The 56755-nt window shown below is 63.5% G+C and carries 55 protein-coding genes (1 of these 55 cut by a window edge); 30 read left to right on the top strand and 25 right to left on the bottom strand.

Going from position 1 to position 56755, the window contains the following annotated elements; all coding sequences use genetic code 11:
• From AC2A04_RS10585 to AC2A04_RS10555, 7 genes are all read left to right on the top strand, one after another.
• A protein-coding gene (locus AC2A04_RS10585) for a heme lyase CcmF/NrfE family subunit (RefSeq protein WP_484212310.1) crosses the window boundary here: on the top strand, positions 1-1666 show its 3' portion. The gene continues 305 nt to the left of window position 1, outside the view; the window shows 1666 of its 1971 coding nt (coding positions 306-1971); its start codon lies beyond the left edge, outside the window; the stop codon is at positions 1664-1666.
• Positions 1663-2214 (top strand): DsbE family thiol:disulfide interchange protein, encoded by a 552-nt coding sequence (locus AC2A04_RS10580; RefSeq protein ID WP_484212309.1) that lies wholly within the window; start codon positions 1663-1665, stop codon positions 2212-2214. Before AC2A04_RS10585 ends, AC2A04_RS10580 begins: the two co-directional genes overlap by 4 nt.
• A 74-nt stretch (positions 2215-2288) precedes the next feature.
• Positions 2289-2690: a cytochrome c-type biogenesis protein gene (locus tag AC2A04_RS10575; RefSeq protein ID WP_484212308.1), complete on the top strand. Its 402-nt coding sequence runs from the start codon at positions 2289-2291 to the stop codon at positions 2688-2690.
• The gene (locus AC2A04_RS10570; protein ID WP_484212307.1) at positions 2687-3385 is read left to right on the top strand and encodes a tetratricopeptide repeat protein; all 699 of its coding nucleotides are present in this window, start codon (positions 2687-2689) and stop codon (positions 3383-3385) included. Before AC2A04_RS10575 ends, AC2A04_RS10570 begins: the two co-directional genes overlap by 4 nt.
• Positions 3386-3551: 166 nt before the next feature.
• Positions 3552-5504 (top strand): potassium transporter Kup, encoded by a 1953-nt coding sequence (locus AC2A04_RS10565; protein WP_484212306.1) that lies wholly within the window; start codon positions 3552-3554, stop codon positions 5502-5504.
• A 112-nt stretch (positions 5505-5616) separates the two neighbouring features.
• Entirely contained in the window at positions 5617-6579 is a 963-nt protein-coding gene (locus AC2A04_RS10560; protein ID WP_484212305.1) for a sensor histidine kinase, read from the top strand.
• The gene (locus AC2A04_RS10555) at positions 6576-6926 is read left to right on the top strand and encodes a response regulator (RefSeq protein WP_484212304.1); all 351 of its coding nucleotides are present in this window, start codon (positions 6576-6578) and stop codon (positions 6924-6926) included. Before AC2A04_RS10560 ends, AC2A04_RS10555 begins: the two co-directional genes overlap by 4 nt.
• 43 nt (positions 6927-6969) lie before the next feature.
• Here AC2A04_RS10555 and AC2A04_RS10550 read toward each other — a convergent pair whose 3' ends face one another.
• The 7 genes from AC2A04_RS10550 to AC2A04_RS10520 all read right to left on the bottom strand — a co-directional run bounded on the left by AC2A04_RS10550 (position 6970) and on the right by AC2A04_RS10520 (position 13435).
• Positions 6970-7275: a hypothetical protein gene (locus AC2A04_RS10550; RefSeq protein WP_484212303.1), complete on the bottom strand. Its 306-nt coding sequence runs from the start codon at positions 7273-7275 to the stop codon at positions 6970-6972.
• Between the two features lie 166 nt (positions 7276-7441).
• A complete protein-coding gene (locus tag AC2A04_RS10545) occupies positions 7442-8014 on the bottom strand; it encodes a urate hydroxylase PuuD (protein WP_484212302.1) in 573 nt (190 codons plus the stop codon).
• Between the two features lie 121 nt (positions 8015-8135).
• The gene (locus AC2A04_RS10540) at positions 8136-8813 is read right to left on the bottom strand and encodes an inner membrane-spanning protein YciB (RefSeq protein WP_484212301.1); all 678 of its coding nucleotides are present in this window, start codon (positions 8811-8813) and stop codon (positions 8136-8138) included.
• Entirely contained in the window at positions 8810-9736 is a 927-nt protein-coding gene (ftsY, locus tag AC2A04_RS10535; protein WP_484212300.1) for a signal recognition particle-docking protein FtsY, read from the bottom strand. Before ftsY ends, AC2A04_RS10540 begins: the two co-directional genes overlap by 4 nt.
• A complete protein-coding gene (locus AC2A04_RS10530; RefSeq protein ID WP_484212299.1) occupies positions 9733-10908 on the bottom strand; it encodes a MiaB/RimO family radical SAM methylthiotransferase in 1176 nt (391 codons plus the stop codon). The genes ftsY and AC2A04_RS10530 overlap by 4 nt, the downstream gene beginning before the upstream one ends.
• Positions 10905-11714, bottom strand: a complete 810-nt coding sequence (gene dapF / locus AC2A04_RS10525; protein ID WP_484212298.1) for a diaminopimelate epimerase — start codon at positions 11712-11714, stop codon at positions 10905-10907. Before dapF ends, AC2A04_RS10530 begins: the two co-directional genes overlap by 4 nt.
• A gap of 65 nt (positions 11715-11779) precedes the next feature.
• Complete coding sequence (locus tag AC2A04_RS10520) at positions 11780-13435, bottom strand: putative bifunctional diguanylate cyclase/phosphodiesterase (RefSeq protein WP_484212297.1); 1656 nt, start codon at positions 13433-13435, stop codon at positions 11780-11782.
• Between the two features lie 343 nt (positions 13436-13778).
• Between AC2A04_RS10520 and ffh the strand changes: the two genes are divergently transcribed.
• From ffh to AC2A04_RS10460, 12 genes are all read left to right on the top strand, one after another.
• Positions 13779-15254 (top strand): signal recognition particle protein, encoded by a 1476-nt coding sequence (gene ffh / locus AC2A04_RS10515; RefSeq protein WP_484212296.1) that lies wholly within the window; start codon positions 13779-13781, stop codon positions 15252-15254.
• Positions 15255-15303: 49 nt separating this feature from the next.
• Positions 15304-15732, top strand: a complete 429-nt coding sequence (rpsP, locus tag AC2A04_RS10510) for a 30S ribosomal protein S16 (RefSeq protein ID WP_484212295.1) — start codon at positions 15304-15306, stop codon at positions 15730-15732.
• Positions 15733-15734: 2 nt separating this feature from the next.
• Positions 15735-16220: a ribosome maturation factor RimM gene (gene rimM, locus AC2A04_RS10505; RefSeq protein WP_484212294.1), complete on the top strand. Its 486-nt coding sequence runs from the start codon at positions 15735-15737 to the stop codon at positions 16218-16220.
• Positions 16221-16250: 30 nt separating this feature from the next.
• The gene (locus tag AC2A04_RS10500; RefSeq protein WP_484212293.1) at positions 16251-16520 is read left to right on the top strand and encodes a hypothetical protein; all 270 of its coding nucleotides are present in this window, start codon (positions 16251-16253) and stop codon (positions 16518-16520) included.
• On the top strand, positions 16517-16894 hold the full coding sequence (locus AC2A04_RS10495; protein WP_484212292.1) for a PIN domain-containing protein: 378 nt from the start codon (positions 16517-16519) through the stop codon (positions 16892-16894). The genes AC2A04_RS10500 and AC2A04_RS10495 overlap by 4 nt, the downstream gene beginning before the upstream one ends.
• The gene (locus tag AC2A04_RS10490; protein WP_484212291.1) at positions 16894-17190 is read left to right on the top strand and encodes a hypothetical protein; all 297 of its coding nucleotides are present in this window, start codon (positions 16894-16896) and stop codon (positions 17188-17190) included. The genes AC2A04_RS10495 and AC2A04_RS10490 overlap by 1 nt, the downstream gene beginning before the upstream one ends.
• A complete protein-coding gene (trmD, locus tag AC2A04_RS10485) occupies positions 17187-17951 on the top strand; it encodes a tRNA (guanosine(37)-N1)-methyltransferase TrmD (protein WP_484212290.1) in 765 nt (254 codons plus the stop codon). Before AC2A04_RS10490 ends, trmD begins: the two co-directional genes overlap by 4 nt.
• On the top strand, positions 17929-18306 hold the full coding sequence (rplS, locus tag AC2A04_RS10480) for a 50S ribosomal protein L19 (RefSeq protein WP_484212289.1): 378 nt from the start codon (positions 17929-17931) through the stop codon (positions 18304-18306). Before trmD ends, rplS begins: the two co-directional genes overlap by 23 nt.
• Positions 18307-18487: 181 nt before the next feature.
• Complete coding sequence (locus AC2A04_RS10475) at positions 18488-20749, top strand: S9 family peptidase (protein WP_484212288.1); 2262 nt, start codon at positions 18488-18490, stop codon at positions 20747-20749.
• 102 nt (positions 20750-20851) lie between these two features.
• On the top strand, positions 20852-21877 hold the full coding sequence (locus AC2A04_RS10470) for an aspartate-semialdehyde dehydrogenase (protein ID WP_484212287.1): 1026 nt from the start codon (positions 20852-20854) through the stop codon (positions 21875-21877).
• A gap of 8 nt (positions 21878-21885) precedes the next feature.
• A complete protein-coding gene (locus AC2A04_RS10465) occupies positions 21886-22641 on the top strand; it encodes an alpha/beta fold hydrolase (RefSeq protein WP_484212286.1) in 756 nt (251 codons plus the stop codon).
• Between the two features lie 97 nt (positions 22642-22738).
• The gene (locus AC2A04_RS10460; RefSeq protein ID WP_484212285.1) at positions 22739-23227 is read left to right on the top strand and encodes a YbjN domain-containing protein; all 489 of its coding nucleotides are present in this window, start codon (positions 22739-22741) and stop codon (positions 23225-23227) included.
• 94 nt (positions 23228-23321) lie between these two features.
• Here AC2A04_RS10460 and AC2A04_RS10455 read toward each other — a convergent pair whose 3' ends face one another.
• Positions 23322-24758: an AMP nucleosidase gene (locus AC2A04_RS10455; RefSeq protein WP_484212284.1), complete on the bottom strand. Its 1437-nt coding sequence runs from the start codon at positions 24756-24758 to the stop codon at positions 23322-23324.
• A 141-nt stretch (positions 24759-24899) separates the two neighbouring features.
• On the opposite strand from AC2A04_RS10455, the gene AC2A04_RS10450 reads away from it, so the two are divergent.
• Complete coding sequence (locus AC2A04_RS10450; RefSeq protein WP_484212283.1) at positions 24900-25895, top strand: amidohydrolase family protein; 996 nt, start codon at positions 24900-24902, stop codon at positions 25893-25895.
• A 122-nt stretch (positions 25896-26017) separates the two neighbouring features.
• Here AC2A04_RS10450 and rplI read toward each other — a convergent pair whose 3' ends face one another.
• The 4 genes from rplI to AC2A04_RS10430 all read right to left on the bottom strand — a co-directional run bounded on the left by rplI (position 26018) and on the right by AC2A04_RS10430 (position 28527).
• Positions 26018-26617: a 50S ribosomal protein L9 gene (gene rplI / locus AC2A04_RS10445; RefSeq protein WP_484212282.1), complete on the bottom strand. Its 600-nt coding sequence runs from the start codon at positions 26615-26617 to the stop codon at positions 26018-26020.
• A 12-nt stretch (positions 26618-26629) separates the two neighbouring features.
• Positions 26630-26854 carry a 30S ribosomal protein S18 gene (rpsR, locus tag AC2A04_RS10440; RefSeq protein WP_011445073.1) on the bottom strand — a complete coding sequence of 75 codons (225 nt, stop codon included), beginning with the start codon at positions 26852-26854 and terminating at the stop codon, positions 26630-26632.
• A gap of 3 nt (positions 26855-26857) precedes the next feature.
• Positions 26858-27220 carry a 30S ribosomal protein S6 gene (rpsF, locus tag AC2A04_RS10435; RefSeq protein WP_484212281.1) on the bottom strand — a complete coding sequence of 121 codons (363 nt, stop codon included), beginning with the start codon at positions 27218-27220 and terminating at the stop codon, positions 26858-26860.
• Between the two features lie 146 nt (positions 27221-27366).
• The gene (locus AC2A04_RS10430) at positions 27367-28527 is read right to left on the bottom strand and encodes an acyltransferase family protein (RefSeq protein ID WP_484212280.1); all 1161 of its coding nucleotides are present in this window, start codon (positions 28525-28527) and stop codon (positions 27367-27369) included.
• Between the two features lie 180 nt (positions 28528-28707).
• Between AC2A04_RS10430 and AC2A04_RS10425 the strand changes: the two genes are divergently transcribed.
• Positions 28708-30849 carry an EAL domain-containing protein gene (locus tag AC2A04_RS10425; protein WP_484212279.1) on the top strand — a complete coding sequence of 714 codons (2142 nt, stop codon included), beginning with the start codon at positions 28708-28710 and terminating at the stop codon, positions 30847-30849.
• 103 nt (positions 30850-30952) lie between these two features.
• A complete protein-coding gene (locus AC2A04_RS10420; RefSeq protein ID WP_484212278.1) occupies positions 30953-31894 on the top strand; it encodes a DUF808 domain-containing protein in 942 nt (313 codons plus the stop codon).
• 14 nt (positions 31895-31908) lie between these two features.
• Here AC2A04_RS10420 and AC2A04_RS10415 read toward each other — a convergent pair whose 3' ends face one another.
• A complete protein-coding gene (locus AC2A04_RS10415) occupies positions 31909-32400 on the bottom strand; it encodes a PilZ domain-containing protein (protein WP_484212277.1) in 492 nt (163 codons plus the stop codon).
• Between the two features lie 80 nt (positions 32401-32480).
• Between AC2A04_RS10415 and AC2A04_RS10410 the strand changes: the two genes are divergently transcribed.
• Positions 32481-33014 (top strand): N-acetyltransferase family protein, encoded by a 534-nt coding sequence (locus AC2A04_RS10410; protein WP_484212276.1) that lies wholly within the window; start codon positions 32481-32483, stop codon positions 33012-33014.
• Positions 33015-33102: 88 nt separating this feature from the next.
• Here AC2A04_RS10410 and AC2A04_RS10405 read toward each other — a convergent pair whose 3' ends face one another.
• Complete coding sequence (locus AC2A04_RS10405) at positions 33103-34806, bottom strand: methyl-accepting chemotaxis protein (RefSeq protein ID WP_484212275.1); 1704 nt, start codon at positions 34804-34806, stop codon at positions 33103-33105.
• A gap of 158 nt (positions 34807-34964) precedes the next feature.
• Positions 34965-36401: a glutamate ligase domain-containing protein gene (locus tag AC2A04_RS10400; protein ID WP_484212274.1), complete on the bottom strand. Its 1437-nt coding sequence runs from the start codon at positions 36399-36401 to the stop codon at positions 34965-34967.
• Positions 36402-36489: 88 nt separating this feature from the next.
• Here AC2A04_RS10400 and AC2A04_RS10395 point away from each other — a divergent pair, with 88 nt between their 5' ends.
• The 5 genes from AC2A04_RS10395 (at position 36490) to AC2A04_RS10375 (ending at position 42019) form a co-directional block, all read left to right on the top strand.
• Positions 36490-37311: an LD-carboxypeptidase gene (locus AC2A04_RS10395; RefSeq protein WP_484212273.1), complete on the top strand. Its 822-nt coding sequence runs from the start codon at positions 36490-36492 to the stop codon at positions 37309-37311.
• Positions 37312-37368: 57 nt separating this feature from the next.
• The gene (gene fabD, locus AC2A04_RS10390) at positions 37369-38304 is read left to right on the top strand and encodes an ACP S-malonyltransferase (RefSeq protein WP_484212272.1); all 936 of its coding nucleotides are present in this window, start codon (positions 37369-37371) and stop codon (positions 38302-38304) included.
• A 4-nt stretch (positions 38305-38308) separates the two neighbouring features.
• A complete protein-coding gene (gene fabG / locus AC2A04_RS10385) occupies positions 38309-39073 on the top strand; it encodes a 3-oxoacyl-[acyl-carrier-protein] reductase (protein WP_484212271.1) in 765 nt (254 codons plus the stop codon).
• 189 nt (positions 39074-39262) lie between these two features.
• Entirely contained in the window at positions 39263-40390 is a 1128-nt protein-coding gene (gene dnaN / locus AC2A04_RS10380; protein WP_484212270.1) for a DNA polymerase III subunit beta, read from the top strand.
• 192 nt (positions 40391-40582) lie between these two features.
• Positions 40583-42019: a methyl-accepting chemotaxis protein gene (locus AC2A04_RS10375; RefSeq protein WP_484212269.1), complete on the top strand. Its 1437-nt coding sequence runs from the start codon at positions 40583-40585 to the stop codon at positions 42017-42019.
• A 6-nt stretch (positions 42020-42025) separates the two neighbouring features.
• On the opposite strand, the gene AC2A04_RS10370 is transcribed toward AC2A04_RS10375, so the two are convergent.
• The 3 genes from AC2A04_RS10370 to AC2A04_RS10360 form a co-directional block, all read right to left on the bottom strand.
• On the bottom strand, positions 42026-43774 hold the full coding sequence (locus tag AC2A04_RS10370) for an N-acyl-D-amino-acid deacylase family protein (RefSeq protein WP_484212268.1): 1749 nt from the start codon (positions 43772-43774) through the stop codon (positions 42026-42028).
• 109 nt (positions 43775-43883) lie between these two features.
• Complete coding sequence (locus tag AC2A04_RS10365) at positions 43884-45188, bottom strand: FAD-dependent oxidoreductase (RefSeq protein ID WP_484212267.1); 1305 nt, start codon at positions 45186-45188, stop codon at positions 43884-43886.
• 91 nt (positions 45189-45279) lie between these two features.
• Entirely contained in the window at positions 45280-46080 is an 801-nt protein-coding gene (locus AC2A04_RS10360; RefSeq protein WP_484212266.1) for an alpha/beta fold hydrolase, read from the bottom strand.
• A 114-nt stretch (positions 46081-46194) separates the two neighbouring features.
• On the opposite strand from AC2A04_RS10360, the gene AC2A04_RS10355 reads away from it, so the two are divergent.
• On the top strand, positions 46195-48885 hold the full coding sequence (locus tag AC2A04_RS10355) for an EAL domain-containing protein (RefSeq protein WP_484212265.1): 2691 nt from the start codon (positions 46195-46197) through the stop codon (positions 48883-48885).
• Between the two features lie 16 nt (positions 48886-48901).
• Here AC2A04_RS10355 and rlmN read toward each other — a convergent pair whose 3' ends face one another.
• Positions 48902-50212 (bottom strand): 23S rRNA (adenine(2503)-C(2))-methyltransferase RlmN, encoded by a 1311-nt coding sequence (gene rlmN / locus AC2A04_RS10350; RefSeq protein WP_484212672.1) that lies wholly within the window; start codon positions 50210-50212, stop codon positions 48902-48904.
• A gap of 247 nt (positions 50213-50459) precedes the next feature.
• Between rlmN and AC2A04_RS10345 the strand changes: the two genes are divergently transcribed.
• On the top strand, positions 50460-51131 hold the full coding sequence (locus tag AC2A04_RS10345; RefSeq protein WP_484212264.1) for an outer membrane protein: 672 nt from the start codon (positions 50460-50462) through the stop codon (positions 51129-51131).
• Between the two features lie 61 nt (positions 51132-51192).
• On the opposite strand, the gene AC2A04_RS10340 is transcribed toward AC2A04_RS10345, so the two are convergent.
• The 6 genes from AC2A04_RS10340 to AC2A04_RS10315 form a co-directional block, all read right to left on the bottom strand.
• On the bottom strand, positions 51193-51684 hold the full coding sequence (locus tag AC2A04_RS10340) for a hypothetical protein (protein WP_484212263.1): 492 nt from the start codon (positions 51682-51684) through the stop codon (positions 51193-51195).
• The gene (locus AC2A04_RS10335) at positions 51681-51860 is read right to left on the bottom strand and encodes a DUF4169 family protein (RefSeq protein ID WP_484212262.1); all 180 of its coding nucleotides are present in this window, start codon (positions 51858-51860) and stop codon (positions 51681-51683) included. The genes AC2A04_RS10340 and AC2A04_RS10335 overlap by 4 nt, the downstream gene beginning before the upstream one ends.
• Complete coding sequence (locus AC2A04_RS10330; protein ID WP_484212261.1) at positions 51860-52489, bottom strand: phosphoglycerate mutase family protein; 630 nt, start codon at positions 52487-52489, stop codon at positions 51860-51862. Before AC2A04_RS10330 ends, AC2A04_RS10335 begins: the two co-directional genes overlap by 1 nt.
• Before the next feature lie 11 nt (positions 52490-52500).
• The gene (gene greB, locus AC2A04_RS10325; protein ID WP_484212260.1) at positions 52501-52992 is read right to left on the bottom strand and encodes a transcription elongation factor GreB; all 492 of its coding nucleotides are present in this window, start codon (positions 52990-52992) and stop codon (positions 52501-52503) included.
• Positions 52993-53047: 55 nt separating this feature from the next.
• Positions 53048-54583: a hypothetical protein gene (locus AC2A04_RS10320; RefSeq protein WP_484212259.1), complete on the bottom strand. Its 1536-nt coding sequence runs from the start codon at positions 54581-54583 to the stop codon at positions 53048-53050.
• Between the two features lie 67 nt (positions 54584-54650).
• Positions 54651-56669: a lytic transglycosylase domain-containing protein gene (locus tag AC2A04_RS10315; RefSeq protein ID WP_484212258.1), complete on the bottom strand. Its 2019-nt coding sequence runs from the start codon at positions 56667-56669 to the stop codon at positions 54651-54653.
• Positions 56670-56755: the final 86 nt, after the last annotated feature.

Genomic DNA, 56755 nt, shown 5'->3' with positions numbered 1-56755 from the left:
GCTGTGGGTGACGATCATGGCCGTCTCGGGCGGGATCGTCGCGCTCGTCGAAAAGCGCCTGCGCGAAGATACGCTGATTGCCACGCTGGCGGGGCAGGCCTTCGTCAGCCTCGGCTTCTATGCTTTCCTGCTGCTCTCTTCGAATCCGTTCGAGCGCCTGCCTGAACCTGCGCCCGAGGGGGCAGGGCTCAATCCGCTGCTGCAGGACATCGGCCTCGCCTTCCATCCGCCCACGCTTTACGTCGGCTATGTGGGGCTGTCGATCGCGTTCAGCTTTGCCATCGGCGCACTCGTCACGCGCGACGTCGGACCCGCCTTTGCCCGTGCGATGCGACCCTGGGTCCTTGGCGCATGGATATTCCTGACTTTGGGCATAACTGCCGGGTCCTACTGGGCGTACTACACGCTCGGCTGGGGCGGGTGGTGGTTCTGGGACCCGGTCGAGAATGCATCATTGATGCCATGGCTTGCGGCAACCGCACTGCTCCATTCCGCCTCGGTGCTGGCAAGCCGCAACGCATTGCGCGCGTGGACGGTTATGCTCGGAGTGATCGCGTTCTCGATGTCGATGATCGGCACGTTCCTCGTGCGTTCGGGCATTCTCACCTCGGTCCATGCCTTTGCGGTGGATCCGGAGCGCGGGAGCTTCATCCTCGCACTGCTGGCGATCTACATCGGCGGCGCGCTGGCGCTGTTCGGCGTACGCGCCTCGACCGTGACCGAAGGCGAACGCTTCAGCCTGTTCAGCCGCGAGGCGAGCCTCGTGTGGAACAACGTGATGCTCTGCGGCACGCTGGCGATCGTCCTGCTCGGCACGCTCTATCCGTTGCTGACCGAAGCGTTCGGCGCAAAGGTTTCAGTCGGGCCACCGTATTTCAACCCGGTCTCGGCCATCTTCGTGATCCCGATGATGCTGGTCATGGCCGTTGGCCCGCTCCTGCGCTGGCGCAAGGACAAGCCGGGGCGGATCACTGCCACGGTTGCCATCCCTGCGTTGCTTGCGGCGCTGGCGCTGCTTGCGGTTGTCGTCTTCGCCCCCGGCATCCGCGTGCTGCCGATGCTAGGCATCGCGGTGGGCGCAGGGCTGGCGCTGGCAAGCCTGCTGCCCCTGCGCGGACGCAACTTGCGACGCACGCCGCTACCGGTCTGGGGCATGGTCGTGGCGCACTTCGGCATTGCGGTGGCTCTGCTCGGCGCGGCGAGCGAGAGCGCGTTCTCGACCGAGCGCCTCGCCGCGATGAACGTGGGCGACACGCAGACGGTCGGTCCGATCACGGTCAAACTCTTGAGCATCGAGCCGGTGGCAGGGCCGAACTGGACCGCGCTCGAAGCGACGGTGAGCGCCGCTTACAAGGATGGCGCACCGGTAACGCTGCATCCGCAGGCGCGCACCTTCTCCTCGCCGCCGGGCGAGCGCACCGAATCCGCACTGCACACGCGCTGGAACGGCCAGCTCTACGCCGTGCTCGGCAACGAGGGCGAGGATGGCCGCTGGCAGATGCGCTTCTGGTGGAAGCCGTTCGTGCCGCTGCTCTGGCTCGGTGGCCTGCTGGTCGGGTTCGGCGGGTTACTGGCGCTGATCGGGCGCGTGGCCCACGATATTCGCCGCCTGCGCGCCGAGGGCAAGATTGCCTATCGCAAGGGACGGCTGGAGCAGGTGCAATGAACGATGCCCCGGCAAAACGCGCAGGACTTGCGATCTGGCTGCCGCTGGCTCTGTTCGCTGCCTTCTTCGCGCTGGTGATCTGGGGGCTGGTGCGACCGGCCGACCGCGAGGTCGCCAGCGCATTTATCGGAAAGCCTCTGCCGCAGTTCAATCTCGAGCCCGCGACCGATGACCGGCCCGGCCTTTCAACGGCCGACTTTGTGACCGGAAAGCCGAAGCTCCTCAATGTCTTTGCCAGCTGGTGCGTGCCATGCGCGATCGAATCGCCGCAACTGGCCGCGCTGGCGGACAAGGGCGTGGAAATCGATGGTGTCGCTATTCGCGACCGCAAGGATGACGTGGCGCGGTTCCTTGCCACCAACGGCAACCCCTTCGCGCGCATCGGCAAGGATGACGTGTCCGAGGTTCAGCTCGGCATCGGGTCGTCGGGCGTGCCGGAGACCTTCGTGATCGATGGCAAGGGCGTGATCCGCTACCAGCACATCGGGGAAATCCGGGCCGAGGACATGGACCTGATCCTGCGCAAACTGCAGGAGGCCGGGCAGTGATTTCGCCGACGATGAATGTTTCCAAAGGGAAACATTTCAACAAATTGCACAGCATCTTTGCGATCATCGCACTGATGCTGTTGTCGTTCGGGCAGCCTGCCCTGGCCCAGGACCTGCTTCCGCCAGCGCCCTATGCCTACAAGCAGCTTGAGGACCCGGCGCTTGAGGCCAAGGCCCAGGCGCTGATGGAAACGTTGCGCTGCCTCAAGTGTCAGAGCCAGGCGATTTCGGACTCCGATGCGCCGATGGCGGGCGACATGCGCCATCAGGTTCGCACGCGCATTGCCGCAGGGGAAGATCCCGAGGCGATCCGGACCTGGCTGGTCGAGCGTTATGGCGACTACGTGAGCTACGCGCCGCAGAACAAGCCGATCATGTGGCCGCTCTTCGCCGCCCCGCTGGTGATCCTGCTGCTGGCGGCGTTACTGCTGCGCGGACGGTTCCGGCGGGCGGGGCCCGAGGGAGACAGCAATTGACCTGGGTCCTGATCCTGCTGGTAGGAGCGGCGGTCTTCGCCGCGCTTGCCTTCGTGCTGAAGATGCCGCGCGGCGGCTGGGAACTGGCCGGTGCTGCACTGCTGGTGGGAATTGCAGGCTATGCCTTGCAAGGCAACCCCGCCATGCCGGGGGCGCCCAAGGCTCCGATCGAGAATAAGCGCGCGGCTGACGAAGCGATGATCAAGCAACGCCAGCAGATGGGCGATGCCTTCGCCCAGGGCCAGAGCTGGCTGATCCTCGCCGATGGCCTCGCCCGGCAAGGCCAGTATGGCGCGGCGGCCGATGTCCTGCGCAAGGGCGTGCAGCAGTTTCCCAAGGATGCCGACTTGTGGGTCTCGCTTGGAAATGCACTGGTCGGTCACAGCGACGGGTTGATCACGCCGTCTGCCCAGTTTGCGTTCCAGAAGGCGGCGACGATCGCGCCCGATCATCCGGGACCGCCGTTCTTCATGGGGTTGGCGCTCGCGCAGTCGGGACGCCTTGCGGAAGCGCGGGCGATCTGGGCCGAACTGCTCCAGCGCTCACCTGCCGACGCTCCCTATCGCGCCGACCTTTCGGAGCGAATCCAGCGGATCGATGCCATGCTGGCCATGGCTGCGGGTACGGGAACGGCGGGTTCACCTGTTACGACATCCGAAGCGGATAAGTCGCCTTCGGGCTCGACCGCTGAATAAGCGCGTAAAATTAGGGACTTGGAGCGCTCCGCGCTGCGGTCCATTGCGACCGTGGCACGTGCCGTTTCCGCCCATTGCAGGGGCAAGGGGGCGGTGCTAAAGCGCCGCGCCGCACCCGCCTTTCCGGCGGACGCGAGCAAGGCTTTAGGCCAGGGGCACCGTTGCCATGAGTGATGCCGTTAACGAGGCCGGTGCGCCTATCGCGCCACAGTCGAATTCAGCAACCGGATCTGATCACGCGGCGGCCCACGGGCACTCAGGACACTCGCATGGCTCGTTGACGAAGCTGGCGGTCGGCGCGATCGGCGTCGTCTTTGGCGACATCGGGACGAGCCCGCTCTACGCTCTGCGCGACACCTTTGCCGGGCATCACCCGCTCCCGCTCGACCTGCTCCACATCTACGGCATCATCAGCCTGATGTTCTGGTCGATGATGATCATCGTGACGATCAAGTACGTCTCGGTCATCATGCGCGCGGACAACAAGGGCGAGGGCGGGAGCCTCGCACTGCTGGCGCTGATCAACCAGCACACCGACGGCAAGCGCTGGGGCAAGGGCATCATCCTGCTCGGTGTTTTCGCGACCGCGCTGTTCTATGGCGATTCGATGATCACACCGGCCGTCTCGGTCATGGGCGCGCTCGAGGGTGTGGCGGTCTATCAGCCCAACATGCACCCGTTCATCGTGCCGATGGTCGTGGCGGTGCTGATCGGTCTGTTCTTCATCCAGAGCCGCGGGACCGAAAAGGTCGCAACCTTTTTCGGCCCAATCATGCTGCTCTACTTCGCGACGATCGCGGTGCTGGGCACGATCAGCATTCTCGAATATCCCGGCGTCATTGCGGCGCTCAGCCCGCATTACGCGGTGGGCATGTTCATCGCCGATCCCTTCCGTGGCTTCCTCGCGATGGGCGCGGCGGTTCTCGCGGTGACGGGCGCCGAAGCGCTCTATGCCGACATGGGGCACTTCGGCCGCAATCCGATCCGCCTGTCATGGCTGGTCTTCGTTCTGCCCGCGCTGGTGCTGAACTATCTGGGTCAGGCATCGTTGCTGGTGCGCAATCCGGCAGCGCTGGAGAGCCCGTTCTATTTCCTCGCCCCGCAGTGGTTCCAGTGGCCCCTGCTGATCATCGCCTCGGCAGCTGCTGTCATCGCCTCGCAGGCGGTGATTTCGGGCGCGTTCTCGGTGACCCAGCAGGCGATCCAGCTGGGCTTCATTCCGCGCATGACGATCAAGCACACCTCGACCGCAGCAGGCCAGATCTTCATCCCGGTGATCAATTGGGCGCTGATGATCGCAGTCATCGTCCTGGTGCTAGTGTTCCAGCGTTCGTCGAATCTGACGGCGGCCTATGGGATCGCGGTGACCGGCGCGATGCTGATCGACAACTTCCTGCTCGCAGTGGTCCTGTTCAAGCTGTGGCAGTGGAAGGCGCCGGCCGCCATCGCGATGCTCGCAGTGTTCTTCGCGATCGACGCGGCCTATCTCGGCGCCAACATGACCAAGATTCCCGATGGCGGCTGGGTGCCGCTGGTCATGGGCGTGGCAATCTTCACGCTGCTGACCACGTGGTCGCGCGGGCGTGCGCTGATGCGGGCCAACATGGCGGAAGGGACCATTCCGCTTGAGGTGTTCACCAAGTCCGCGCATTCGAGCGCGGCGCGCGTTCCGGGCACAGCGATCTTCATGGCGTCGACCGCGGCAGGCGTTCCTTCGGCGTTGCTCCACAACATCAAGCATAACAAGGTGCTGCACGAGCGCGTGGTGATCCTGACCGTGTCGATCGAGGACGTGCCCTACGTCGATCCGGGTGAGCGCTATGCGGTCAAGGACTATGGCAATGGCTTTTACCGCCTGACCCTGCGCTTCGGCTTCCTAGAAGAGACTGATGTGCCCACCACATTGAGCGGCGTCAGCATGTGCGGTGAGCCGTTCAACATGATGAAGACCAGCTTCTTCCTATCGCGCCAGACGCTGATCCCGTCGGACAAGCCCGGCATGGCGCTGTGGCGCGAGAAGCTCTTCGCATGGATGCTGCGCAACGCCGCAAGCGCGATGGAGTTTTTCCGTCTGCCGACTAATCGTGTGGTGGAACTGGGAAGCCAGCTCAAGATTTGAGTCGTTGACGGCGCATAAGTATGTCCCGCCGGTGCAATTGTCGCGCACGCACTTGGAATTTAATGAAATTGCGCTAGCCGTGACACACGGAGAAGGCGAAAGGAGCGCTACGTTGTCTGACAAAGCGCTGTTGCGGGAAATTCTCGACGCGCAGCTCGAGATGGTCTGCCGGTTTCGGGCCGATGGCACGATCCTTTTCGTCAATCGCTCCTATGCCAAACGACTGGACCTTACGCCGGCCGATCTGACGGGCGGGGATCTGTGGCGCTTCGTAACTGAAGAGGATCAGGAGCATGTCCGCGCGATGCTCGCCACGTTGACCCCTGCGCAGCCCGAAGTGACGATCGAGAACCGCTTCGAAACCGCCGATGGTGCCCGCTGGATGCTGTGGCACAATCACGCTCTCGAGTTCGACAGCGCTGGCGCCTGGTCTGTCGCGCAATCAACCGGCATCGACATCACCGAGCGAAAGCGGCTCGAGGAGCAGCTCGAGCTGCTTGTCGGCGAACTGAACCATCGGGTGAAGAACACGCTGATGGTGGTCCAGGCGATGGCCTACCAGACATTCCGCCAGGCAAGCTTGCCGACCTCTGCGGTCGAAGTATTCAACCAGCGCCTCTCCGCACTGTCATCGGCGCATGATACGCTGAGCCGCGAAAACTGGAGCGGTGCGGGCCTTGCCGACATCGTGCGGCAGGGGCTGATGATCTGCGGTGAAGGCAACGACCGCGTCGTCGTTGAAGGACCGCCGGTGACGCTGCCGGTCAACGCCACGGTCTCGCTGGTGATGGTGCTTCACGAACTGGCTACCAATGCCATGAAGTATGGCGCTCTGTCGGGTGACAAGGGTGAGGTACATCTCCGCTGGGACGTTGACGATGCGCGCGAGTGGCTGACGCTAACCTGGCTCGAGAGTGACGGCCCGAAGGTGACGAAGCCGACGCGCAAGGGCTTCGGGTCGCGTCTGGTCAACGAGGCTGTGCCACGACAGTTGAGCGGCAAGGTTCAGACCGATTATGATCCCGACGGCGTGCGCTGCACGATCGCCATTCCTCTGGCTGGCAGTATGGCATGATAGCAGGCAAGCGCATTCTTGTTGTCGAAGACGAGTTCATTGTCGCGACGATGCTGTGTGACATTCTGGAGGACGCAGGGGCCGAACCGATCGGGCCGGTGGGGCGAGTTGCCGAAGGTATCGCGGCAGTCGCAAACACGGCGATTGATGCCGCAGTGCTCGACTGGAACCTGAACGGCGAGAGCGGGATGCATGTGGCCACTGCTTTGCAAGCGCGCGGCATACCATTCGTGATCGCGACGGGTTACGGCAAGGTTGAAGGCGAATTTGCCGGTCGACCGATCATCAGCAAGCCCTATGCGCCCAGCTTGTTGATCGAGCGACTTGAATCGGTGCTGACGGACTGAAGCCGAAGACCGGGACAGCATGTCGCTGCCCCGGTCCGCTAGATCAGTCGGCCTTGGCTTCGGCGACGGATTCGTTGTGCAGGCTGGCTTCGGCTTCAGCCGCTTCCTGCTTGGTCTTGGCAGCGGCCTTGTCGGCCATCTCGTCGGTCTTGGCAGCGGCGTTGTCGACGGCAGCAGCGGCCTTGTCGCCGAGTTCGTCGGTCGCAGCAGCAGCGTTGTCAGCCGCATTGGCAACGTCGTTGCCGGCTGATTCAGCGGTGGTAGCGGCTGAATCCTGGGTCTTTTCCGAACAGGCTGAAAGCGAAAGCGCGGTGGCCGCAGCGGCGACGAGGATGGTGAACTTGCGCATGTGGTGAATAACTCCCCTTGAGACATGACCGGTGCGCTCGAGGCATGCCTCGCGAACACTGGTTGGCAGCACAACGCGCGGACGCCAATTAATATCCCGGACATGAAAAGGGCGCGATTTCCAAGGAAACCGCGCCCGTTCAATAGGCTGGCCCAGACTGATACGATCAGCCGAGGTTTGCGCTGACCATGCAGTAGAGCATCGGCAGCGACAGCAGCAGGTTGGTGCGGCTGGCAGCGAGGGCGCGCGGAGCGGCGGCGGCCTTCTCTTCGGCCGATGCTTCCACGATGCCGAGGATCTTCTTCTGGGCGGGCCAGATGATGAACCAGACGTTGAACGCCATGACCAGGGCGATCCACATGCCGAGGCCGATCAGATTGACGTTGCCTTCGCCAGACAGGGTAAGCGCTTGATGCGCATAGCCCGAGACGATCGCGATCACGAGACCGGTGAGAACGGTCAGCAGCGCGGCGTAGCGGAAGAAGAAGAACACCTTGGGAGCGATGTGCCCGGTGATCGCACCCTTCTGCTCGGCGGGAATCGACGGCATCGTCGGCACCTGCACGAAGTTCAGGTAGTAGAGCAGGCCGATCCACAGCACGCCAAAGAAGACGTGGAACCAGCGGAACACCGAGTTGACGTCGACCGGTGCGGAACTGCCGTAGCCGAGCATGACCGCGATCGCCGCGACTAGACCGACGACCAGCACGAGATGAAGATTGCCGAAGAATTTGGCCATCTGATTTCCCCCTATTTTAAGTACCTTATCCTCACGAGGTCGCGACCCGCTCTCTCGCAATTGCGGCGCATATTAAGCGCTGTGTTGGAAATGTCACACGAAAAGGCTGGAGGCCGCCCGTTCAATCGTGCGGCGGATTCTGCTCGACTTCAGGTTCGGCTTCGGCGGCGAGGCCATGGCGCATCAGCATCGGGATCTGCGAGAAAGTGAACAGGAACGAGAGCGTGGTCACGCCCCAGAGCTTGGCCTGAAGCCAGATCTCGAAATTGCCGTTCGCGACATTGAAGAAATAACGCAGCACCTCGTTGAGGGCAGCAAGGAACAGGAAGAAGAACGCCCAATTGCGCGAAAGCTTCATCCAGCCTTCGTGTTCGAGGCCTTCGAACGCGGCTTCGAGGAGGATGCGCAGCATCGGCTTGCCGCGTGCGAGGCCTGCAAACAGGACGCCCGCAAACAGGAGGTAGATGGCTGTGGGCTTTACCTGAATCCAGAACGGATCGCCCAGCAGCACCGTAAGCGTACCGAAGCCGAGGATCAGCACGGTCGAAAGCCAAAGCATCGGCGAGACCTTGCCGAGCCGCCACTTGGAGACGATCAGCGCTATGACCGTGGCGACCATGAAGGCCGCCGTGCCCTTGGTCGCCGCGACGACCTCGCCCACGCCGTTGGATGCGCCTTCAGGCTTGAACGCGCGATAGGCCACGAAGAACACGAGCAGCGGGCCATAATCGACCAGCAGGTTGATCCACGAGGATTTGGGCTTCGCAGATCCGGCTTTCGGCTGGGGGGCGGCGCTCAACGGAACACTCCTGCGATGACCTTGGCGACGAGGTCGGGGTCGAACGGACGCAAATCGTCGATCTTCTCGCCCACACCGATCGCGTGGATGGGCAGGCCATACTGTTCGGCGGCGGCCACCAGCACACCGCCGCGTGCCGTGCCATCAAGTTTCGTCATGATCAGGCCGGTCACGCCCGCGACCTCCTTGAATATCTCGATCTGCTGAAGCGCATTCTGCCCGTTGGTGGCATCGAGCACCAGCACGACATCATGCGGCGCCTCGGGATTGAGGCGGCCAAGCACGCGGCGCACTTTCGCGAGTTCATCCATCAGTTCGCGCTTGTTCTGAAGGCGACCGGCGGTGTCGACGATCAGCGTGTCGATGCCGGTGTCGGTGGCGGCCTTGACCGCGTCGTACACGATCGAAGCAGGATCGCCGCCTTCGGGACCGGTGACGACGGGGATCGACAGGCGATCGGCCCAGACCTTGAGCTGGCCGATGGCGGCGGCGCGGAAGGTGTCGCCCGCTGCCAGCATCACGCCGTAATCCTGTTCCTGGAACAGGTGGGCCAGTTTGGCGATGGTGGTGGTCTTGCCCGAACCGTTGACTCCGATCACGAGGATCACCTGCGGGCGCGGGAAGGCGACGATCTCGAGTGGCTTGGCGACAGGACGCAGGATCGCGGCGATTTCCTCGGCCACGGCTTCCTTGAGGCCCTGTGCGTCGACGCCCTCCTCAAAGCGCGCGCCCTTCAGCTTCTCGCGGATACGCGCAGCAGCGCGTGGGCCGAGGTCGGAAAGGATCAGCGCATCCTCGAGATCGTCAAGCTGCGCTTCGGTCAGGCGCGTGCTGCCCACGATGCCGCCGAGATTCTCGGCCAGGCGTTCCGAGGTCTTGCGGAAGCCTCCGATGAGGCGGTCGGACCAGCTTTCGCCGCTCATTCCAGTATTCCTTCGACGATCCGTGAGGGTGTGCAAGTGACAAGGCTTCCTGGCACGGTGGCGGGTGCCGTGCGGTAGCTCGCGAAGTGGCCCGCATGGCCGGTTCCGTCGCGCTCGGCAAGCACCTCTGCGGGTTTTCCGACGAGCGTGTGCAGCCAGCGATTGCGCTGGGCGGCCACGGCGGCGCGCAATTCCGCAGCGCGCACGCGGACCTGCGCCGGTGCGACCTGCGGCATCCGAGCCGCCGGCGTGCCGGGTCGGGGAGAATAGGGGAAGATATGGCCGTGGACCACTTCGCACTCTGCGATGATGGAGAGGTTGCCAGCGTGCATCTGTTCGGTCTCGGTCGGGAAACCGGCGATCAGGTCTGCGCCGATGGCGACTTCGGGGCGGCGCACCTTTATCTGCGCCACAAGCTCGATGGCCTGCGCGCGCGAGTGGCGGCGCTTCATGCGCTTGAGTACCAGATCGTCACCCGACTGCAGCGAGAGGTGAACATGTGGCATCAGGCGCGGCTCCCCGGTGATAAGGTCAAGCAGCAGCGAATCAATCTCGACGCCATCGAGCGAGGACAGGCGCAAGCGGGGCAGGGCGGGGAAGGCCGAAAGGATCGCGGCGACGAGCGTGCCAAGGCGCGGGGCACCGGCAATGTCCTGGCCCCACGACGTGACGTCCACGCCGGTGAGGACGACTTCGGCCACGCCAAGTTCAAGCTGGTGCTCGATGGTGCGCAGCACATCGGCAATGGGGAGCGAGCGGCTGGTCCCGCGCCCTTGCGGGATAACGCAGAAGGTGCAGGCGTGGTCGCACCCGTTCTGCACCGCCACGAACGCGCGGGTGTGGCGCTCGGACCGAGGCGCAGGCGGGACGTTGCCGCGCGTCCAGTGCCTGACGTCGAGCTTCTCGGCATTGGGCACGACCGCATCGACCTCAGGCATCGCGGCAAAGGCTTCCGCCTCGATCGTAGAGGCACAGCCGGTGACGACGAGGCGTGCCTCCGGGTTGTCACGGCGCAGGCGGCGGACGGCGCGGCGCGACTGGCGTACAGCCTCGGCGGTAACTGCGCAGGAATTGACCACGACCGTCGGCGGGCCGTCCTTCAGGATGGCGGCAATGGCCTCGCTCTCGGAGATGTTGAGCCGGCAACCCAGGGAGACGACCTGGGACGTCATGCCGGAAAATCTGCGTCCTCGAACGAGCCTTCAAAGCTGAACGTGGCGGGGCCGGTCATCTCGATGTTACCGCTCTCGGGCCAGGCAATTGTCAGCGGACCGCCTGGCAAATCGACGCGTACGGTGCGCCCCGTAAGCTTGCGGCGCATGGCGGCGACCGCAGTGGCGCAGGCGCCTGTGCCGCAGGCGCGGGTCAGGCCGACGCCGCGCTCCCAGACGCGCAGCTTGAGATGGTCGGTGCCGATCACGCTGGCGACATTGACGTTGATGCGCTCCGGGAAGAGCGGGTCATTCTCGATCAGCGGTCCGAGGCGTTCGAGATCAATCGCGTCGCAATCGGGCACAAAGAAGATCACATGCGGGTTGCCGACGTTGACGCCGACCGGGTTCTCCAGGTCTTCCCAGCCGACGGGCATCGACAGCGTATCCATCGCGTAGGACAGCGGAATCTCATTCCAGGCGAGGCGCGGCGCGCCCATGTCGACCGAAACGCCGTTTCTTGTCGCCTCCGAGCGGATCAGGCCACCCAAGGTCTCGATGGTCTGCGTGCCGCCAAGCAGGAGGCCGACCGCACGGCTGGCGTTGCCGCAGGCTTCGACCTCGCTGCCATCGTTGTTGAAGATGCGCATGCGCACATCAGCGCGCATGGAAGGCTCGATCATGATGAGCTGGTCGCAGCCGATGCCGGTGCAACGGTCAGCCAGCACAGCGGCGCGTGCGCCGGTCATGGCGACCGGGGTCTCGCGGGCGTCGATCACGACGAAATCGTTGCCGAGGCCGTGCATCTTGCGGAAGGGAATGCGCATGGCGCGCGACATAGGCACTTGCACGCCCGAGAGCAATGCAGTGACGTCGTGCCGGGGTGAAAGCGTCAGGCTTGTGCGGCGCGGGGTGGAGCGGCGCTCTCGATTGCTTCAGGTTCGTCTGCATGCGTCAGCAGCAGGTTCTGGTCGGCAAGGATCGCGCGCACGTTCTGGGCGTCGGTCGGTTGGCCATAGAGGAAGCCCTGACCCTTGAACGAGCCGAACTTGCGCAGTTCGGCCAGCACTTCGGGAGATTCAATGCCCTCGGCGGTGATCGGCAGTTCCATGCCCTTGCCGAGCGACGAGATCGCCTCGATGATCATCGCGCTGTCCTTGCTCTGGCCGAGGTTGGAGACGAAGAAGCGGTCGATCTTGATGCGGTCGAACGGCAGGGTGCGCAATTGCGCGAGGCTTGAATAGCCGGTGCCGAAATCGTCAAGGCTGATGCGGATGCCCTGGTTCTTGAGGCTGGTGATCAGCGTGCGCACGACGCCGAGATTTTCGTGCAGGCAGGTCTCGGTAATTTCGATGTCGAGACGGTGCGGCGGGAAGTTGGCCTCGACCAGCAGCTTGAGCAGCTTCTGGGCGAACCACGGATCGCGCAGCTGGATCGGCGAGATATTGACGGAGAGCGTCAGGCTCGGATCCCAATCGCGGGCATCCTTCAGCGCCTGACGGATTAGGCTTTCGGATAGGTCCGAGATCAGGCCGATTTCCTCGGCGATCGGAATGAACACTTCGGGTGAGAGCAGGCCGTGATCGGGGCTGCGCCAGCGCGCGAGCATCTCGAAGCCGGTCAGTACGCCTGAATCCAGGTCGACCTGCTTTTCATAGTAGGGCACGAATTCGCCACGCGGAACGCCTTCGCGGATGCCGCGCTCGAGCTCGCTGCGATAACGCAGTTCGGTCTCCATGCTGGCTTCGAACCAGCAGTACCGGTTCCGCCCGGACTTCTTGGCCTGGTACATCGCGAGGTCGGCGCGGTGAATGAGCGTGTCCGCAAGCGTCTGCGCATCGCAGATTTCGCCCACGGTCGATGCGGCAAGGCCGATCGAGGCAGTGACTTCGAGCTTTAGTCCTTCGGTTTCAACCGGACGCGCCACGGCCTCGTTGATGCGCAGGACGAGCCGGTCGATGGCCTCGGCATGATCGGGATCGTAAATCGCGGCGCAGGCGAACTCGTCGCCGCCGAGGCGCGCGATGATCGAACGTTCGGGCAGTATGGCGCGGATGCGGCGCGCAGCTTCGAGCAGCACAACGTCACCGGCCTGATGGCCATGGACGTCGTTCGAGCGCTTGAAGTTGTCGAGATCGATCATCATCGCGACGACTTCGTGGCCGGTGAGGCGTGCCGAGGCGATGATTTCCTCGATCGCCGTGCCGACGCTGCGGCGGTTGAGGCAGCCGGTAAGGGGGTCGGTGCGGGCAAGCTTGTGCGCGGTTTCCTCGGCCTCGCGGCGCTGACCGACTTCGCTGGTAAGATCGGCGTAACGGCGCCAGCCGAACAACAACAGCGCGATGTTTAGAAGCAGCGCCGTGCTGAGCATCGGATCGCGCGGTCGATCACCGCTGATCAGCGAGTTGATGAAGTCTGCAATGACCGACGATCCGTTCGCGACGAACAGTATGATCGCCGCTATCACGATCCCAAGGCCGACGAGATCGCGTTCGGCTTTCGCCTTCGACCCGTTCCGTCCGTCGCTATGTGCAGGCCTTGTCGCCATACCTTTGCCTTCGTATTGCCCCCGCGACCGTTCGAAAAAGACCGTCCGCTAATAGTCCATGCCTACGCATTCCTCCTGAAGTTTTGGTTAAGGAGCTCTTTCGAGGGCGCTGGTATTTCGCCCGATATGGACCGTCTGCGGGGCTCTGGTGGGCTGATACTTGCATTGACGGGTGATTGCGGGTAGGGGCCGCCGAGCAGGCACCCTCTCGGGTTGGCTTGCAGATTCGACAACGGCCCCTGTTCAGGATGCCACACGCTGGTCGGCGAGGTTTCGCCCACCGGCGTTTTTCGCGTTACGCGATTGTGGTGGATGGACAAGGGCGTGCTAATGGGAATTGTGCGTGTTCGATAGTCTTTCAGACCGGCTTGGAGGCGTCTTCGATCGCCTGCGTGGCCGCGGCGCGCTCAAGGAGGAAGACGTCCTCGCGGCTATGCGCGAAGTGCGCATCGCGCTGCTTGAGGCTGACGTTGCGCTCCCCGTGGTTCGCCGCTTCATCGATTCCGTTACCGAGCAGGCCGTGGGCCAATCGGTGTTGCGCTCGGTCACACCGGGCCAGCAGGTCGTCAAGATTGTCAACGATGCGCTGGTCGAGATGCTTGGCGGCGGGACTGCCGAACTCGATCTGAATGCCGCACCGCCGGTCGTGATCATGATGGTCGGCCTGCAGGGATCGGGCAAGACCACCAGCACTGCCAAGATTGCCAAGCTGCTCAAGGAAAAGCAGGGCAAGAAGGTCCTGATGGCCTCGCTGGACGTCAACCGTCCGGCAGCTCAGGAACAGCTCAAGGTTCTGGGCGAGCAGGCGGGCGTTGCCACGCTGCCGATCATCGCGGGCCAGATGCCGGTCGACATCGCGACGCGCGCGGTCAACGCCGCCAGGCTTCAGGCGGTGGACGTGCTGATGCTCGACACCGCGGGGCGGCTCCACGTCGACCAGGCGCTGATGGACGAGATGAAGGCGGTTTCGGCCGTCTCGGCTCCGAAGGAAACGCTGCTCGTCGTCGACTCGCTGACCGGCCAGGACGCGGTCAACGTGGCGCAGTCGTTCGCGGGTGAAGTCGATCTGACCGGCATCGTGCTGACCCGCATGGACGGCGATGCGCGCGGCGGCGCGGCGCTTTCGATGCGCGCGGTTACCGGCAAGCCGATCAAGTTTGCGGGCACCGGCGAAAAGCTCGACGCGATCGAGCCGTTCCATCCCGAGCGTGTTGCGGGACGCATCCTCGGCATGGGCGACATCGTCTCCATGGTCGAGAAGGCCGCGGCGACGATCCAGGTCGAGGACGCCGAGAAGCTTGCCGCGCGCATGTCGAAGGGTCAGTTCGACATGAACGACCTGCGCACGCAGCTTCGCCAGATGCAGAGCATGGGCGGCCTTGGCGCGCTGGCGGGCATGATGCCCGGCATGAAGAAGGCCAAGGCGGCGATGGCGCAGTCCGGCATGGACGACCGCGTTTTGCTGCGCATGGACGCGATCATCGGTTCGATGACCGTCAAGGAACGCGAGAAGCCCGAACTGCTTAACGCCAAGCGCAAGATCCGCGTGGCCAAGGGCTCGGGCACGCAGGTCCAGGACGTAAACAAGCTTCTGAAGATGCATCAGGAAATGGCCAAGGCCATGAAGCAGATCAAGAAGATGGGCGGCCTAAAAGGGCTGGGCGCGCTGTTCGGCAAGGGCGGTCTTGGCGCTGCCATGCCGGGGCTGGACCAGCAGATGGGGCCCGGAGGTCTTGGAGGTATGGGCGGGGGCGGCTTGCCCGGCCTTGGTGCCGGGGGGCTCCCTGGCAATCTTGGCGACCTGCTCAAGAAGCGCTGAATTTTCGAATATTTACCGATTAATACAATTTCGCTGAAAGGTTGATCAAATGTCTGTTTCTCTTCGTCTTTCGCGTGGCGGCTCGAAGAAGCGCCCGTACTACAAGGTCGTCGTCTCCAACAGCCGCGCCCCGCGCGACGGCAAGTATCTGGAGCAGGTCGGCACCTACAACCCGCTGCTCGCCAAGGACGATGAAAACCGCGTCCGTCTGGTCGAAGACCGCGTGCGCTACTGGCTCGGCGTAGGCGCCCAGCCGACCGACCGCGTTGCCCGCATGCTCGACAAGGCCGGCATCAAGGAGCGCACCCCCACCAACAACCCGAAGGCTGGCGAACCCGGTAAGAAGGCCAAGGAGCGCGCCGAGGACAAGGCCCAGAAGGCTGCCGAAGCTGCCGAGGCTGCTGCGGCTGCTGCCGCTGCACCGGTTGCTGAAGAGGCTCCGGCTGAAGCTGCTGCCGAAGAGCAGACGGAAGCCTGATCTTGTCGGACAAGCCTGTCACGCTCGCTGCCATTACCGGCGCACATGGCGTGACGGGCGATGTCCGCCTGAAACTGTTCGGAGAAGGCGCGGGCGCTTTGAAGCGCTACCGCGCCTTCAACGATTCCAGCCTGACCGTGGTGAGCCTGCGTGACGACGGCAAAGGTGGCGCGATTGCCCGCTTTGCCGAAGTGCCGGATCGTACCACGGCAGAGAAGCTGCGCGGCACGGCGCTGACCGTGCGCCGGTCGGAAATGCCGCCCTTGGCTAAGGGCGAATACTATCACGCCGACCTGATCGGCCTGCCCGCGGTCTCGACCGAGGGCGCGGCGCTCGGCGAATGCATCGCGGTCGAGAACTTCGGCGCGGGCGACGTGATTGAGATCCGCAAGGCCGATGGGAAGAAGTTCATGGTGCCTATGAAGGCAGAAGCCGTGCCCGACTGGGATGACGCGCGGATCGTGATTGAAGCGGGCTGGGTCGAGTAGTATATACATCGCGTATATACGGAGGCTGTGATGGGCAAGGAATACACCGCCAAGAGCTTCAAATCAGGAAATTCGGTCGCGATCCGCGTTCCCGCCGGGTTGGGAATCGAGCCGGACCGAGAGTGGGCCGTCGAGTGGAATGATGGCAATCTCGTGTTTCGCGCGAAGCCGGTAGCCAAGCAAAAGATCGACATCAGCGGATTTGCAGGCAAAGCGCCTGGCATTCGCCTGGCACCTCGCGAAGATTTTGAGGAACGGCCAAGCGTGATCGCTGCCCGCAAGGCAGCTGGCCTGCCGTGATCAAATACCTGATTGATGCCAACTCTACTGTCTATGCGATGGACATTGGGCATGAGGCGCTGAAGGCTCGCATTGCAGATTGTGAAGCGGGCACGTTGGCGATCTCCGTTATCAGCTATGCCGAGGTGGTTTACGGGACCTATATCGGCAAGCCACCAGAGCCTGAAGTACTCGAAGCGTTCATCCAACAAATCCCCTTGCTGGGTTTCGATGAAGCCGCTGCGCGGGAATACGCCAAGCTGCCGTTCAAGCGGGCGCGGTTTGACCGGCTGCTGGCGGCCCATGCCTTGAGCATCGGGGCGACGGTGGTGACGAACAACGAGGCCGACTTTGCCGACGTGCCGGGGTTGGTGGTTGAGAACTGGACGGTTTGATGGAAGTTATCATTCCTTTAATTTTGTCGTTTCTTTTGCCGTTGATTTCGGCACCTGGATTTGCGCGCCAGAGACCTGATCTGACCGGAACAAAAATATGCTTTCGGTTTGGTGCTGTGGCAGGCGTTATTTTGACATTGTTGATGCTGCTTTTTGTTGGGCAAACAAGTTCGCAAATTGGCGGAGGGCTAGGAGCCATGTTCCTTTTGATACTGGCTATTCCGACCGGTCTGCTTGCATTCTTGCTGTCGGCTGGCGGAGCGGCGATTGGCGTTGCTTTGGTGCGCCGCAAATGACCTTCGCCGCCACCGTCCTCACGCTCTATCCCGAGATGTTTCCCGGCCCATTGGGTGTCAGCCTTGCAGGTAGGGCACTGGCTGAGGGGACTTGGTCGATGGATGCGGTCCAGATCCGCGACTTTGCTGCGGACAAGCACCGGACTGTTGACGACACGCCGGCAGGCGGCGGGGCGGGCATGGTGCTCCGGGTGGACGTGCTTTCCAAAGCGATCGATCATGCGCGGGGTACACATCCCGGATACCCGGTGATCGCCATGACACCACGCGGCAAGCCGCTGACGCAGGAGCGGGTGCGGGATCTTGCCGAGGGACCTGGCGTCATCCTTCTGTGCGGGCGGTTCGAAGGCTTTGACGAGCGCATCTTCGAGGGTCGCGATGTCGAGGAGGTCTCGGTCGGCGACATCGTGCTTTCGGGTGGAGAATGTGCGGCGCTGATGCTGCTCGACGCTTGCATTCGGCTGCTTCCCGGCGTAATGGGCGCGGCCTTGAGTGGGCATGAGGAGTCGTTCGAGAACGGTCTTCTTGAGTACCCTCATTATACCCGACCCGCTGAGTGGGAAGGGCGAGTGATCCCTGAAGTGTTGCGATCGGGGGATCATGGAAAAATCGCGGAGTGGCGGAAACGCCGTTCGGAAGACGATACACGGCTACGCAGGCCGGACCTTTGGGAGCGTCACATCGGCGTTCGGGTCCAGTCTGCCTCTGGTGCGCAACGTGAAGTGCAGGATTTGAAAAATGAACCTGATTCAGCAGCTTGAAGCTGAAGCCATCGCCGAATACAAGGCGAAGAAGGAAATTCCGGCGTTCCGCGCAGGCGATACCGTGCGCATCGGCGTACGCGTCGTCGAAGGCGAACGTACCCGCGTCCAGGCTTACGAAGGCGTGTGCATTGCGCGTTCGAACCGCGGCCTCGGCTCGAACTTCACCGTTCGCAAGATCTCGTTCGGCGAAGGCGTGGAGCGCGTGTTCCCGCTCTACTCGCCCAACATCGATTCGATTACCGTCGTGCGCCGTGGTGTCGTGCGTCGTGCGAAGCTCTACTATCTTCGCGGTCGCACCGGCAAATCGGCGCGTATTGCCGAGCGCAAGGTCACCAAGGCCAGCGCGGAGTGAGCAGGGCGGGCGCATAGCCCAACGCCACGACACGAGAGTGTTTCAAAAGGCGTCCTGGCTCACCGGCCAGGGCGCCTTTTCTGCTTTCAAACGCAACCAAATCGGGCCACCAAGGCGCATCGTCAATTTGCCCCCGACCTGACTGCAAGGTCAGGCTGGGGCCAGAGGATACCGAACTCCCATGCGTCATTTCCGTCTGCTTGCCGCCTGCGCGCTGTCGTCCCTCGCGTTTGCTCCGCTTGCCCATGCACAACAGGGCCAACCGATGACCAAGACTTCCGCTTCTGCCGTCAAGGATCTGACCTTTGAGCGCGTGTTCGCCAGCCCGAGCCTCAATGGCCCGGCGCCGCGCGCGGTGAAGCTGTCGCCCGATGGCCGCTACCTGACCCTGCTGCGCAACCGCGCCGATGATCGCGAACGCTATGACCTGTGGGGCTTCGACCGCACCACTGGCCAGTGGAAGATGCTGGTGGATTCTCTCAAGCTTTCGTCGGGCCGCGAACTGTCGGAAGCCGAGAAGATGCAGCGCGAGCGTCAGCGGATCGGCGATCTCAAGGGCATCGTTACGTACGAGTGGGCGGCGGACAGCAAGTCCGTGCTGGTGCCGGTCGATGGCGACCTGCTGATCGCGGGTCTGGACGGCTCGGTGCGCAAGGTCGAAGGCACCAAGGGCGGCGAACTGACGCCGAAGCTGGGTCCCAAGGGCAAGCACATTGCCTTCGTGCGCGACCGGCGGTTGTGGGCCGGACCTGTCACGGGCGCTGCGGCCGTTGCGATCACGCCCGAGGAAACGAACGCCGATGTCCATTGGGGCGAGGCCGAGTTCGTCGCGCAGGAGGAAATGAACCGCTTCAACGGTTTCTGGTGGTCTCCCGACGAGAGCCGGATCGCGGTCGAGCGCTTCGACGAAAGCATGGTCGGCGTGGTCACCCGCGCGGCGATCGGCGCAGAAGGGACCAAGACCTTCGACCAGCGCTATCCGGCGGCGGGCACGCCCAATGCCGAAGTATCGCTCCACGTCATGGCACCGGACGGGTCGGGCCGCGTGCAGGTCGATCTTGGCAAGGACAAGGACATCTACCTCGCGCGCGTCGACTGGGCGCCCGACGGCAAGACGCTCTATGTGCAGCGCATGAACCGCGAGCAGACCGTGCTCGACATGCTCAAGGTCGATCCGCTGACCGGCAAGTCGAGCGTGCTGTTTTCCGAGAAGGCTGCGGCGAAGCACTGGATCGACCTGTCGGACAGCTATCGCTTCCTCGATGATGGCAGCCTGGTGTGGTGGTCGCAGCGTGACGGGTTCGGGCACTTGTATCGCTACAAGGGCGGCAAATGGGCGCAGCTCACCAAGGGTGATTGGACCGTCACCGGGCTGGTTGGCGTGGATGAGAAGGCGGGCAAGCTCTACTTCACTGGCACGCGCGACGACGTGCTGGCCCAACAGGTCTATGCGCTCGACCTGAAGGTGCCGACCAAGGACGTGCGGTTGACCGAGCTGGGCTGGGTCAACGGCGCGACGATGGACAAGAGCGGGAAGACGCTGATGATCACGCGATCGTCGGACACGCAGCCCGCCCAGTCGTTCATCGCCGATGCCAGCGGCAAGCGGCTGGCGTGGATCGAGGAGAACAAGGTCACGGGCACGCATCCTTATGCGCCCTACCTTGCGAGCCATCGCCCGGCGCAGTTCGGCACGATCCCGGCCGAGGACGGCACGCCGCTGCACTACATGATGATCACGCCTCCGCTGGAGCCCGGCAAGAAGTATCCGGTGTTCACCTATCACTATGGCGGGCCGACCGCGCAGGTCGTCACCAAGGGCTTCCAGGGCGCGCTGGCACAGGCAATCGTCGACAAGGGTTATATCTACTTCGCCATCGACAACCGCGGGTCTGAGAACCGCGGCGTCAAGTTTTCATCTGCCCTGCATCACGCGATGGGCTCGGTCGAAGTCGAGGACCAGCTTGCCGGTGCGATGTGGCTGAAAAAGCAGCCCTTCGTCGATGCGGACAAGATCAGCACCTTCGGCTGGTCCTATGGCGGCTACATGTCGATCAAGATGCTCGAGGCCAATCCGGGGGCCTATGCGGCAGGCATCGCCGTGGCACCGGTGACCAAGTGGCAAATCTACGATACGACCTACACCGAGCGTTATCTGGGCGATCCGAACAAGCTGCCCAAGGTCTACGAGAAGTCGAACGCGCTGGCCGACACGAAGAAGATCAGCGATCCGCTGCTGATCATCCACGGCATGGCCGACGACAATGTCGTGTTCGAGAACGCCTCTGCGATCATCGCCAAGCTTCAGGGCGAAGCGGTGCCGTTCGAGATGATGCTCTATCCCGGCTACACCCACCGCATCAGCGGTCCGAAGGTGAGCCAGCACTTGTACGAGACGATTTTCCGCTTCCTCGACCGTAATGGGGCAGGCAGCGGGCAATAGCCACAGTTGGTGGGCGCATAGCCCAAATCGCTTGGCTGGTCGGAACCAGCCGCTAGGGAAGGCCCGTTCGCGGTGCGGACGGGCCGCAGGAAGGGAATGGAAATGGGTTACCGGGTTGTAGTGGTCGGTGCGACGGGGAACGTGGGCCGCGAAATGCTCAACATCCTCGCCGAGCGCGAGTTTCCCTGCGACGAGATCGCAGCGGTTGCTTCGCCGCGCTCGCAGGGCACCGAGATCGATTTTGGCGAGACGGGCAAAAAGCTCAAGGTCCGCAACATCGAGAACTTCGACTTTGCCGGCTGGGACATGGCGCTGTTTGCTGCAGGCTCGGGCCCGACCCAGATTTATGCGCCCAAGGCTGCGGCAGCGGGCTGCGTGGTGATCGACAACTCGTCGCTCTACCGCATGGACCCCGATGTGCCGCTCATCGTGCCAGAGGTGAACCCCGAGGCGATCGACGGCTACACCAAGAAGAACATCATCGCGAACCCCAACTGCTCGACCGCGCAGATGGTGGTGGCGCTGAAGCCGCTGCACGATGCCGCCAGGATCAAGCGCGTGGTCGTTGCCACCTACCAGTCGGTTTCCGGCGCGGGCAAGGAAGGCATGGACGAGCTGTTCGAGCAGAGCCGCGCGGTGTTCGTTGGCGATCCTCTCGAGCCCAAGAAGTTCACCAAGCAGATCGCGTTCAACGTGATCCCGCACATCGACGTCTTCCTTGACGATGGTTCGACCAAGGAAGAGTGGAAGATGGTGGCCGAGACCAAGAAGATCCTCGATCCCAAGATCAAGCTGACCGCGACCTGCGTGCGCGTGCCAGTGTTCGTCGGCCACTCCGAGGCGATCAATATCGAGTTCGAAGACGAAATCAGCGCGGAGCAGGCGCAGAACATCCTGCGCGAGGCGCCCGGCGTGATGCTGATCGACAAGCGCGAGAACGGTGGATACGTGACCCCGATCGAGTGCGTGGGCGATTACGCCACGTTCATCAGCCGCGTGCGCGAAGACCCGACCGTGGACAGCGGCCTGTCGCTGTGGTGCGTTTCGGACAACCTGCGCAAGGGCGCTGCCCTGAACGCGGTGCAGATCGCCGAATTGCTCGGCCGTCGTCACCTCAAGAAGGGCTGATCCGCTTCGTGACGGAAGCAGCCACCGAGTTCTTCCCCGGCTATGGCGGAGCGCGCCTTGCGCTGCACCGCCTTGGCGCGGGGAGGCCGGTGGTGCTTCTGCACGGGCTATTTTCCTCGGCACAGGTCAACTGGATCAAGTTCGGTACGGCAGGAAGACTGGCTGATGCCGGATTTGAATGCCTGATGCCGGACTTGCGGGTGCATGGGGAAAGCGCTGCACCCCATGATGCGGCAGCCTATCCGCAGGACGTGCTGGTGCGCGACCTGGAGGCGCTCGTCGCCCATCTTGAGCTAGCCGACTTCGACCTCGTCGGGTTTTCGCTGGGATCGCGGACGTCTGCGCGTGCGGTGATTGCCGGGATGCGCCCGCGCCGACTGGTGCTTTCGGGCATGGGCCTGCAGGGGCTTGCCGGATGGGCGCGGCGGCAGGACTTCTTTGTCGACGTGATCGACCGCTTCGGCACGATCAAGCGCGATGATCCTGCTTATTTCGCGCAAGCGTTCCTCAAGACCATGGGCACTGACCGCGAGGCGGCACGGCGCCTGCTCGGCACCATGGCCGATACCGACCCGGCGGAGCTGGCAGCGATCACCATGCCGACGCTGGTGCTGTGCGGGGATCAGGACAACGACAATGGTTCGGCCGGGCAGCTTGCCGATGCCTTGCCCGACGCGCGGCTCGCGCTCATTCCCGGCACGCACATGAGCAGCGTGACCATGCCCGATCTGGGCCGCGAACTGGTGACGTTCCTGTCCCAATAAAGGTGGAGGCACCCCCTTGCGGGGCGCACCGCTTCGTGTCAGCTTCCTGTCAACAAACGCGAACGGCCGGCAAGAGCCTCGTGACGGGATCTGGATGATGAAAGCTTGCTGGCTTCTGGCTGCCTTTGCAGCCGGTGTGATGGCCCCCTCTTCGGCGATGGCTGCCGCCTCGAGCACGACGACGGTTTCCGCGGTGAAACCCGACAGCGTGGCCGAGGCGCTCAAGAATCTCGGCTACACTGCCGAGATGGCCAGGGATGCCAATGGCGACCCGCTGATCAATGCCGATATCGGCGGCTGGCAGGCGGCGCTGATGTTCTACGAATGCAATCAGAAGACCCACGATGGCTGCCAGTCGCTTCAGTTCGTGGCCAATTTCACCCCCGAGAAGAAGTTTACCGCTGATGACGCGGTGAAGTTCATGCGGAACACGCGTTTTGCCTCGGTTTCGGTCGACGGCGATCAATCGGTGATGATGACCTGGGATGTGGTAACCGGAAAGGGTATCGATCTCGAGGTATTCTCCAACGCGGTCGACATGTTCCGCAGCGCTATGGATTCACTGGGAACGCAGGTTTTCAAATAGGGTTTTGACCACAGTCCGCGCCATGCGGACGGGACGCAAACTGGGCAATCCGGAGCGGGGCTAGCCGCGATGGATTGCCTTTTTGCTTTGCAGTTCAGCGGAATGGTGGCTCGTTGAAGGCGCGCAGCTTGCGGCTGTGAAGGCGCGGGCCTTCCTGCCGGAGCAGTTCGCAAGCTGTGGTGCCGATAGCGAGGTGTGCGGCGATGGCTTCCTCGTAGAAGCGGTTGGCTTGCCCCGGCAGCTTGATCTCCCCGTGCAGCGGCTTGTCCGAGACGCAGAGCAGGGTGCCATAGGGCACACGGAAGCGATAGCCCTGCGCGGCAATGGTCGCGCTTTCCATGTCGATGCCGACCGCGCGGCTCAGAGAGAGGCGGCGCGCCGAATGGGTGTAGCGAAGCTCCCAGTTCCGGTCGTCCGTGGTGACGATGGTGCCCGTGCGCATGCGCTTTTTCAGGTCGATGCCGCCCGCACCGCTGACCATTTCGGCGGCCTTCTGCAGCGCGACCTGGATCTCGGCGATGGCCGGGATGGGGATTTCCGGAGGAAGTACCGGATCAAGCACGTGATCGTCGCGCAAATAGGCGTGGGCGAGGACGTAGTCGCCGATCTTCTGTGTAGGGCGCAGGCCGCCGCAGTGGCCGATCATCAGCCATGCCTCCGGGCGCAGGACGGCGAGGTGATCGCAGATGGTCTTGGCGTTCGAGGGGCCGACGCCGATGTTGACCAGCGTGATGCCTGATTTGTCGGGCGCCACAAGGTGGTAAGCCGGCATCTGGTGCCGTCGCCATGCGGTGTCGGACAGGCGCGCGCGCGCATTGTCGGTCGCCGCATCGAGGCTGAGCCCGCCCGCACCGGTCAGCGCGACGTAGCGGGTGCCATCGATCTGCTGCGCAGCCCAGTCGACGAATTCATCGACGTAGCGGTGGTAGTTGGTGAACAGGATGTAGCGCTGGAAATCCTCGGTGCTGGTGCCGGTGTAATGGGCGAGGCGGGCGAGGCTGAAATCGGTGCGCAGCCCATCGAACAGCGAGAGCGGGAAGGGACCGTCACCGATCAGATACTCGCCGTCGGCAATTTCGTCGCCAATGTGGGCGAGGTCCGTCGTCGGAAAGTGCTGGGCGAGATTCTGCGGTGAGACACGGCCGATCTGCGCGCCGTAGGCTCCGTCGAGCACATAGGGGAACGGCATTTCCTGCTGCGAGGGTTCAACCGATATCGCCACGTCGAATCCGGTGCGGATCAGGTCGATCTGCTCGGCAAGGTAATCGGCAAACAGTGCAGGGCGCGTGACGGTGCAGGCATAAGTGCCGCGCTGCGTCAGGCGGCCGAAGGCGCGACCGGTGGATTCGTTGCGGGGATCGCCGTCGAAGCGGAGCGTCAGTTGCGGGTAGCAGTAGCTGCCATCGTGGCGGCGCGAACGCGGGGGGATGGCGCCATAGTTTGCGTAGGCTGCAATATCCTCCCGCAGGGTGGTGACGGCTTTGTCGTAGAGGCGTGACAGTTCGGCGAGTATCGATTCAGTTGGTTCCATCCCGTCCGATGTAGCGTGGCCTGCTGACTCTACAATGACATGCGTGAAGCGTTCTCGTGGCACGGGTCGCCCGGGAAAGACTTGCGTGCGGCGGCAAGCGCCCTGATAACGCTGTCAAAGATAATGGAAGGGACCTGATTCATGCGTCTTGCCTTTGCTTCACTGGCCGCCATCGCACTTGTCTGTGGAAGCGGTGCTTCGGCCCAGAACACCAGTGCGGACGTGGCTCCCATCATCGACGTGCACATGCATGCGATGGAAGATCTCCCCTGGAATTCACCGATCTGCCCCAATCAGGCGCGGTTCGAAGCTTCTGACCCCAGGAACGGTCCGGAAGCGCCATTCGGGTGGTCGAAGGAGGAATGTTCGCCCAAGCTCTTTCCCGCGCCAAAGGGCCAGTACATGAAGATGGTGCTGGCCGAGATGGAGCGGCTGAACGTGCGCGGCGTGGTGTTCGGCAAGCCTGAAGATGTGAAGAAGTGGCAGGCGGCATCGCCCGCACGGGTGGTTCCAGGCACCGCCTTCGGGCGTGTGGCGCAAAGCGATCCAGCCAAGGAAATGAAGATGCTCGAAGTCGCCTTCGGCAAGGACGGCTTCAAGGTCATGGGTGAGATCGGCCTGCAATATGAGGGTATATCGCCCTCGGACATGCGCGTGGACCAGTACTTCGCGCTGGCCGAGAAGCTGGACATTCCGGTGGCTATCCACATGGGTACAGGCGGTTCGGGCCGCGCGAATGTAATCCAGCCCGAGTTTCGCGGATCGGCAGGCAATCCGCTGCTGCTGGAGGAATTGCTGGCGCGGCACCCGAAGTTAAGGGTGCAGGTGATGCACGCGGGCTATCCGATGATCGACAACATGCTGACGCTGCTGCAGGCCAACAGCCACGTCTATGTCGACATCGCGGGACTTATCTGGAGCTACCCGCGCAAGGACGTGAACCGCTATATCGAGCGAATGGTGGATGGCGGCTTCGGCGACCGGATCATGTATGGAACCGACCAGCTCATCTGGCCAGGTCTGATGGCCTACTCGATCGGCCTGATCCAGAACGCGGACTACCTCTCGCCCGAACAGAAGCGCGACATCCTGTACAACAACGCCGCGCGGTTCTTGCGGCTGGACGAGGTGAAGTAGGGGAGCGAAGCGCTGGTCGGGTTCGATCAGCCGTAGGCTTTTTGAGTTCATGGCCGAGAGATACGAAAAAGGGGCGCCCGTCAGGACGCCCCTTGATCTTGTGACCGGAAGGTTGCGAAGCCTCAGGCTTCGGTTTCTTCTTCGGTCTCGTCCAGAAGGTCGGCCGGGATTTCGCCCGGTTCGGCGTTCGGGTTGTAGGCTTCGGTGAAGCCGCCGGTGTCGGTATCGAACATCGCGGCCATGACGTCGACGCCCTGCGACTGCAGCGCGGCTTCGTCCGGCGAGCGGGCGACGTTGACCTTGACGTTGACCGAGACTTCGGGGTGCAGCGAGACCTTGACGTTGTACACGCCGAGAGTCTTGATCGGGCGTTCCAGCACGATCATTGCCTTGTTCACCTTGGCGCCGAGTTCGATCAGGCCATCGGCGATGTCGCGGACCGAAACCGAACCGTAGAGCTGGCCGGCGTTCGACGACGCGCGGATCAGCACGACTTCCTTGCCTTCGACGTTGCTCGATTCCGACTTGGCGTCGTCACGACGCGCAGCGTTGTCGGCCTCGATGCGGGCGCGGTTGGCTTCGAAGACCTTGCGGTTGGCTTCGTTGGCGCGGAGCGCCTTCTTGTTGGGCAGCAGGAAGTTGCGGGCGTAGCCGTCCTTGACGGTCACTTCGTCGCCGATGGCGCCCAGCTTCTCGATGCGCTCGAGCAGGATGATCTGCATGACTGGCGCTCCTTACTTCACGATGTAGGGCAGGAGGCCGATGTGCCGGGCGCGCTTGATCGCCTGGCTCAGCTCACGCTGCTTCTTGGCCGAGACCGCGGTGATGCGGCTGGGCACGATCTTGCCACGTTCGGACATGAAGCCCTGAAGCAGGCGCACGTCCTTGTAGTCGATCTTCGGAGCGTTCTTGCCCGAGAACGGGCAGGACTTGCGGCGGCGGAAAAACGGACGAGCCATGTCTTATTCCCCTTCGCGTTCGCGACGGCGGCTACGCTCGCGGTCGTTCTTGCGCATCATGACCGACGGACCACCTTCATGCTCGTCAACGCGGACGGTCATGTAGCGGATGACGTCTTCGTTGATCTGAGTCTGACGCTCGAGCTCGGCGATGGTGGCGCCGGGAGCTTCGATGTTCAGCAGGACGAAGTGCGCCTTGCGGTTCTTCTGGATCTTGTAGGCCAGCGAACGGAGGCCCCAGGTCTCGGTCTTGGTGACCTTCCCGTTGTTGCTCTCGACGATTTCGGTGGCGGCGGCGGCAAGCGTGTCAACCTGAGCCTGGCTCAGGTCCTGGCGCGCCAGAAACACATGCTCGTAAAGCGGCATGCTTTTGCGTCCTTATCCATATAACCGATCGCTGGCTGATCCGCGGGATTGCGGGGCCCCTCCGGCTTTCTTCGTGCATCACCGGCAATCCCGGCGAAGCGGTGGCCCTTAGCGATTCCCTGCTAGAATGCAAGCGAGAGTTGGGTTTAGCTGTGCGTCCGGGTGAGCGGCTGCTGTGTGGTGGCTCTGGCAGGGGGGCGTGAAATACCGCAGAACAGGATCGAGGTGATGTTGGTCGCGCGCACCGCCAGGTAGCTCGCGATCGCGAGCAGGGTCACCACGAACGTTGCTGCCAGCCACTGTGCCTCTGCCGGGACGGGCAGCGAGCGCGCGTGGGGAAGCACCAGCATCGCCCACGCAAGGTGGAACAGATAGATCGCAAGCGCGCCGTCGACGAAGAAGGTGATCAGGCGGCTTGGCGCGCGCACCAGAACCGCAAGCAGGCGGAAGAGCGCCAGAGCCATCAGGTAGGCCAACGGCAGTTCGATCGCGCGCAGGGCGAGCGTTCCGGCGAGATCAGGATAGATTTCCTTGCCAAGCGCAGGGCGGATCAGCGGATCGAGCGGGATGTAGCAGGCCAGCAGCACGGCGATCGCGGGAAGGATCAGCGGTTTGCGCAAGGCGAAGATCTGTTCGCCCATGCGGCCGTGCCAGGCCAGGATGCCCAGGCCAAAGCCAGCGGCGTGGAACAGGTACTGCTGCCACAGCAGCGTTTCACTGGGCGCGCCCGGGATTGGAGGGACCTGTTCGGCGGCGTATCGGACAAGGCCCCAGACGGCGAGAGCGAGCAATAGCAGGAAACATCCCGGGCCATTCAGGGTCATCGCCCGCCTGAGGCCTTCGGGCGGGACAAGGCGCGGCGAGGGGATCGCGATGTAGGTAAGGCAGAAAGCGAACAGGACGATCAGGAACCACAGGTGGTCGAGCGCAATGGGCAGGCCCAGAAAGTGCGGTGAGGCCTTGTGCAGCAGCATGTCCTGCAACTGGAACTGGATCACGCCCAGCGTGGCAAGGCTGGCGACGAGCGGCAGGCCGAGGCGGCGAGCGCGTTCGCTGATCCATGCGGCAGCGCCCTTGCGCTCCCGCATCATGCCCGCGAAGTATCCCGCCAGCATGAAGAACGCGAACATGCGGAAAACATGCGTGATCGATGCATAGGCGCCGATAACGCACGACGTCTGGAAGGCGATGGCCGCGGGTTCGCTCTCGAAGATCGCCTTGGTTGCGACATGGAACGGCAGCCCCAGCAGCAGCAGGAGCGCGCGCGCGGCGTCGAGGTGATGCAGGCGTTTGACCGGCGGTGCCATGCCTCAGGCCCCTAGCGACTAAACGCAAGCGGAGCGAGGGCTTCGTGTCCTTTCGCGCATAAGGCAGGCGTTAGGTCCACGGTAACCACCAAGCGACTAAGGGTAATTGCTTAAATTCATGCCGTTGCGTCAGGCTGAGCAGGAATGGTTGTCAGGGGTTTATTGCGGGGACTGGGGCGGATGCCGCCACCGGACGGGAGCCGGGATGGCCCCGTGCGCCCGGAAAGCCACCCCGCACCCGTGGTCGATGCAGATACCCGGCTCGCGGTGCTCGATGATTTTGAACGCGCAGGGCTGGCCTGGCTCTGGGCTACCGATGCGAATGGCAAGCTCACCTACCTATCGCCCACGGCTCGCAGCGACGTGGTCGCCCTGCTTGGCAAGCCCCTGACCGCCGCGATCGAGACCGATGCGGAAAACCCGGAGGAAGGCGCGAGCAGGCCGTTGAGTTTCCAGCTTTCATCGCACGCGCGCATCGCCGACCTGATCGTGCGTTTTGCCGGGACACACGCCTCGGACGCACGCTGGTGGGCGCTTTCCGGCCAGCCATGCAAGGATGCGGCTGGAACGTTCACGGGCTATCGTGGCTTTGCCCGCGACGTCACTCGAGAATATGGACGCAAGCGCGAGGACTCGCGCGCGGCCGAGTTCGATTCGCTGACCGGCCTGTTCAATCGCCATCGCATGACGCGCCGGCTGGACGCGGTGCTGGCGGCGTTTCGGCCGGTGGGGCGCTGCTGCGGGTTGCTGATGCTCGACCTCGACCGGTTCAAGCACGTCAATGACACGATGGGGCACCCCGCGGGCGACGAACTGCTGCGTCAGGTGGCCGAGCGCCTGCGCAAGGTGGTGGGCGAGCGGGGCGAGATCGGACGGCTGGGCGGCGATGAATTCCAGATCATCCTGCCCGACATGGACGATCGCGGGCGGTTGGGCGACCTTGCCGCCAAAGTCATCCAGATGCTGTCGCAGCCTTATGCCATCGAAGGTAAGCGCGCGGTGATCGGTGCATCGGTGGGTATCGCGGTGGCGCCGCACGATGGCGAGGACCGCGAGGCGCTGACCGCGTCGGCAGACCTTGCACTCTATGCCGCCAAGAACGGCGGTCGCGGGCAGTTCCGGTTCTTCTCTGCCGATCTCAAGGACGAGGCGCTCGAACGCAGCGTCCTCACCAAGGACTTGCGCGACGCGCTGGCGCGTGACGAAGTCGAGCTGCACTATCAGCCGATCGTGCGGATTGCGGACAATATCGTCATCGGGTTCGAGGCGCTAATGCGCTGGAATCATCCCGAACGCGGCGCGATTCCGCCTTCGGTGTTCATTCCGATTGCCGAGGAAAGCAATCTGATCGTGCCGCTCGGGGAGTGGGCCCTGCGCGAGGCTTGCGCAGTGGCCGCACTGTGGCCCGAAAGCGTGACGGTTTCGGTCAACGTCTCGGCGGTGCAGTTCGCGGTGCCAGGCTTCGTGACGGCAGTGGCAGCGGCGCTTTCGGCAAGCGGTCTCGAGCCGGGAAGGCTGGAGCTCGAACTGACCGAGAGCGTGTTCATGCGTGACAGCGAAGCGGTCGACGAGACATTTGCCGCGCTCAAAGGGTTGGGCGTCAAGCTCTCGCTAGACGACTTCGGCACCGGCTATTCCTCGCTCAGCTATCTGCGCTCGGCGCCGTTCGACAAGATCAAGGTGGACCGCAGCTTCGTCGAGACATGCGCCGCCAAGGACCAGAACAGCGCGAAGATCATCGCGGCCATCATCGGGCTTGCCGATGCGCTCGGCATGGAGACGACGGTGGAAGGCGTAGAGGCCTTCGACCAACTCGAGATCGTCAGGGAACGCGGGGCCAAGCTGGTGCAAGGCCACATCTTCGCGCGCGCAATTCCGCTCGACGAGGTGACCCGGCGGGTCGAGGCCGGCGATCTGAAGATCGAGCCGAACGGACCCAAGCGGCACCGCTCCGAGCGACGCTCGGTGTTTCGCCGCGTGGGCGTCATCCACGAAGATCACCGCTACCAGGCCGTGATGCGCGATCTTTCGCGTACCGGAGCACGGATCGATGGCCTTGCGGGAGTGCCGGTGGGCACAAGGCTTGTTCTGGACCTGAGCGGAGGGCAACTCGTCGTCTCGATAGTGGTGCGTTCCGTCGATGCCGTGATCGGCGTCGAGTTCGAGACCGCGCTGACCAGTGACGGCTCGGGCGGCCTGTGCACCCGCCATCGGGTTGCGCCTGCGGTGCTGGCCGCGGCAGCAGCGGCATCGCCTCCGGGCGCGACAGGCAAGCCGCGCTTCATGGAAGTCTCGGTGCCGGGCTCGCGCGAACGGGTCTGAAGCGAACGCAGGCACGTTTCGACACACCCGGACCCTTGCGCTTGGACGGGCGTTACCGCACAGCAACGGCTCGACAGCCACCACCACAGGATTGAACCTACCCATGCCGACCGGCCTAGTCGCCCTGCTCGACGATATCAGCGTGATTGCGCGTGCGGCTGCCTCGTCGCTCGACGACGTTGGCGCGGCAGCTGCCAAGGCAGGAAGCAAGGCGGCGGGCGTAGTGATCGACGATGCGGCCGTGACGCCGTCCTACGTCACCGAGTTCACGCCCGACCGCGAATTGCCGGTGATCGCGCGCATCGCAAAGGGCAGCCTGTTCAACAAGCTGGTCATCCTGCTGCCGGTGGCGATTGCGCTGAGCGCGCTCCTGCCCGGAGCGATCACGCCTCTGCTGATGGCCGGCGGATTGTTCCTGTGTTTTGAAGGCGCGGAAAAGCTGCTTGAGAAGTTCGGTGCCGAGAAGATCGGCGAAACTCTGGAGGATCATCCTACCGACGCTGCGTCGTTCGAGAACGAGCGTGTTTCGGGCGCGATCCGCACCGACCTGATCCTCTCGGCCGAGATCATGGCAATCGCGCTGGCGCAGGTTTCGAACGAAGGCCTGCTCCAGCAGGCGCTGATCCTGGCTGTTGTCGGTATTGCGATCACTGTGGGCGTCTATGGCGCGGTCGGCCTGATCGTGAAGATGGACGACATCGGCCTTCACCTGTCGCAGCGGGGTTCGGCTCTGGCGAAGGCGACTGGTCGTTTTCTGCTGCGCGCAATGCCGGTGCTGCTGACGCTTCTGGCCACGGTCGGCACGGCGGCTATGCTCTGGGTCGGCGGCGGGATCATCCTGCACGGTCTGGAGGAACTCGGCCTTCACGCGCCGGCAGAGATCGCCCACTCGATCCAGCACGCCGTCGAAGTGGCGACGGGGCCTCTGGGCGGGGTGCTGGGCTGGTTGACGTACGCAATGTTGTCGGCTGTCGTCGGACTGGTGCTTGGGGCGATCGTGGCTGGCGTCGTGCACCTGTTCCATTCCGCGCGTGCCAAGCACTGAGGCTGGGCGCTGCGTCAGGCGGCGTGGCGTATCGGCGGCGATTTGGGCGGGTGACCTTCGCGATAGTGCTTGATTGCAAAATCGCTGACGAGTCCTTCGAAAACGTTCTCATGCAGCGCGTTTTCGAACTCGAGTCCGCTCACGCGATCGCGCGACCACACCACGAACGCCATTTTCGGCTGGAGGCCGGGAAGCATCAGGTGAATGGGTTCGTCGAGGCGAAGCTTCTCGAGACCTTCGATGCGCGCGCCATACTGGTTGAGGTCCTTAAGGATGACCGTCAACCGTTCCGCGCCCCGCTTGCACCGCACCGGAAGCTCGATGCCGACGCGCGGAGCGCGGCGGTGGGCGTTGAAATCATCACGTTCGGAATCGCGCCACATGCCAAGTCCTCCACTTGCGTTAACCACGCAGATTAGGACGGCAGCATCGCTCAGGTTTTCAGTCCGGTTGGCTCGCGCTTTTTGCAAACGCCTGCGCAAACTTCGCAACTGGTTGATTTTCAATGATTGCGCTGGATCAACTTAGCGAGCGATGGGACTGTTATCAGCACTCCAACGGTTCAATGATCCCGAGGAAACTTCCGATGACTGGCGCGACAATGGCAGAACTGGCACCGCTAAGGGAATTGGTGACCCGCGAAGGACTGGTGCTCGACGTGCGCCCCGCCTTTGCCGAGGATGACGATCTGCTTGAGGCATTTTTCGACAAGGTCAGCGCCGAGGACCGACGCTTCCGCTTCCTTGCCGCAAGCCAGCACGTCGGTCACGACCAGATCGTGCCGCTCACCCATGTGGATCACTGGCGGACGGAAAGCTTCCTTGCTTTCGATCGCGCGAGCGGGGCGCTGATAGCCACGGCCATGCTGGCCTGTGACGCCAGGATGGACACGGGCGAGATCGCCGTGTCGGTGCGGTGTGATTTCCGGGGGCGTGGCGCAGGGTGGACGATGCTCGACCTGTTGTCAGAGGAGGCGCGCAAGCGTGGCCTGAAGCGCGTGATCTCGATCGAGGATCGCGACAACCACGCCGCAATCGAACTCGAGCGTGAGAAGGGTTTTGAGGCCCACGGAATGGACGGGGACCCGCACCTTGTCATGCTGGAAAAGCGCTTCGACTGATCTGTCGCGCAAACTGAGCCCGCAGGTCGCACGCGTGGCGCAAGGGCCGGGGCGTTCATACGCTCCGGCCTGTTTGTCGCCAGTGCCCTCAGGCGGCGCGCAGTCTGCCAGTAGACATCCGTTGCTCGCTGGTGCGGAAGCTTGCGACCAACGCTGACAGGCTTTGCGCCTCGGCGGCAAGCGCACGCGATGCTGCCGTGCTTTCCTCGACCATCGCGGCGTTCTGTTGTGTCATCGTATCCATCTCGCGAACCGCAATATTGACTTGGGCGAGGCTGGCCGATTGCTCGCTGGCGGCGCGCGAGACTTCTTCGAGCAGGTTGTTCGCGGCCTGCACGTCCTGTGCGATCCGTGCGAGGAGCACGCCAGTTTCGCCAACGCGGCCTACACCTGAGCTGACCTGATCGCTGCTGGTGCGGATAAGATCCTTGATGTTTGCCGCCGATTCCGATGATCGCTGCGCCAGAGCGCGAACCTCGGTGGCAACGACCGCAAAGCCGCGCCCTGCTTCACCGGCGCGGGCGGCCTCGATCCCGGCATTGAGCGCAAGCAGGTTGGTCTGGAAGGCGATGCCTTCGATCATGTCGATGATGGCGGTGATCTGCTGCGAGGATTCTGCAATGCCACTCATCGCCTCGACCGCCTTTTCGACGACGGCCTTGCCACCTTCGGCCTCGCCGTGGGCGGCGGCGATGGCCTCGCGGGCGTTGCCCGTGCGGTCTGCCGTGCCGGAGACGAGTGCGGTGACCTGGCTCATCGCCGCGGTTGATTCCTCGAGGCTGGCGGCCTGACGGGCGTTGCGCTGGGCAAGGTTGTCCGACGCCATGCGGATTTCTTCGGCTCCGGTGCTGACCTGAATGCTGGCCTGCTTGACCTGGCTGATCGTCTGGTCGAGCTGGTCGAGCGTGGCATTGAAGGCGTGGCGCAGGTTGGCATATTCTTCAGGCAGGTCCTCGCGCATGCGGAATTGCAGGTCGCCCTTGGCCAACTGGCCGAGCGCATCTGCCATGATCCGCACGACGTTTTGCTGCTTGGCACCCGCCGCGCGCTGATCACGCGCAGCTGCCCGAAACACCTCGATCGCGCGCGTCATGTCGCCGATTTCGTCGCTGCGATGATCGTGGCGCTCGTCGCGGTCGAGATCGCCGTGCGCCATCGCGCTCATCGTGGCGGTGACATCGCTCATCGGATCAAGGGCAATCCGGAACAGCAGGCGCATGGCGACGATCATCAGGCCGATGGCGGCAAGCCCCGCGAGCGCGACGGCGATCATTGTCCAGGTCACGACTGCCTTGGCATCGTCGACGACGTCCTGCGAACGGGCAGCGCTCGTGAGGGTAAGCTTCTCGATTGCACCGCGATGCTTGTCGAACAGAGCGCGCACTTCGTGATAACTGGCATCGGCGCGAGCCTGATCGCCCTGTTCGATCGCAGGCAACAGGTTCTGGTCGACTTCGCGCCAGAAGCCTTCGGCCATCTGGCCGGCTTCATCCTTGCGCGACGTGCGCAGGTCATCGTCGAGTGCGCTCTTGTCCCAGTACGTGGCGCGTTCGCGATAGGTCTTCTCGAGACGGGCAAGAGCCACCTTGCGCTCGGGCAATGAGCCGGGCTCCCGCATCAGTTCGGACAGTTCGAGCATCGGTTCGATCACGTAGGCCGGCGGCGGCATGATATCTGCCACGAACTCGTTGATCAGGGCCTCCCGCTGGTGAACGGTGCCGCCGACGCGGATGTGATTCATGCCTAGACCGGCAAGCAGGATGGACGAAGCCACCGCACCGGTAAGAACCATGCTGCCCCGACGAGCCTTGTCCCTTATTGTCAGCACCGACGACACCTTCCTGCTTCGAAACGGAATTTTGCGATCCGGGCGGAAGTCTAGCCAATACAGATTTGAAAACGATTGCGGCGCAGGGGTGTCGAATGCCGATCCCGCTGTTTGCCGGAAATTTACCGCGTGCCCAGCCGCTCCAGCAGGTCTCTGGCAAAGAGCGAAAGCGTATCGTCTCGCGCGCCCATGATGACGATACGGTCGCCGGACCCGGCCAGTTCGACGATGCGGTCCGCGCAATCGGTGCGGGCGGGGATATGTTCGGCATGGCCGCCGTGCCGATCGATCAGTTCGACAATCCGCTCCGATCCGACCGAGCGGTCGACTGTGCCGCCGAAGTAGACCGGGTCGCAGAGCAGCGTGACGTCATCGGGGCCGAGGCCCGTTGCAAGGACTTCGGCGAGTTCCGCCCCCATCTGGCGCAAGGGGCCGTAGCCATGGGGCTGAAAGAAGGCGATGATCCGGCCGGGATGCGCGCGCAGCGTGGCGAGAGTCGCGGCAACCTTTTCGGGATTGTGGCCAAAATCGTCGATGACGGTGATGCCTGAGGCTGTCGTTCCCACGATGTCGAAGCGGCGGGCAAGTCCAGTGAAGCCCGAGACATGGCGCACCGCTTCACCGACGGATAGACCCGCGGCGCTTGCCGCTGCGATGGCGGCCAGCGCATTGGCAAGGTTGTGGCGACCAGGCACTTGCAGGGTCAGCGCATGGGTAGATCCATCGCGGCGGTCGGTCAGCGACGCCGAGATCGTCGTAGGGCCTTCGATGATCGTCGCCGGATCGGCGAAGATCGTGGCTTCATCCGACAGGCCGAAGGTGATTGCCTCTTGCGCCCGGTCGATCAGGGCGAGGCTTTCGCGATCGTCGGCATTGACCACCGCCACATTTGCACGAGCGAGGAAATCGCCAAACAGTTCGCGCAGTTCCTCAAGACTCTTGTGATCGAGGCTTACGTTGTTGAGCACGGCTACGGTCGGACGATAGAGCGCGATCGAGCCGTCGCTTTCGTCGACTTCGGAGACGAAAGTGTCGCCCGCGCCGACGCGGGCCGATGCAAAGGGGGCATCGGGCGCGATGAAGTTCTTCATCACCGCGCCGTTCATGATCGTGGGATCGCAGCCCGCATCAGTCAGGATCCAGCCGATCATGCCCGTGACCGTCGACTTTCCGCTGGTGCCGCCGACCGCGATGGAGCGGGGCGCGGCGTTGAACAAGGTGGAAAGCAGTTCGGCACGGGTCATGCGCGTGCAGCCAAGGTCCTGCGCGCGGACGACCTCCGGCACGGTGTCTTCAACCGCGGCCGAAGCGACGAGGATCTGCTCGGGGGAGGTTATCCCGGAACCGTCCTGTGGGCGCAGCGCAAAGCCCAGGCCTTCGAGCCAGGCGAACTTTTCGGGCGTACGCCCCGCATCGCGGCTGCGGTCGGACCCGCCGACGCTTGCACCGAGGCCCTTGAGGATCAGGGCGAGCGGCAACATGCCCGAGCCGCCGATGCCGCAGAAGAACCAGTCACGCGATGCGAGGGCTTGGGGCGAGAGATCGGCGGACATGGTCATGCCTCATCCGGTATTCGCCCGCAGGCCCGGTGACAACCACGGGATTGCGCCTTTCAACCGGGATATGAACCGGGCTAGGGTATGATCCGTGACCAGACGTATCGCCATCTGCGCTCCATCGACCCCGTTCACGCGCGAGGATGCCGCGCGCGTGTCCGCGCTTGCGCAGGCTGAATTTCCCCAGCTTGAACTCGTGTTTCACGAGCAGTGCTTTGCCAGCGAAGGGCATTTCGCCGGGGCCGATGCGCTGCGGCTCACAGCTTTCGTGGAATGCGCCAACGATCCCTCTTTCGATGCGCTATGGTTCGTGCGCGGTGGCTATGGCGCCAACCGGATTGCGGTGGACGTGCTGCCGCTGCTGGGCGCTGCGGCGCACCGGAAGCAGTATCTTGGCTATTCGGACAGCGGCACGTTGCTCGGGCTGCTCTACCGTGCCGGGATCGGCAGGCCGGTCCATGCGCCGATGCCAACTGACATTCGCCGAGCAGTTGGAGAAGCGGCCGTCCGGCGGACGCTCGACTATCTGGCGGGCTCGCGAGAGGGGCTTGAGCCGTCGCTTGACGGCGCGACACCAGCAGCGGCCTTCAATCTGATGACGCTGGCCATGCTGTGCGGCACGCCGCTGATGCCCGATCTGTCCGGGCACGTCGTCATGGTCGAGGAAGTGGCCGAATACCACTATGCGATCGATCGCCTGCTGTTCCACGTAACCGCCTCTCTGGGACCCGTCGGAATTGCCGGATTGCGGCTCGGGCGCGTGAGCGATGTTCCTGAAAACGATCGGCCTTTCGGGTGCGAGGTTGAGGCAATGGCGCGCCACTGGTGCGCCAAGGCGGGCATCGCGTACCTTGGATCGGCCGATATCGGCCATGACGTTGACAACAGGATCGTACCGTTCGGTCTTGCCTGACCGGCAGGTGCGGCATAGGGCGCGGCCCCACCAAGGGGCGCGAGAGTGGAGAGTGTGATGCGGGCATTCGTTTTTCCGGGGCAGGGCAGCCAGAAGATCGGCATGGGTGTGGAGCTTGCCGAAGCCAGCGCGGTTGCGCGCGAGGTCTTCGAGGAAGTCGACGATGCGCTGGGCCAGAAGCTGTTCCAGATCATGAAAGATGGCCCTGAAGACGCGCTGACCCTGACCGAGAATGCCCAGCCCGCGATCATGGCCAATGCCATTGCCGTGCTGCGCGTGCTCGAAAAGGAAGGTGGCATCGCGCTCGCCGACAAGGCGGACTTCGTCGCCGGGCATAGCCTCGGCGAATACACCGCGCTTTGTGCTGCAGGCGCATTCGGCCTGGGCGATACGGCACGGCTGCTCAAGCTGCGTGGGCAATCGATGCAGGCAGCGGTTCCCGTCGGACTTGGCGCGATGTGCGCACTGCTGGGTGCCGACATCGAGAAGGCCACGGCCCTTGCCGAAGCGGCTGCTGAAGGCGAGGTCTGCACCGTAGCCAACGACAATGACCCGACGCAGGTCGTGCTTTCGGGCCACAAGGCCGCGATCGAACGCGCGGTGGCGATGGTCAAGGATCACGGCATCAAGCGCGGCGTTCTACTGCCGGTTTCAGCACCCTTCCACTGCCCGCTGATGCAGCCCGCTGCCGATGCCATGGCCGAGGCTTTCGAGAAGACGCCGCCCGGATCGCTGCGGGTGGCGCTGTTCGCCAATGTCACGGCCTCGGTGGTGACGGATCCCGCCGAAGTGAAGCGCCTGCTGGTCGAACAGGTCACAGGCCGCGTACGCTGGCGCGAGAGCGCGATCGCGATGAAGGCTGCGGGCGTCGAACAGTTCGTCGAACTGGGCGGCAAGGTGCTCGGCCCGATGATTACCCGCTCGGCAGGCGACGTTGCCGTGACCAGCGTGATCGGCATGGCCGATATCGAAAACATCCTGAAGGAGCTTTGACGTCATGGAAAACCGTCTTTTTGATCTTAGCGGGATGACTGCGCTGGTAACCGGGGCCGCTGGTGGCATCGGCTCGGCGATCTGCCATGCGCTTGCACAGCAGGGTGCGCGGCTGGCGCTTTCCGGTACAAATCCGGCCAAGCTGCGCGCCTTCCGCGAGGAATTGAACGACACTTACGGGCACGATCACGTCGAGATCACCTGCGACCTTTCAAACACCGAGCAGGTCGAGCATCTGGTGCCTGCCGCGCTCGATACGCTGGGCAAGCTCGATATCCTCGTGAACAACGCAGGCATCACGCGCGACAATCTGACGATGCGGATGAAGGACGAGGAATGGGACGCGGTCATCCGCGTGAACCTCGAGGCCGCGTTCCGCCTGATGCGTGCGGCAACCAAGCCGATGATGAAGGCGCGCTTCGGGCGCATCGTGACGATCACCAGCGTGGTCGGCGCGACCGGCAATCCGGGGCAGGTGAACTATGCCGCGGCCAAGGCAGGCCTCGTCGGCATGTCGAAGTCGCTCGGGCAGGAACTGGCCAGCCGCAACGTGACGGTCAACTGCGTCGCCCCCGGTTTTATCCGCACGGCGATGACCGAGGTGCTGCCCGATGGCCAGAAGGATGCGCTCAACGCGCGCATTCCGATGGGCCGGATGGGCGAGGGATCGGATATCGGAGCAGCCGTCGCTTATCTTGCTTCGAAGGAAGCGGGCTACGTCACGGGGCAGACGCTGCACGTGAATGGCGGCATGGCGATGATTTCCTGACCGGATTCGCTACCTGACAGGGCTTTTATCCCCAGCTTAGGGCAATAGGGCGGGACTGGCGCTTGCCGCGTCTCGCCCTCGCGTTAAGACAGATGGTCCGAACCGTACGCCGGGGATCATGATTCCTCGGCCTTTGAGTCAACGCACGGGGAAGGGCCTGGGCCCGTTCCCTGGGGGGATCGAGACGAAATGAAGGCGACGATTGAACGCGCGACGCTGCTGCGCTGCCTGTCCCACGTCCAGTCGGTGGTCGAACGCCGCAACACCATTCCGATCCTGTCGAACGTGCTGATCGAAGCATCGCCCGACAGCCGCGTGCGCCTGATGGCGACCGACCTTGATCTTCAGATCATCGAATCGATGGCAGCTGTATCGGTCGAATCCGCGGGCGCGATCACGGTCTCGGCGCACCTGCTGTTCGACATTGCGCGCAAGCTGCCCGATGGCAGCCAGGTAAGCATCGAGACAGCGGACAACCGCATGATCGTCAAGGCCGGGCGCAGCCGCTTCCAGCTGCCGACGCTGCCGCGTGACGATTTCCCGGTGATCGTCGAAGGCGATCTGCCGACAAGCTTCGAGATCCCCGCGCGCACGCTGGCCGAGCTGATCGACCGCACGCGCTTTGCGATTTCCACCGAGGAAACGCGCTACTACCTCAATGGCATCTTCCTGCATGTCTCCGACGAGCAGACGCCGGTGCTGAAGGCTGCGGCGACCGACGGCCATCGTCTCGCGCGCTTCACCATCGCGCGCCCGGAAGGCGCCGAAGGCATGCCCGACGTGATCGTGCCGCGCAAATGCGTGGGCGAGCTGCGCAAGCTGCTGGAAGAAGTGCTGGATACAGCGGTGCTGATCGATCTTTCCGCCAGCAAGGTGCGCTTCACGCTTGGCGGCGAGAATGGCGTTGTGCTGACCAGCAAGCTGATCGACGGCACGTTCCCCGATTACAGCCGCGTGATCCCGACCGGCAACGACAAGCTGCTGCGCCTGGATCCGCGCTCGTTCTTCGAGGGCGTGGACCGCGTGGCGACGATCGCCACCGAAAAGACGCGTGCGGTCAAGATGGCGCTCGACAACGATCGCGTCACGCTTTCGGTAACCAGCCCGGACAACGGCACGGCAGCCGAAGAAATCGCGGCGGACTATTCGTCGCAGGGCTTCGAGATCGGCTTCAACGCCAACTATCTCAAGGACATCCTGAGCCAGATCGATGGTGATACCGTCGAACTGCACTTTGCCGATGCTGGTGCGCCGACGCTGATCCGCAAGGATGACAAGTCACCGGCACTTTACGTGCTTATGCCGATGCGCGTCTGATCGAGGCAAATATTCATAAGGTTCGAGGCCTGGAAGTTTACGAGATTTGACAGCGAGTTCCGTGATCAGGCGCCTGCTCTATCATTAGTTAACCGGTGATAACCGTGCGTGCAGTAGCACCACTCCGGTTCAAGTTTCCTGGTTGTTGAGCCTCGATATGCGATTTCTCCTTCACACAGAGGAGCATCGCTGATGGACGCCAACGCCGCTAACCGGGACAATGCGAAGAAGCTGGCCTTCTTCAATATCGGTGATTCCGATTTCGCGCGGTTCTCCGACATCGCCGCAGCACTGCACAAGCATGCTCCGGCGGCGCTCGACAGGCTTTACGACCAGATCGCCAGCACGCCCGATACTGCGAAGTTCTTCGGCTCGCGCGCGGGCATGAACCACGCGCGCGACAAGCAGATCGAGCATTGGGCGGGAATGTTCCGCGGCCGTGCCGACACGGCCTACTTCGAGAGCGCCGAAAGGATCGGCAATGTCCATGCGCGCATCGGATTGGAGCCCGGCTGGTACATCGGAGCTTACGCGATGGTGCTCGAACACATCCTGAACCAGATGTTTTCCGGCGTGGGCGGGATGATCGGCGCGAAGCGCAAGGCGCGATCGGCAGGCTCGATGATCAAGATGGCGCTGCTCGACATGGAAGTCGCGATCTCGGCCTATTTCAAGGCGGAGGAGGCGGCGCGCGTCGCGGTTATCGACGAGGTCAGCGCCGCTTTGCGCGGCATGGCCGAAGGTGATTTCGCAACGAGTGTCCCGGAATTGCCCGCTGCCTTTGCCGAGTTGCAATTGCATCTCGACGGGATGCGCCGGCAGGTTTCGAGCGCTCTGGGTGACGTGTCCCGGACATCCATGGCCGTTGGCGTCGGGGCTCGAGAGATTCGGCAGGCTTCGGACGATCTGGCCCGGCGCACCGAGCAGCAAGCGGCAAGCCTCGAGGAAGCGTCTGCGGCGATGACCACACTGGCATCGACCGTACGCAGTTCGGCCGATGATGCCGCGCACATGCACGATTCGGTTCAGCAGGCCCATGGCGAAGCGCTCAAGGGCGGATCGGTGGTTGGCGAAGCGGTCGATGCGATGAAGGACATTCACGGGTCGGCGCAGGAGATCGGCAAGATCATCTCCGTGATCGACGGAATCGCGTTCCAGACAAATCTGCTCGCGCTCAACGCCGGGGTCGAAGCGGCGCGCGCAGGCGATGCGGGACGGGGATTTGCGGTCGTCGCGACCGAAGTGCGCGCGCTGGCCCAGCGCACGGCGGACGCCGCGCGCGACATCAAGACCCTTATCAGTGCGAGTTCGACCCAAGTCGAGCGCGGCGTAAGTCTGGTCGGTCAGACCGGCAACACCTTCTCGATCATCGTCGAGCAAGTCGGCCATGTCGCGGAACTCGCCAGCAACATTGCGCGCATGGCCAGCGAGCAGGCAGTAAGCATCGGGCAAGTACGCGAGACGGTGCGCGAGATGGATACGATGACCCAGCAGAACGCCGCGATGGTCGAGGAAGCGACTGCTGCTGCGCGCAGCCTTGCCAGCGAATCCCAGCGCCTGTCGACGCTGGTCGCCAATTTCAGGCTCGAAGGGGCAAGCTCTCCGGGGCAGTTACGTCACGCCGCATAAAATACGCTATTCGGCAGCTTCCATCAGGTCTGCACGTTGCGGGCCCCGGATGAGGCCGCCCGGTGTCGCACCGGTCCATTCGCCGTTGCGGAATGTGATCTTGCCGCCCTTGATCGTGAGGTCATAGCCTTCGGCCTTTTGCAGAAGGCGTTTGCCGCCTGCGGGCAGGTCGAACGCCAGCCACGGCTTGAGCAGACGCACGCGGTCGAAGTCGATCACGTTGATGTCGGCCAGATAGCCGGGCGCGATCATGCCGCGATCGTCGAGGCCATAGAGCCGCGCCGTGTCGTGACATTGGCGCTTCACCGCATGTTCCAGGCTGATCCGGCCACCGCGACGGCGTTCGCGCACCCAGTGTTCGAGCATGAACGTGGGGCTCGCCGCATCGCAGATCGTGCCGCAGTGGGCACCACCGTCCGATAGCGAATTGACGGTATCGTCGGCATCCTGCAGCGCCTCGAGGAAATCGAGATTGCCCTGGGCATAGTTGAGGATCGGCAGGTAGATGAAGCCGGTGCCCTCGTTCTCCATCAGCTTGTCGTAGGCATATTCGTCGGGCGAGACGCCCGCGCCCTGTGCACGGAGCATGATGCTCGCCGGCGGCTGCGGTTCGTAATCGAAATCGTCGTCCATCACGAACTGGTTGTGCCAGCCCTGGCCAATCATCATCAACAGGCCGATGATGTCGCTTTCGGGATAGATATTGGCTTCGGACAGAACCTGCGCGCGGAATGCCGGGTCCTTGAGCCGGGCCAGTTGCTCGACCCATGGCAGGTCGGCAATCGCGGCGTAGCTCGGGCGGAAGCGGAACGGGTGCACGGTGCCTTGCCATGCCATGACCACGCCGTTTCCGCGCAGTGCGATCTGCGCGACAATGTTGGCGCCTTGCGCATTCTGGCGGCGCATCTCGGCGATCTGTTCGTCGAGCGGCATTTCCTTGGCGATGGACTGGAGGGCGGCATAAGTCACCGGCAGCCCTGTTTCTCGGCTCATCGCGCCCATCCAGCCGAATTCGTCCCACTCACGCTTCATGTCCGACGCCATTTCAAACACGCCGTGCCCGACGCGGCCCATGGCGCGGCCGATCTCGATCAGTTCCTCGGCCGTGGCAGACGTGCCGGGGACGACTTCACCGTCGACCGACTTGTGGATCACGGTGCGGCTGGTCGAAAAGCCGAGCGCGCCTGCGCGCACGCCTTCCTCGACGATTTCGGCCATCTTGCGGATGTCGTCGGTCGTCGGGATCGCACCGGGCTTCTCGCGATCGCCCAGCACATAGGCGCGCACTGCGCCATGCGGCACGTGCGTGCCGATATCCACCGAACGCGGCATCGCTTCTAGCGCGTCGAGATATTCGGGAAATGTCTCCCAGTTCCAGGTCATGCCTTCGGCAAGTGCGGTTCCGGGAATGTCCTCGACCCCTTCCATCAGGCCGATAAGCCAATCGTGCCGGTCGGGCGCTGCGGGTGCGAAGCCGACTCCACAGTTGCCCATGACCACGGTTGTGACCCCGTGCCATGACGACGGGGCCATTTCGGCATCCCATGTCGCCTGGCCGTCGTAGTGGGTATGGATATCGACCCAGCCAGGCGCCACGATCCTGCCGGTCGCGTCGATTTCCTCGGCGGCATCGCCGCGAACGGTGCCGACTGCGGCGATCAGGCCGTTCTTGATCGCGACGTCGCCGATAAAGCGCGGCGCGCCACTACCATCGACGATCGTGCCGTTGCGGATGATCATGTCATAGGCAGGCATCGGACAGGCTCCTTCCCATCGCGCGGAGCGACTCGTCGGCCCTCCGTCACGTTAACCGTCCGATTAAGTCAGTTCTCGCGCATCGGGTCAATCCCGACTGCCATCAGGACTAGTCGCGCGCGCGGATCATTTCGGCGATATCGACGAACTTCTCGCGTGGCGCACCCTCCCGCGCACGCGCGGCTTCGGCTTCCTCGATCTTCTTCCAGTCGCGGAAAGTCACGACTTCTAGGCCACGTTCCTCGGCCAACGCATCAAAGCCGGGGCGACCCTTCTTGCCCGCGCCATTGCCGATATCGGCGGCAATCGTCTCGATGATCGCAAAGCCGTCGGGGCGGTTGGTGCCGATCGTGCCTGAGGGTCCGCGACGCGCCCAGCCGACGCAATAGAGGCCCGGCAGAATGCGGCCCTCGTCGTTGGCGAAACGGCCCGCGCGCTCATCGAAGGGTACGCCGGGGATCGGTGTGGTCTGGTAACCGATGCACGAAACGACAAGGCTGGCGGGAATCTCGTAAAATTCGCCTGTGCCGATGGCCCGTCCCGCCTCGATCTTGGTGCGTTCGACCTCGATGGCTTCGACCCGACCTTCGCCAAGAAAGGCTCGGGGCGCGGCGAAGAAATCGAATTCGACCTCGAGCGGAAGATCGGCGCGGTGGCTTTCCGGAATCGCCGCGAACGAGCGCAAGTGCGTGACCGACTTGCGGATGCCCGGTTCGAGCAGCGCATCCTCGGCCTCTTCGGGCAGGTCCCTGGAATCGACCCAAGGAGCTGTGCGTGCAAGATGGCCGAGTTCGCCCAGTTCCTTGGGTGTCATCATGATCTGGTGCGGACCGCGCCGGCCAAGCACGATGATTCGCCGGATTTTCGAAGCCATCAGCCGTTCGAGCGCGTGGCCGACGATGTCGCTTCCGGCAAATTCCTCGCGCGTCTTCGACAGTATGCGGGTGACGTCGAGCGCGACGTTGCCCATGCCGATCACGACAGCGGTCTGGCCCGAGAGATCGGGATCGAGCGCGGCGAATTCGGGGTGGCCGTTATACCAGCCGACGAATGCGGCGCTGCCGTGGACGTTGGCAAGGTGATCGCCCGGAAGGCCAAGCTGACGATCGCGCGGGGCACCGGTGGCCAGGACGACCCCGTCATAGAGCGATTGCAGTTCGGCGATCGAGATGTCCTGCCCGACCTTCACGTTGCCGACGAACCGCACGTTTTCGGACAGGGCGGTCTGCTCGTAACGGCGCGATACGCCCTTGATCGACTGGTGATCGGGCGCGACGCCGGTGCGGATCAGACCGTAGGGAACCGGCAGCATATCGAAGATATCGACCCGGACATCGTCACCCCAGAGTTTCTGGGCGGCCTCGGCAGTGTAGTAACCGGCGGGGCCCGAACCGATAATCGCGATATGCCGCATAGCCTCTCCCTGCATACCCCCGAGTCCCGGACCCGGTTGTTGCAGGGATGCTATCGCAAGGGCGGCAAAAGGAAAGCGGTGATAGGCCGCCCTAGGCTGGCTTCTCGTCGAGGAAATCGCGCAAGATCGCGATGAAGCGATCCTGATGCGAAAGCATGAACAGGTGTCCGCCTCCCTGGAACATCTCGATCCTGCTTTGCGGGATCGCGTTGTGGAGGAAATGCGCGTTCGACGGCGGGACCAGTTGGTCGTCGTCATCGGCCATGACCATCACCGGCATCGACAGAAGCGGCAGGAATGGCAGGCTGGTCCACGTGGCGAAGGCAGCCATCTGATAGGAAAAGCCGAGCGGCGAGGGCGCGGTGGCCGCATTCAGGGAAACCCGTCCAACGCCACCGCCATTGTAGATCGAGGCGAGATTGCGACGCAGGGTGCGCTCAACCGTATATTCGCGCGGATCGCTCAGATGCGCGAGCATCGACGTATTGCCGGGCACCATCGTTGCTCCGGCAGCGGTAGCCGCAAGAACCAGTCGGCCAGTGCGCGCCCGGTGCTGAAAGGCAAATTGCTGCGCCAGCGCTCCACCCCAACTTATACCGAGGATATCGGCGGTCTCGATTTCCAGACGGTCCAGCAGCGCGGCGATGGTCAACGCCATGCAGGGGATCGTGTAGGGGACGATGGGATCGGGCGACTGGCCGATGCCGGGCATGTCGAAGCTGATAACCTCGCGTTCGGGCATTGCCCTTGCAAGCGGGGCGAGCATTTCGACATTCATGCCGATGCCGTTGAGCATGACAAGGGGTCGGTGTCCCTGCGCTCCCGCGTGCCAGCGTGCAACGCGCAGTCTGCGGCCCGCAACGCCGATCATCGATTGTGAAGCATTGTTCATCAGATGGCTTTACCTTTTCACCGCAGGCCTACCACCTTCGCACGCGCAGCAAAAGCGCCTGATTGGCGGGATGCTTAACGCTTTTTCAAATGCATGGGCTCCATGTAGCTCCTCATGTCCGCCCAACAACTTCCAGAACCAGCTCGGATCGCCACTACTGGCGGCGATTTTGCGCGCACGCGGCGACGCGACAGGGGTACGCAAGTTTCCGTAAACGGCGACGGGCGGGAGGCTGGTGAAAGCTTCCTGCTGGGAGATGACACCGGCAACCGCATGATTGCGCCCGAATGGCCCCGACTCGCGGTCCCGATGTTGCTGGCGCCAATCGGGCTCGGTCTGCTGAACATGGCCGTGCCGGGCGTGCTTGCACTGCTCCTGATGGTTCTGGCGGCCGGCGCGACCCATTTCTCGCAGATTGCCATCCGCAAGGAGCGTGATCGCTCGCTGGAAACCGGCAAGCGCATGGCTCTCATGGGAATCGCCGTCGCGTTGCCGATGTTCCTGTTTGGCTCGGGCCTCGGGTTCTTGGGAAGTTCCGGGCAATTCCAGTGGTTCCATTGCCTTGTCGTGGTGGCAACGATGGCACTTCTGGCAACGGTCATTCAATCGGGGCGCCTGGTTGCGGTGCTTGCCGCGCAAGTAGCGATCTGGGCCGGGGTCACCTGTGTCTCCAGCACCGTTGGGGGCTATCTCGCCCTCCTGCTCGGTGTGGCGATCGCTTCGGCCGCTTATCTGCGCCAGCGCAAGATCGATCTGCTGACGCGCGAGGCGACGGAAACCAGCCAGCGGGCGCAGACGCGCGCGCAGGAAATCTTGTCCGACTACGAGGAGACCGGCCAGGGCTGGTTCTGGGAAACAGACCGGCGCGGGCAGTTGACGTATCTTTCGGCGCGCGTAGCGGAAACGATCGGTCGCAAAGTCGAGGATATGCTCGGTCGGCCATTTTCCGAGCTTTTCAACCTTTCCGAACAATCGGGCGAGGGCGAACGCACGCTGGCCTTCCACCTTTCCGCGCGTTCGAGTTTCAGCGAGCTTGCGGTGCGTGCCGCCGCCAGCGACGAAGAGCGCTGGTGGTCGATCACCGGACGCCCGACATACGACACGTTCAACAATTTCACGGGCTTTCGCGGCTCGGGCACCGATTTGACCGAAAAGCGCCGATCGCAGGAACATGCCTCGCGGCTTGCGCATTTCGATTCGCTGACCGGGCTGTCCAACCGCTTCCGGATGTCGCAGACACTCGAAAAGATCCTGCTGGCTCCGCAAGTGCATCACCGCGCCTGCTCGGTGTTCCTGCTCGATCTCGACCGCTTCAAGCAGGTCAACGATACGCTGGGCCACCCCGCCGGTGACGCGCTGCTGAAGCAGGTTGCGCAGCGGCTTGAACGCGTGGTTGGCAAGATGGGCCGCGTCGGACGCCTCGGGGGCGACGAGTTTCAGGTGATCCTGCCCGGCAAGATCGAGCGTGAGCAACTTGGCCACCTTGCCGCGCGCGTGATCGAGAGTCTTTCGCAGCCCTATTCGATCGAGGGCAGCCGCGTGATGATCGGCGCGTCGGTCGGTATCGCGATTGCGCCCGATGACGGCATGACCAGCGAGGCGCTGATCCGCAACGCCGACCTTGCGCTCTACGCCGCCAAGGATGGCGGCCGTGGACGCTATCACTTCTACGCAGCCGACCTTCACAGCGATGCCGAAGAGCGTCGACAGATGGAAGAAGACCTGCGCGATGCGATTTCGAGCGGCGGTCTGGAACTCTATTACCAGCCGGTCGTGCAGACCGCGACCGAGAAGATCACCGGTTTCGAGGCGCTTCTGCGCTGGAATCACCCGCAGCAAGGCTGGATCAGCCCGGCTCGTTTCATTCCCGTGGCCGAAGACACTGGCCTGATCGCGCAGATCGGCGAATGGGCGCTGCGCACTGCGTGCCTGGATCTTGCAAAATGGCCAGAAAACGTGCGCGTGGCGGTCAACGTCTCGCCGCTGCAGTTCGCCAATCCCACTCTGCCTGCGGTGGTGACGAGTGCTCTGGCCAGCGCGCAGGTTGCGGCAGAGCGGCTTGAGCTTGAAATTACCGAAAGCGTGTTCCTCAACAATGACGAGGGCACCGACCAGATGTTCAAGTCGTTGAAGGCAATCGGCGTGCGCCTCGCGCTCGACGATTTCGGCACCGGCTATTCTTCGCTCGGCTACCTGCGGTCGGCGCCGTTCGACAAGATCAAGATTGATCAGTCGTTCGTGCGCGGCGCGACCCAGCCAGGCAGTCGAAACGGGGCGATCATCGCCTCGATCGTCAGCCTTGCCGAGGCGCTCGGCATGGAAACGACCGCCGAAGGCGTGGAGACGCTGGACGAGCTCGACCTTGTGCGCATGCTCGGGTGCAGCCATGTGCAGGGCTACATCTATGAGCGCCCGCTCTCGGCAATGAATGCCGCCGCGCGGCTATCCACCGGATTGATCGCGATCGCCCAGGGGCCGCGCTCTTCACGCGCGGCACGCCAGTCGATGCTGCGCAAGGTCGTTCTCGACCATGGCGGACACAACTACAACGCGATGATCCGCAACATCAGCCAGACCGGTGCCCTGATCGAAGGCCTGTGGAACGTTCCGGCTGGCACGATCTTCCGCGTGCAGCTGGCGGACAACCACGTCGTCACCGCAACCTGCCGCTGGTCTAACGACGACCGCATGGGCGTGGAGTTCTCTCTCCCGCTGCGCACCGATGAAAGCGGCCGCATTTCAGCCGTCGCAGGGCGCATGGCGGCCCCGGAAAACGACATCATCGTGCAACGCAAGGTCGGCTGACCCGACCTTTTAGCGCTCACCCCAGCGCGGCGAGTTTTTCCTCGGCAAGACGATCGAGTTCGGCTCGGCTCTTCTTTTCAGCAGCGGTCTTGAGCTGGCCGCAGGCAGCGTCGATATCGCGTCCGCGCGGGGTGCGGACCGGCGCGCTGATACCCGCTTCGAACACAATCTCCGCAAAACGCTTGATGCGCTCGGGGCTCGAGCATTCGTAGACCGCGCCGTCCCACGGGTTGAACGGGATCAGGTTGACCTTGGCGGGCAGCTTGTACTGCTTGATCAGGCGGACCAGTTCGCGAGCATCCGCGTCGCTGTCGTTCTTGTCCTTCAGCATGACGTATTCAAACGTGATGCGCCGTGCGTTGGACGCGCCGGGATAGTCGGCGCAAGCCTGCAGCAGTTCGTCGATGCCGTACTTGCGGTTGATCGGCACGATCTCGTCGCGCACGTCCTTGGTGACCGCGTGGAGCGAGACGGCCAGGTTTACGCCGATTTCTTCGCCCGCCCGCGCCATCATTGGCACGACGCCGCTGGTCGAAAGCGTGATGCGGCGCTTCGAGAGCGCAAGGCCATCGCCGTCCATGACGAGGCGCAGTGCATCGCGCACGTTGTCGAAATTGTAGAGCGGCTCGCCCATGCCCATCATCACGATGTTGGTGAGCAGCCGGCCATCGGGAGTGTAAGCGCTTGCTGCTTCCTCGTCCTCGTCATCGAAATCGAGGCCCGCCATCGTGCCGCTACGAGCTTCGTTGGCCTTGGGCCATTCGCCCAGCGCATCGCGCGCAAGCATGACCTGCCCGACGATCTCACCCGGCGTCAGATTGCGCACCAGCCGCATGGTGCCAGTGTGGCAGAAGCGGCAGTTGAGCGTGCAGCCGACCTGGCTGGAAACGCACAGAGTTCCGCGATCGGCATCGGGAATGAACACCATCTCGAAATCATGGGCATCGGCAGTCCGCAGCAGCCACTTGCGCGTTCCGTCGGTCGAGACCTGCGCCTCGACGATCTCGGGCCGACCGATGACGAAGCGGTCCGCGAGCCATGGGCGCATCGTCTTGGCAATGTCGGTCATCGCTTCGAAATCGGTGACGCCGCGATGATAGAGCCAGTGGTACACCTGCTTTGCGCGCAGCTTCGCCGCCTTGGCATCGAGCCCGGCCGAAGCGAAGATCTCGGCAATCTGCTTCCGGGGCAGACCGATGAGATCGATCCGCCCGTCGTCGCGCGGTGTGACCTCGCGCGGAACGGGGACGGGATCGATGTGGCCCGGAATGGCCATGTGCGCGGCGGGTTCGCGAGAGTGTTCGGTCGGGGACTGCATGGCGCGCATATAGGGGCTCAGACGCGGCCGCGCAAACGGGCACGCGCGAATGCCGCAATGCGGCACGAGTTCCCGAAACTCGTCGGCGACGCGCATCGGTTCGTCGCGTTAAATGTGGCTGATTTGCCACAGTTTCTTGTTGTCTGAGGTTCAGGAAACTGGATCGACGCTCGGCCATTTGGTGGGGGACTGTCGCACCGCAACGCACAATTCGATTGCGGAGTTCGCGGCAGGGAATGGTTGAATGGAGTTTGACATGAAAAAGATCGTCGCAATTCTCGCCGCCGGGACTGCCCTGGCCGCAGCACCTGCCTTTGCGCAGGATGCAACCCCTGCCGAAGCGTTCAGCGGCTTCCACGCCGAGGCGCTGGTCGGTTATGACCACATCCGCTCGGGCAGCAGCGAAGACATCGACACCGATCGTGACATCAAGCAGTCGATCGACGGCGTCGAATACGGCGGCGCAGTCGGCTATGACATCCCGCTGGGCACCAACCTCGTCGTGGGCGCCGAAGCTGAAATCACCGACAGCAGCGCCAGCCGCGATTACAACAACGACGAACCGACGGTGTTCAACCTCGGCCGCGTCGATGCCGGTCGCCAGTACTACTTCGGCGGTCGCCTCGGCTACGCCATGTCGCCTTCGACGATGGTCTACGTGAAGGGCGGCTACAGCAACGCGCGCTTCAACCTTCAGGGCACCGACGGCACGACCAACCTGCGCCAGCGTCTTGACACCGACGGCTACCGCGTTGGTGCCGGCGTCGAGCAGAAGGTCGGTTCGAATGCCTTCGTGAAGCTCGAGTACAAATACGCGAACTACACGGACGCGGAATTCGATTTCAACGGCCAGACGCCGGATTCGAGCCGCTTCAACATCGACACCGACCGTCACTCGGTTACGGCAGGCGTGGGCATCCGCTTCTAATTCGTCCTAGCGAATGCGATCAGGGAAGGGCGGGCCGCGAGGCTCGCCCTTTTCTTGTGCGCTATCGGCGGGCGCAGCCCAGCGCGGCAGCGTCCATGGCTGAACCGGCGCCGTCGAGCGCGTAGCGATCCCGCACGGTGCGGCCATCAGCGCCACGGGCAATCACGATCATCGAACGCGCACTGCGCATCTGGGCAAGAATGCCTGCGTTGGTCGTCTGGTCCGCAGGCCACGCGTCGGCTTGGCCCGTCTGCAGCGCGAAGTTTGCCTCGGGAAACGAAACGATGACTTTCGAGCCAGGGGAAAGCCTGCTTGGCAGGCGCACGTGCACCGCGCTACGGATGGCGCGACCGGGCCAGAAGCCGACCGTGAAATAGGGCTGGAAGTCCTGCGAGCGGCCCAGCGCCTTTTCCGGCATAGCTATCGCATAGCAGCGCGGAATGGCAGGATCGCGAAAAGCGCCCCAAGTCGAGAATACGCCGAGGCTGTCGCGCGCCATGGCGGTTCCGGCAAGTGACAGCGCCATCGCCATGGCGGCAACCGCGCGCTTCATGGCTCGTCCCTGCGTGCGCCGTCGAGAATGCGCGCGGCGCGCTCGGCCTCGATGCGGTCACGCATCTTCTCGGCCTTTGTGCGGCCGAACCTGGCCCGGTTGGCATCGGCGTCGGCCGCTTGCGTGGCACGTGCCATTGCCTTGCGCGCCATGCGCAGATTGATGATCTCGGCCATCAAGCGTGCTCGATCCCGCGGGTCGCGCCGAACAGCGTGCGCTCGGTTCCGCCTTCGACCAAGGCGATCGAGCCCTGTACCAGCGAGGGCGCGATTGGTGCGCCGTGCACCGGATGGATCGGATAGTCTGCCATGATCCCGCGCAACACGCGGCTTGAAATGCCGTGCATGACGACAATGTGGTCACCGCCCGGATCGCCCAGGTCATCGAGCCAGTGGTTCAGGCGCGCGGCTATCATCCGATAGTCCTCGCCATCCGGGGCGGGTCGCAGTAGGTGGTCCTCGACCACGATCGAGCCGACTTCATCCTCGACATCGCTGTAGGACCGCCCGCACCACGAGCCCATGTCGATCTCCTTGAGGTCCATCGTGCGACGACCGGCGAACCAGTCGATCCACAGTTCCTCGGCGATCAATGCAGCGGTCTGCAGTGCGCGGCCCGTATCGGAAATGTGCAGCGTGACCTGCGGCCGCTCGCCCAGTTCGCGGCGCAGAGCGCAGCCCATGGCGACGGCCTGCTCGAAGCCCTGCCTGGTGAGCGGCGTATGCATCGAATTGGATTGCAGGCGCGCGGCGGCGTTGAACACCGTCTCGCCGTGGCGCATGATGTAGAAGCGACCGCTTTTCATGGCGCTAGCCTTTACCCTGCGGCATCGGGATAGGAAACGGCCATGATTTCCCATTCCTTTTCGCCCGATGGCAAGCGCACCACGCGTAAGTCGCCCACCCGCGCACCGCGCAGGGCTCGAGCGATAGGGGCGCTCCAGCCGATCAGGCCCTTGGCGGCATCCTGCTCGTCATCGCCGACAAGCGTCAGCGTGCGGCGGTTGTCGTCCTCGTCGGCGATCTCCACCGTCGCGCCGAACAGCACGCGGCTGCGGTCTTCCTGGCTGGCCGGATCGATCACGCGCGAGGCCTTCATGCGGCGGGCGAGAAATGCCAGTTCACGGTCGATCTCGCGCATGCGCTTGCGGCCGTAAAGGTAATCGCCATTCTCGCTGCGATCGCCGTTGCCGGCGGCCCAGCTGACGATCTCGACGATGGCGGGGCGCTCGGTGCCGAGCAGGTGATCGTATCGGGCGCGCAAGGCGGCAAGGCCTGCAGGCGTGATCGGATGGCCATCGGGTTTCATTGCCCGACGCTCTAAAGCGCGGGCCGGCCAAGCGCAATTGTCAGTGGGCAGGCATTCAGCGGATAGGCGAGGAGATCGCCATCCACCCATCGCCAATGCGGGTCTGCGACACTTCGCTAATGGCAAAGCCCTTCGCCCGTTCGTGGGTGAGGATCATCGGTGCATCATAGAGGCGGCGCGTGTCATGTTCGGCCCAGAACACGGTCGGGCAGCGGGCCGAAACGCGGCGCGAGGTTGCTGGTTCAAGCGTGAAATCGTGGCGCTGCGCCATGAAGCGATAGGCTGCGGCAACCGCAGGCGCGTTGTCCGCAGGCGGGGTACGCACAACCTCGTCGTTCCAGCGCGGATCGACATGGACCGCGGTGTCGGGACATTGCGCAACGATCCCGCCAATGGCCACGGCGGTGCCTTCCCAGCTGCGGGCAGTCGCGGTTTCCACGCGCGCGACGTTCATGGCGTAAAGGCTCACGGCTGCCGCGAGGAGAAGCTGAAGCGCCGCAATGTTTGCGGAAAGCTGGCGCAGCACCTTTTCCATGCCGATCGCCGTCGCCATGCCGAGAACCGGGATCAGGCAGGTGAGATACTTCTCGATCACGAACGGCCGCCAGCAATGGATCGCCAGCAGCGAAGCCACCGCAAGCAGGCCACCGATGCCGAGCAGGACTGCCGCTTCGAGGTCGCGATTGCGCTCGCGCCTACGCAGCCACCGTACCAGCAGCATGACGAGGCCGATCGTGCCGAGAATGGCAATGACCGGGTTGGCCTCGATCACGCGCTGCGCGGTGATTCGGATGGTCAGCCATCCTGCGGTGAACCCGGGCGTGATCCAGAACGTGCGGGTGTTGGCCTCCCATAGCGGAAGCTGGAGCGCGGTGACGCCGAGGAACAAAACGCCAGAAGCGATCGCTGGATAGAAAACGGCGCGAAAGGCGGCGAAATTGCGCTGGAGCAGGAATGCGGCAAGGAACGGTGCTATCACCAAGCCGCTGACCAGCGTGGTGACGATGTGGATGTTGAACGCCAGCACGATTGCCGCGGCCAGAATGATGCGGGCAAAGCGGCTTCCGGTGCGTCCGTTGCGGTAGAGCGCGGTCAGGCCGGTCACCAGCAGCCCCGTGGCGCAGAGCGACAGGAAGTAGGAGCGCAGTTCCGCGCCATAGAGCAGCGTCGCGCGCTGCGAGGCGATGAACATGAACATGATCGCCGCGAACGCTGCCGTGCGCCGGTCGCCGCGCAGGGCAAAGCCGGCACTGACGAACGCGATCATGCCGATCGCGGCGTTGACAAGACGCAAGTCTTCGATTTCACCCGGCACCGCGCGCGCGGCGCGGACGAGCATGTAGAACAGCGGTGGGTGATTGTCGGCAAGCCAGTGGTGCGCAAACGCCTCGCGCACGGTGAACTGTGGTCCGGTCACGTACCAGGTGTAGAACTCGTCATACCACGGGCCGCGCGTGCCGATGCAGAACAGCAACGCCCACAGCAGCGCAACCGCGACAACACCGAGGCAAAGGTGCAAGGCGCGTTGGCGCAATGTCTGGCCGGAGGCATCTGGAGTGCCGACCGCATCGGATACGAACGTGTGCTGCATCGCGCATGGGGATAGCGGCGATGTGTTATGGAGCGGTGAATACTGGCCAATTGGCAGCGATCAGCGCTTACCCCGGATCGCGCTTTCCGATGAACCGGCTCATCGGGTTCGGACCTCGATAGCTGGCATATTGAGGGTTCATCGCTTCATAGACCACTGCGTTTTCCAGAACGCGCTGGACATAGTTGCGGGTCTCGGAAAGCGGGATGCGCTCCATCCAGTCGATCCAGTCCACGCCGCCGTTTCGCGGATCGCCGTTGGCGCGCAGCCACTTGTTCACGTTGCCGGCGCCCGCATTGTAGGCGGCCACGGCAAGCGGCCAGGAGCCGCCGTAGTAGTCGAGCATGCGCTGGAAATAGCCCGAGCCGAGGCGGATGTTGTAGCTCGCATCCTCGGTGAGCGCCGAGGCGTTATACGACAGGCCGAGCTTGCCTGCCTGCTCGTTGGCCGTTCCCGGCATCAGCTGCATCAGTCCGCGCGCACCGGCATGGCTGACCGCATTCTGCGCAAATTGGCTTTCCTGCCGGCTGATCGCGTGAATCATCGTCCACTTCGCCTCGTGCCCCGGCGGCACGGGGATCAGCGGGAAGGCGATGTGCTGAAAATCGAGAAAGCCGCGCGCGGCGGCGGCCTGACCCACGATGACGCCAAGATCGCGGCGCCCCAGATCGCGCGCCAATTGCGCAACCATCATGTGTTGCGCTTCGCTCTGTTGCTGTTCGGCGATTTCCTTGAAGAAGCGGACCGTGGTGCGCCAGTCGCCATTGCGGGCAACCTCGCGCACCGCCAGCGTCAGCGGCTGGGCATAGAAGCGGCTGCGTTCATCGGGCGGGATCTGCGCCGAGGAATCGTTGGCGAACGCCGGTACCGGACGGCCAAGGCGCTCGAGCGCGAGCAGGCCATAGAACTGGTCGGCATATTGCGCGGCCATCTCGAAATAGCGGCGCGCTGCGTCCTGCTGTCCGGCCCGGGCGGCGGCGCGTCCTGCCCAGTAGAAGCCCTTGGAGCGCGTGCCCGGTGTACGGGCGGCAGCGCCATAGCGCCAGAACAGCGGGGCAGCTCCGGCATAATCGCCGGTATTGAACCAGGCTTGCGTTCCGCCCAGCCACATCAGCGAGGTGTAATCATCGCGCAGGCCGAAGCTCGCCTGGCTGACGTCCTCTCCCGGGTTGAACGCGTCGTCGATCCCGGCAGCAATGCGCATGGCGCTGCGGCCATCGCCTGCAGAAGCGGCGGCGCGGGCATTTATCAGCAGTTCCTCGACCCATTTTTCACGGTCGAGCGGCTGGCGGGCAAGGAGCGGGCGCGAGGCGAGAAAGGCGCGCGCAGCCGGGCCCTGGCCCGACTTGCGCAACTGGCGCACGCGCTGAAAGACGAAGCCCGGATCACTGTTGAGCTGCGGCGAGGACATGCCGCCCAACGCCGTATAGGGATCGCCACCCTGCATCGCGGCAAGACGCGCGGCGTCGATGGGCTTGCGTGCGGGGCTGACCCAGACGAGCTGGCGCGCCGCCTGATCGGTCGCGCCCGACCACAGCAGCGCGTCCATCCGCGCATCGTGATCGTCAAGAGAGAAGGTGGGGCCAAAGGCACTGAGCAGCGCGCTTTCGGCAGCGTCGGTCATCGGCCCGCCGCGCCATGCGGCACGCGCGGATTCGCGCGCTTCAGGACGGCCCATCGCCATCAGGGCAAGGGCATATTGCGCACGGCCGGGATTGGTCAGAGGAGGCTTGCGATCGAAATAGGCGACGAGGCGCGAGGCATCTGCCGGCTCGCGCTCAAGCGCGCCTTCGGCAAAACGGCGCAGCTTTTCCTCGTCCGGGAAGCCGGGGTAGGACAGGACGAAGGTCGAATAGTCCGCAAAGCCGAAGCGATTGGATGAGCCGAGCAGCTTCCAGCGCTCAACCGCGTTCATCATCGGCCCACCTTGGCTGGCGACGAGATTCGCACGCGCGCGGTCCCAATCGGCACCGTCGGTTCCATCGGCACTGTTGGCATGCACCGCGCTGGAGGCAGCAAGCGTCTGGAGCAGAACTCCGGCGACGCCCCAACGCAAGATCAAGGCTTTCACGTCCATGCGGGACATACTATGGACCGGCTCCTTATCAGGCGCTGAACAGACCCCCCGTGGGTTTGACACCGCATGTTTTGCAGATAGCGACCATGCGGCAA

The sequence above is a fragment of the Novosphingobium sp. HNCC26DJ243 genome (genome assembly GCF_057180545.1).
The sequence above is the reverse complement of the archived record's forward strand: the minus strand, read 5'-3'. Positions and strand labels throughout refer to the sequence as shown.

Bases quoted from the DNA above. Each gene is read 5' to 3' on its own strand.
- AC2A04_RS10420 (WP_484212278.1), top strand. From the start codon at position 30,953: ATGCCGACCGGCCTAGTCGCCCTGCTCGACGATATCAGCGTGATTGCG.
- AC2A04_RS10410 (WP_484212276.1), top strand. From the start codon at position 32,481: ATGACTGGCGCGACAATGGCAGAACTGGCACCGCTAAGGGAATTGGTG.
- AC2A04_RS10565 (WP_484212306.1), top strand. From the start codon at position 3,552: ATGAGTGATGCCGTTAACGAGGCCGGTGCGCCTATCGCGCCACAGTCG.
- AC2A04_RS10520 (WP_484212297.1), bottom strand. From the start codon at position 13,435: ATGGCGACAAGGCCTGCACATAGCGACGGACGGAACGGGTCGAAGGCG.
- AC2A04_RS10360 (WP_484212266.1), bottom strand. From the start codon at position 46,080: ATGAACAATGCTTCACAATCGATGATCGGCGTTGCGGGCCGCAGACTG.
- AC2A04_RS10430 (WP_484212280.1), bottom strand. From the start codon at position 28,527: ATGGCACCGCCGGTCAAACGCCTGCATCACCTCGACGCCGCGCGCGCG.
- AC2A04_RS10365 (WP_484212267.1), bottom strand. From the start codon at position 45,188: ATGCGGCATATCGCGATTATCGGTTCGGGCCCCGCCGGTTACTACACT.
- AC2A04_RS10470 (WP_484212287.1), top strand. From the start codon at position 20,852: ATGGGTTACCGGGTTGTAGTGGTCGGTGCGACGGGGAACGTGGGCCGC.
- AC2A04_RS10490 (WP_484212291.1), top strand. From the start codon at position 16,894: ATGGAAGTTATCATTCCTTTAATTTTGTCGTTTCTTTTGCCGTTGATT.
- AC2A04_RS10455 (WP_484212284.1), bottom strand. From the start codon at position 24,758: ATGGAACCAACTGAATCGATACTCGCCGAACTGTCACGCCTCTACGAC.
- AC2A04_RS10335 (WP_484212262.1), bottom strand. From the start codon at position 51,860: ATGGCCGAGATCATCAATCTGCGCATGGCGCGCAAGGCAATGGCACGT.
- AC2A04_RS10345 (WP_484212264.1), top strand. From the start codon at position 50,460: ATGAAAAAGATCGTCGCAATTCTCGCCGCCGGGACTGCCCTGGCCGCA.
- greB (WP_484212260.1), bottom strand. From the start codon at position 52,992: ATGAAACCCGATGGCCATCCGATCACGCCTGCAGGCCTTGCCGCCTTG.
- AC2A04_RS10375 (WP_484212269.1), top strand. From the start codon at position 40,583: ATGGACGCCAACGCCGCTAACCGGGACAATGCGAAGAAGCTGGCCTTC.
- AC2A04_RS10315 (WP_484212258.1), bottom strand. From the start codon at position 56,669: ATGTCCCGCATGGACGTGAAAGCCTTGATCTTGCGTTGGGGCGTCGCC.
- AC2A04_RS10450 (WP_484212283.1), top strand. From the start codon at position 24,900: ATGCGTCTTGCCTTTGCTTCACTGGCCGCCATCGCACTTGTCTGTGGA.
- rpsP (WP_484212295.1), top strand. From the start codon at position 15,304: ATGTCTGTTTCTCTTCGTCTTTCGCGTGGCGGCTCGAAGAAGCGCCCG.
- AC2A04_RS10340 (WP_484212263.1), bottom strand. From the start codon at position 51,684: ATGAAGCGCGCGGTTGCCGCCATGGCGATGGCGCTGTCACTTGCCGGA.
- AC2A04_RS10545 (WP_484212302.1), bottom strand. From the start codon at position 8,014: ATGGCCAAATTCTTCGGCAATCTTCATCTCGTGCTGGTCGTCGGTCTA.
- AC2A04_RS10425 (WP_484212279.1), top strand. From the start codon at position 28,708: ATGCCGCCACCGGACGGGAGCCGGGATGGCCCCGTGCGCCCGGAAAGC.
- AC2A04_RS10475 (WP_484212288.1), top strand. From the start codon at position 18,488: ATGCGTCATTTCCGTCTGCTTGCCGCCTGCGCGCTGTCGTCCCTCGCG.
- fabD (WP_484212272.1), top strand. From the start codon at position 37,369: ATGCGGGCATTCGTTTTTCCGGGGCAGGGCAGCCAGAAGATCGGCATG.
- AC2A04_RS10530 (WP_484212299.1), bottom strand. From the start codon at position 10,908: ATGACGTCCCAGGTCGTCTCCCTGGGTTGCCGGCTCAACATCTCCGAG.
- AC2A04_RS10405 (WP_484212275.1), bottom strand. From the start codon at position 34,806: ATGGTTCTTACCGGTGCGGTGGCTTCGTCCATCCTGCTTGCCGGTCTA.
- rlmN (WP_484212672.1), bottom strand. From the start codon at position 50,212: ATGCGCGCCATGCAGTCCCCGACCGAACACTCTCGCGAACCCGCCGCG.
- dnaN (WP_484212270.1), top strand. From the start codon at position 39,263: ATGAAGGCGACGATTGAACGCGCGACGCTGCTGCGCTGCCTGTCCCAC.
- AC2A04_RS10355 (WP_484212265.1), top strand. From the start codon at position 46,195: ATGTCCGCCCAACAACTTCCAGAACCAGCTCGGATCGCCACTACTGGC.
- trmD (WP_484212290.1), top strand. From the start codon at position 17,187: ATGACCTTCGCCGCCACCGTCCTCACGCTCTATCCCGAGATGTTTCCC.
- rpsF (WP_484212281.1), bottom strand. From the start codon at position 27,220: ATGCCGCTTTACGAGCATGTGTTTCTGGCGCGCCAGGACCTGAGCCAG.
- AC2A04_RS10575 (WP_484212308.1), top strand. From the start codon at position 2,289: ATGCTGTTGTCGTTCGGGCAGCCTGCCCTGGCCCAGGACCTGCTTCCG.
- rpsR (WP_011445073.1), bottom strand. From the start codon at position 26,854: ATGGCTCGTCCGTTTTTCCGCCGCCGCAAGTCCTGCCCGTTCTCGGGC.
- AC2A04_RS10580 (WP_484212309.1), top strand. From the start codon at position 1,663: ATGAACGATGCCCCGGCAAAACGCGCAGGACTTGCGATCTGGCTGCCG.
- AC2A04_RS10330 (WP_484212261.1), bottom strand. From the start codon at position 52,489: ATGAAAAGCGGTCGCTTCTACATCATGCGCCACGGCGAGACGGTGTTC.
- rplS (WP_484212289.1), top strand. From the start codon at position 17,929: ATGAACCTGATTCAGCAGCTTGAAGCTGAAGCCATCGCCGAATACAAG.
- AC2A04_RS10460 (WP_484212285.1), top strand. From the start codon at position 22,739: ATGAAAGCTTGCTGGCTTCTGGCTGCCTTTGCAGCCGGTGTGATGGCC.
- AC2A04_RS10550 (WP_484212303.1), bottom strand. From the start codon at position 7,275: ATGCGCAAGTTCACCATCCTCGTCGCCGCTGCGGCCACCGCGCTTTCG.
- AC2A04_RS10500 (WP_484212293.1), top strand. From the start codon at position 16,251: ATGGGCAAGGAATACACCGCCAAGAGCTTCAAATCAGGAAATTCGGTC.
- fabG (WP_484212271.1), top strand. From the start codon at position 38,309: ATGGAAAACCGTCTTTTTGATCTTAGCGGGATGACTGCGCTGGTAACC.
- AC2A04_RS10400 (WP_484212274.1), bottom strand. From the start codon at position 36,401: ATGACCATGTCCGCCGATCTCTCGCCCCAAGCCCTCGCATCGCGTGAC.
- AC2A04_RS10370 (WP_484212268.1), bottom strand. From the start codon at position 43,774: ATGCCTGCCTATGACATGATCATCCGCAACGGCACGATCGTCGATGGT.
- ftsY (WP_484212300.1), bottom strand. From the start codon at position 9,736: ATGAGCGGCGAAAGCTGGTCCGACCGCCTCATCGGAGGCTTCCGCAAG.
- AC2A04_RS10555 (WP_484212304.1), top strand. From the start codon at position 6,576: ATGATAGCAGGCAAGCGCATTCTTGTTGTCGAAGACGAGTTCATTGTC.
- dapF (WP_484212298.1), bottom strand. From the start codon at position 11,714: ATGCGCATTCCCTTCCGCAAGATGCACGGCCTCGGCAACGATTTCGTC.
- rplI (WP_484212282.1), bottom strand. From the start codon at position 26,617: ATGCAGATCATCCTGCTCGAGCGCATCGAGAAGCTGGGCGCCATCGGC.
- AC2A04_RS10320 (WP_484212259.1), bottom strand. From the start codon at position 54,583: ATGCAGCACACGTTCGTATCCGATGCGGTCGGCACTCCAGATGCCTCC.